The organism is Pseudomonas sp. 13159349, from assembly GCF_013305685.1.
Classification (GTDB): domain Bacteria; phylum Pseudomonadota; class Gammaproteobacteria; order Pseudomonadales; family Pseudomonadaceae; genus Aquipseudomonas; species Aquipseudomonas asiatica.
In genome coordinates, this window is record NZ_CP045553.1 from 1444984 (window position 1) to 1497948 (window position 52965).

Sequence of the window (52965 nt, forward strand, 5' to 3'; positions counted from 1 at the left end):
TACCTGATGGCCGATCTCTATGGGCTCCGGACGCGTGATGCGGCCGGGGCCATCACCTTGGACACCACCATCACGCCGATTCGCTCGCTGAAGATGATGCAGGTGGCCGGCAACAACGCCTTCGACCAGTACATCGCAATACCGGAGATCCAGGCGGCGTCCTTTGTTGTGGTTGATGCCCTGTTTGACGGAGGCGACAACACCTGGAGCCCGCCTGCCTGGGCAACTACCGGACAGCTGCAGCTGCGACAGCCCGGTACCAGGACCTGGCAGGTGATGATCCTATCGCAGGGCGGAGAGCCGTTTTCGGCAGCAGGCAGTTACGGGATCAGGGCTGCAAACAGCAACGTCCGCACACAGATCGACGCGATCAACCGGGTGCTCAGCGTGCGCTACAACGGACGGATGAATATTGGGTTTCAGGGGCCTGGGAGCGCAAATCAGATCCAGTACGGCACTGTGACGTTTCCTCAGCCGGTCACGACCTACGAGCGCCCGATGATCTTCCTGAATGCCGACAACTACATGATGGTTGGGAGCTTCTTCGTCACCGGATCTCCCGGCAACTGGACCGGGTTCCGCATCAAGGCCTACAACAACCAGCAGGCTCACGGAAGCACCGCGCTGTATCCGATGATGATCAATTGGTTCTGTGCAAGCTACATGGTGCCAAACACGCCTGTGGATGCGTACGGCGCATCAGTGCGGGATGCGGCAGGGAACAGGACTTTCGTCACGTCGGCCAACCTGGCTCTGCTTAATAGCCAGCCAGCCAATAACTCGTTCGCGACAGCAGGAACGCCGATCACCGGAACAGGCTATTACGCGTCGTCGGCGCAGATGGCTTGGACCGGGAATTATGCTGATTACGTCCTCGCCAATGCGCTGTTTTCCTGTACGCAGATCGGCGCAACCACACAGCCCATTCGGGCAAATTACGGCGGGTTCCTACCTGGAAGGAGGGACGTGCTCCAGATGTATTGCGAAAACTTCGATGGCGTTAATCCGCTCAGCGTGAATGGCCGGACGCTCTTCGCATCGCGCCCAATGAAACCCTTATAGGATCTGGTATGGCTAAGCAGAATATTAACCTCGGCACCGCCCCAACTGGACAGGGCGGTGACACGCCCCGCAGCGCCAACGTGAAGATCGATGCGAACTTCGATGAGCTGTATGACGCGCTGGGGGCCGGAGGGGCGCCAAAAGTGCTGCCTGCTGCACTTCCTGTGGCGAAGGGCGGCACGGGCGCGACCAATTCCGCTTCAGCAAGGGTAGCGCTTGAACTTGGCACAGCCGCCCAGGCGAATATGGGATTGGGGGTAGGGCAAGTTCCACCCGCTGAAGCGCTTGGCTATGCGAAGTCGTCTTCCTCAACGACGAGTTGGTACGCAGACATTGATCATGGATTCGCCCCAGTCCTGTATGAGCCAGGGGCACCCGGCGCACCCACCGGAGGCACCGGCTACTGGTATAAGCAAGCCATCCGGTTCGGCTCCTCCGGCAACCGTTTGTTAATTGCGTGGCCGTATGGGCTTCCAGGCAATACAGGCACCATCAAAATTTGGTCGGTTTACGGCAACGAGATCACTCCGGTGATCGAGCTTTATCACACCGGAAATACCACACGCGCCGCTGACGGCACACTGAAGGCGATCTGAACATGGCAAGAGCAGCAATCAATATCCTCGGCGACGGCTCGATCATTAACATCACCTCCCTCGGCAAGGCCGATATCACCGTGGAGCACCTTAGCCCTGGCCAGTACCTGGTGGTGGGCACGCTGGGCATGTGCCCGCCACCAGAGGGCTGGGGCTATGTGATTAACCAGATGGACGCCGATGCCACCGTAGCGACATCCTTCGCCGACGGCGTTTTGCTGGTGAGCGTGGCAAAGGATGGCGAGCCGGCCGACCTGCTACACAGCATCACCTTGCATGTCTCCGTCGAGGATCTGCCGCCGCCCGACCTGCCGCCGCCCCAAGAGCCCGAGCCCGCTGACGCGCTGGCGCTGGCCCATGCTGAGATTGCACAGCGCCGTGCTGTTGCCGATGCGGCAATTATCCCGCTGCAGGACGCTGTGGACTTGGGCATTGCCACGGACGCCGAAGTCGGCCTGATGACCGAGTGGAAGCTTTACCGCGTTGCCCTGAATCGTCTGCCTGACCAGCCAGGTTTCCCCAACGAAATCGATTGGCCTGCGCCGCCGGCCTGATCCGCGACAAATCCACCGACCGCCGCCTGGCGGTATTTTTTTGCTTGGAGAAAACCAATGACCCAACCCCAGCCCCGCGGCGTTCGCAACCGAAACCCCGGCAACATCGACTTCAACCCCCGCAACGCCTGGCAGGGCCAGTTGGGGCTGGAGGTTGGCGTAGCCAAGCCACGCTTCGCCCGCTTCGACGAGACCGAGAACGGCATCCGCGCCCTGGGCAAGCTGCTCATCAACTACCGCGGCAAGGATGGCATGCCCGGCGTGGGCGAGAAGGGCATCGACACGGTGCTGGAGACCATCAACCGCTGGGCGCCGAGCAACGAGAACGACACCCAAGCCTATGCAGCTGCTGTGTCCAAGCGCCTGGGCGTACGCCCAACCGACCCGATCAACATCAAGGACCCGGCCACGCTGCGCGGCCTGGTGGTCGGCATCATCGTGCACGAAAACGGCGGCAACCCGTACCCGGACCAGGTGATTGACGAGGGTGTGCGGAGGGCGCTGGCATGACGATCAAGACGATTGGCCGCTGCCTGGGCCAGGCAGAGGATGGCTCACTGTGGTTCTGGTGTGCGGGCTGCGATAAACCGCACAGCCTGCGGGTCGGTTCAGGGCCTGGCCCGCGCTGGGGCTACAACGGCAATGCCGATTCCCCGACCTTCACGCCATCGGTCCTGGCTCAATGGGATGAGGGGGAGCCACCGGCCACCACACCTGAGATCCGCGACAAGATCAGGAGCGGCGAAATCGTTCAGGTCAAAGTCGCCAAGGTATGCCACTCGTTCGTCACCGATGGCCGCATCCAGTACCTCACCGACTGTACCCATGCGCTGGTCGGCCAGACGGTCGATCTGCCGGACTGGGAGGCGTCATGGAACAGCTGGTGAGGGTTGTGCCGACCTGGTGCTGGTGGCTGATCGCGCTGGCTGTGGTTGCCGGCGGCCAGCAGTACCGGGTGGTGGTAGCGCAGGGTGATACCGCGACGGCACGCGGCGAGCTGGCCGACTACCGCCTGGAGGTGTCCGAGCGCGACCGGCGCGCAGCCGCCCAGGCCAGAACAGAAGAACAACGCCGCCAGGCCGTGGCGGACAAGGAGGGTGAGAGTGCACGACAACAACTGGAGCTGGCCCAAGGCCGCGCCGCTGCTGCTGAGTCTGCTGCTGGTGGGCTGCGCGGGGAAATCGAACGACTGCGCGCCGGCCGAGCAGCAACCTGCGACACCATCGCTTCCCAGCAGCGCCAGGCAGGAGCCTCTGCCGTCGTGGTGCTCGGGGGATTGCTTGAAGAGTCTGACCGAATGGCGGGCAGCTGCGCAGCAGCGCTTGAGCGAAGCCGAATAGCTGGGCTGGCGTGCGAGTCGATCTATAATGGCCTGACCAAGTGAAAAGGTCGTCGGCATGAAGCCAAAGCAGCCAGAAGTCCTAATGCCTGATCACCCCATGTACACCGACGCCGTGGACGCCATGAGGCGTTATCACGAGGCCCAGGGTGCTGGCAGGCCAGCTGATGAAGTCGAGCGGTTGCGCCTGATCGCTGAGTCGCAGTTCCAGGCGGTCACCGACTACCAGCTCAAAGCGTTAGGTGGCCCTGCTGGCCCGGTTCACTAATTGGGCCACATGCGTCGACCTCACGCCTGAGCAAATGAACATAGTCCGCCGAGCGGTACTGGCGCGGTTGCTTTGCCTGATGCTGAAATGCTGTATCTATATACAGTATTTGGTGCAGCATGTACTTCCTCCTCGTCCGCCGCCGTGTGAATGGCGTGGCCATCCCTTCCGATCAGCTCAGGAAGATCCAGCCCCTGCGGGCCGACATTCACATCGGTGACCACCACAGTGAGCCGCTGGGCCGGGTATCGACCCAGGCCTGGGTGTTCAACCCATCGCCCGGGCCCGACATCATCCCCCGGCTGCACGACGCCAAGCTCAATGGCATGGCCCAGCTCGGGATCAACATTAACGGTGTCGAGGAAATCGATGGCGTGCTGTACGCCCAGTCGTGGTGGTGCCGGGCGGTGGGCGATTATGGCAACTGAGCTTCCGCAGGCCTGGTTGGCCGAGCTGAACGACCAGGTTGCCCTGATGGCTGATCCTGATGGGCGCGCTGCGGTGCTCGATGAGATGGCCTATGCCGCGCGCCGGCGGCGAGAGGTCGATGACGGCGACCTGGTCGACATGCTGGAGATCGTCGAGTCGGCCAGGCTGTGGGCCCTTGATGAATCCGAGAGGGGTTGGAGGTAGGTCGGCAGAACGCCGGAGGAGGGTGGTATGGCTGTCTAAAACCGCTCAAAAGCATCTCGGTTTTACTGGGCGAAAGTCGCCGAAACTGGCCGAACGATATTAGACAGGCTCGATTCGCAGGCCGCATAAGTCGCGGCCTGAAGTCGATTTTTTCCGCTACTGCTGCATCATCGGGGTGTGTGCGGAGAAGTCGGAAATTGCTTTATTCATCAATGGCTTAGAAAGTAGGTCTCAATATTGTGGGGCAAATTGGGGCGTTCTGTGTTGCATGCACGACGCCGAGACCCACCGGATTTTCAAGCCGCATAGATTAACACGGCTACCCGGCAGGCTGTACCTGCAAGTCCGGCGAGTGCACAGGGATGCGCTGAAGGCAGGTTGACATCATGGTGCCTCCATGGAGAATTGCCTGCCTTCGCCCATCAGGGATGGCTTGCCTGACGCATTCGCGGTGGCCCGTGGCCCGGTAAAAAGTTATTGCAACAGGTTGATTAGTGCAGTGAGCGCAATTCGTTTTGATGTAGATGCGGTTTTTTGTATTTCCCTCGACACCCGCGCTGACCGGCGCACGCTGTTCAGCGAAACCATCGGGCGACAGCTCGACAACGAAGTGCACTTTCATGTCGTCGAGAAAAACAGCGACCCCAAGCGCGGTTGCTACGAGTCCCATCAGCAACTGGCCCGTCATGCGCTGGACAATGGCCTAGATCGAATCCTGATCTTCGAAGACGATGCCAAGGCGTATGAGTTCAAGCCTTCGCGGGTGCGCTGGGTAAACCGCTTCATGCAGAAACGGCCCTTCGAGGCCTTGCACCTGGGTTATTCCATGGGGCGAACCTGGCTGACCTGGTTCCCGTTCATCGCCCGCGGGCGGGTGGTGGCCCTGCATGCCTATGTGCTGTCGCGCGAGGGCTGTCGGATCCTGGCAGAGACGCCCTACGATGGCACCCCGGTGGATGTGGTGGTCAAACACCGGATCCGCCAGCACTGCGTGTTCCCCATGATGTTCCGCCAGCACGCCGCCGCCGTGGCCGGTAGCGACCTGGAACAGGTGGTGCGCAATGAGGACGAGTGGTGGGAGCGCAACTGGACCAAGCATCGTCGTTCACCGATGAAGAACATCTGGCGGACCGTGCTTCGGCTGAATTTCTGATTGGTGTGGGCTTGACGTGCATGCCTTGAGAGGTTTGGCGCCTGCGAGATAGAGCGCCGCGCGGGCGGCGCTCGATCTTACAGGCGCCAAAAATCCAGAGGCGAACATGCTCGGGCCCAGCACGCCGCCAGACGCTCATCCTCCACCCCCATCCCCAAAATGCTAGGGTAGAGGGCAGCCTTCAAGGAGCCCGACATGGACCCGATCACCACGCTTTCCACCCGCCTGGGTGAACACCTGCGCCGCTTCAACGCGCAGGTGACCACCGCCGAATCCTGCACCGGTGGCGGCATCGCCGAGGCCATCACCCGCGTGCCCGGCAGCTCGGCCTGGTTCGAGGCTGGGTACGTGACCTATTCCAACACCCAGAAAACCCGTCAGCTGGGAGTGCCCGCGGCGTTGTTCGGCCAGGTTGGCGCGGTCAGCCAGGAAGTGGTCGAAGCGATGGTCCGCGGCGCCCAGGCCGCCAGCGGCGCGCGCTTTGCCGTGGCGGTGAGCGGCGTGGCCGGGCCGGACGGTGGTTCGCCGGGCAAACCGGTGGGCACCGTGTGGCTGGCCTGGGGCGACGGCAACCATGTGTTCAGCGAGCGGCGCCAGTTTGACGGCGACCGCGAGGCGGTGCGCCGACAGACGGTGATCGCCGCATTAGACGGCTTGTTACAGCTTGGTGCCGAGTAAATCGACGACAGGGGTTTGCGCGAGCGCCTGCCTGTGGAATAATACTGGCTACTTATACAGGTATTCCGGCCGTCAGGGCCAAGTCGAACACGTGAGGATTTCAATGGACGACAACAAGAAGCGCGCCTTGGCTGCGGCCCTGGGTCAGATCGAACGCCAATTCGGCAAGGGCGCCGTCATGCGCATGGGCGACCACGAGCGCCAGGCTATCCCTGCCATCTCCACCGGCTCGCTGGGTCTGGACATCGCCCTGGGCATCGGCGGCCTGCCAAAAGGCCGTATCGTCGAGATCTACGGCCCGGAATCGTCGGGTAAGACCACGCTGACCCTGTCGGTCATCGCCGAAGCCCAGAAAAACGGCGCCACCTGCGCCTTCGTCGACGCCGAACACGCCCTCGACCCCGAGTACGCCGGCAAGCTGGGCGTCAACGTCGACGACCTGCTGGTTTCGCAGCCGGACACCGGCGAACAGGCCCTGGAAATCACCGACATGCTGGTGCGTTCCAACGCTGTTGACGTGATCATCGTCGACTCCGTTGCTGCCCTGGTACCGAAGGCCGAGATCGAAGGCGAAATGGGTGACATGCACGTGGGTCTGCAGGCGCGCCTGATGTCCCAGGCGCTGCGCAAGATCACCGGTAACATCAAGAACGCCAACTGCCTGGTCATCTTCATCAACCAGATCCGTATGAAGATCGGTGTGATGTTCGGCAGCCCGGAAACCACCACTGGTGGTAACGCCCTGAAGTTCTACGCCTCGGTGCGTCTGGATATTCGCCGTACCGGTGCGGTCAAGGAAGGCGACGAGGTGGTCGGTAGCGAAACCCGCGTCAAGATCGTCAAGAACAAGGTTTCGCCGCCCTTCCGTCAGGCCGAGTTCCAGATCCTCTACGGCAAAGGTATCTACCGTAACGGCGAGATCATTGACCTGGGTGTTTCCCAAGGCCTGGTCGAGAAGTCCGGTGCCTGGTACGCCTACCAGGGCAACAAGATCGGTCAAGGCAAGGCAAACGCTGCCAAGTACTTGGCTGAGAACCCGGCTATTGGTGCCGAGATCGAGAAGCAGATTCGCGAGAAGCTGCTGACCTCTGGTGCTGTTGCGGCTGCTGGTAAGGCTGCTGCTGCCGAAGCCGATGCCGATGACATGGCCGACGCTGACGCCGGCTATTGATTGCGCGGTAGATAGCCGAACATGTCCGCCGTACTCGACACCCCCGTCGCCATCCGGCGGACAGCCATGGACCTGCTTGCGCGACGTGAGCACGGTCGCGTCGAGCTGACGCGCAAGTTGCGTCAGCGCGGCGCTTCGGACGAGTTGATTGGGCCTGAACTCGATCGGCTCGCCGAAGAAGGGTTGCTTAGCGAAGCCCGCTACCTCGAAAGTTTCATCCGGTACCGTTCAAGCTCCGGCTATGGCCCTGCGCGTATTCGCGAAGAGCTAGGCCAGCGCGGTTTGGCGCGTGCTGATATCGAGCAGGCGCTACGCGAGAGCGAGGTGGACTGGGGCGAGCGCATGCGTGACGTATGGCAGCGCAAGTTTGCCGGGCAGCGCCCGCAAGATCCCCGCGGCCGTGCCCAGCAGACCCGGTTTCTGGCTTACCGGGGTTTCCCCATGGACATGATCGGCCGGCTGCTCAGTGGGCGTGATCTCGACGATTACTGAGGGCTGGGGCCGTTTTACAGTCCTTTGCGGGAGCGGACTTGTGTCACGATCAACTGACCTTCAACGCCTCCCTGGCCCGCTGCGTCGTATGCATGGGCTGCGGCTTGGCCCAGTTCTCCGGCAGGTTGATGAAATCCACCAGCTCGCGCAGCCTGCCCTGATCCCGGCCATTGAAGGCAAATGACAAACGGGTCAGGTGGTTGAAGTTGCCCACTTCGTGCTCGGCGCTGCTGTCAGGTTGCTGGTGGTACTTGCCACTCAAACGCAAATCGGCAAAGCCTTCCTGGATGTCATACAGCGCCGCTTCGCTGAGCGGGTGATGCATGCGGATCACGAACTGGCTCTTCAGCCAGCGGCTGGAGTGGTAGTTGCTGTAGAACTGGTTGATTTCCTCCACTGCCTCGTCAGCGCTGTGCACCAGGCGCAGCAGTTTCAGGTCGCTGGGCAAGATGTAGCGGTTTTCCTCCAGTTGGCGGCTGATGAAGTCCAGGCAGTCGCGCCAGAAGCTGCCACCTGGTGAGTCCAGCAGCACCACCGGTACCAGCGGGCTCTTGCCGGTCTGGATCAGGGTCAGCACCTCCAATGCTTCATCCAAAGTGCCGAAACCACCCGGGCACAGCACCAGGCCATCGGCCTCCTTGACGAAGAACAGCTTGCGGATGAAGAAGAAATGGAACGGCAGCAGCTTGTCGGTGCCATCTACCGTGGGGTTGGCGTGTTGTTCGAAGGGTAGGGTGATGTTGAATCCCAGGCTGTGGTCGCTGCCGGCGCCTTCGTGGGCGGCTGCCATGATGCCGCCGCCGGCACCGGTTATTACCATCAGGTCGGAGCGCGCCAGGGTTGCGCCCAGTTCGCGGGCCAGGGCGTACATCGGGTGTTCCAGCGGGGTGCGCGCCGAGCCGAACACGGTCACCTTGCGGCGGTCCTTGTAGCGTTCCAGGGTGCGGAACGAATGGTCCAGTTCGCGCAGGGCCTGCAGGGTGATCTTGGCGCTCCAGCGGTCGGTGTCGTCATGGGCCATGCGCAGGATGGTCAGCATCATGTCGCGGTACAGCGCCAGGTTGGGGCTGTTCGGTGCCACCAGTTGCAGTTGTGCGTCGATGTTGCTCAGGTCGATGTTGTTGTCGCGGAAATGGCTGAACAGCAGTTCACTCGATTGGTAAGGCATGCAACGTCTCCTTCTGCACCTATACCTCTGACCTCAATCTAGACCCTTGCGCTCAATCCTGCCGGGGGTGTTCGACACAGCCGCCCGTCGGCATGCAGCCACGGGGGATGCGGGTTTGGTTAACTGGGTAAAGCGAAACGTGTCGATGCAGGAGGTGGCGGTATGCATCGCTTGATCATCGAAGTTGACCGGCAGCTTTACCAGCAGCTGGAGAATGCGGCCCAGATGCATCACCTGAGCCTGGAGAACGAGTGCCGGCGCAGGCTGTCGGGGCTGGAATGCCAGTCGCGCTACCTGCAGGCGCTGCTGGCAGAGATGCGCGCTGATGCCGCTGAGGGGCGCTGGTGCGCCCGTGAAGACGAGAAGGCGTAGCGATCCGAGCTGGTTTACTTCTTCTTGTTGCCGGCCACGCAGCTGGCATTGTCGAACGCCTGGTCCATGATCGGCTGGTTGGTCTTGTATACCGTGAAGCGGTAGACCATCACCGCGCCTTTGGACATCAGGTTACGGAAACCGCTGTTGCGGCAGACGCTATCACCCAGCTGGCTGCGGACCTGTTCGGGGTTGGCCTGCATGCGCGCGGCATGGTCCTGGCGCACGCTCAGGTGGTTGACCAGTGCCTTGCCTTCCACCGTGTAACCCTGGTCGAGGATGTCCTCGTTGATGGCTCGCGGGGTGCCGACACTGCTCTCTTTGGCAACCTTCTGCAGCATGTTGTTCAGGTCGTATTCCTGCTTGGAAGCCGCCTGGGCTGCCAGGGGCAGGGCGAGCAACAGGCTCAGGGCGGGGACGATACGGCGCAGCATGAATCTCTCCTGGTTCGATGACTGGCGCTTTGACATGCGCGGGTCGACGGCGTTCCCTGAAAATCGCGCAGGCGCGACGCTGGGGTACGGTAAAGCAGCGATTATAAGGACCGCGTCGCCACCTGCACAGCAATTGCCCCCTGTTCTGGTAGACTGGCGCCCTTAGTTTTCTCCGAGTCATCCTTGTGTCCATTCCCAACCTGTCCAGAGGCCTGCCGGCATGAGCCATGCGGTAGCGCGCCTGCGCGCCGAACGCCTGGCTCGCAGCAACAAGCCCTTTATCGCCCGTGGTTCACGTGCCGAACGCTGCCCCGATTGCCGGGTCATCGCCACTCATTGCCTGTGCGCCTGGAAGCCGCGGGTGCAGGCCGAGTCCGGCGTGTGCCTGCTGATGCATGACACCGAGCCACTGAAGCCTACCAATACCGGCTGGCTGATCGCCGACCTGATCGAGGACACCTCGGCTTTCGGCTGGCTGCGCACTTCGGTCGACGAACGCTTGCTGGCGTTGCTGGACGACCCGCGTTGGCAGCCCTACATCGTCTTCCCCGGCGAATTCGTTGCCCAGGAGCGAGTGGTCAGGGAGGTAGTGCGCGAGCCCGGCAAGCGTCCGCTGTTCATCCTGCTGGATGCCACCTGGACCGAAGCGCGCAAGATGTTCCGCAAAAGCCCGTACCTTGATCGCTTCCCGGTGTTGAGCCTGCAGGCCGAGCAGATGTCCCGCTACCGCCTGCGCCGCTCCAAGCGCGATGATCACTTCTGTACCGCGGAAGTCGCGGCCATGTGCCTGGACCTTGCCGGCGATACCCAGGCCTCGCAGGCGCTGGACGCCTACCTGGATGTGTTCAGCCTGCATTACCTGAGCGGCAAGCGTCGCCTGCCGCTGGACGAGCAGGACGACACCCACCAGCGTTTGCATACCTTCCTATAGTCCAAGGGGCACAACCCCTGCTTTGGTTCATAATGACCCTTACCCGAGTGCCCGACACAGAACAGGATCCCCAGATCGATGGCCACTTACGAAATCCTGATTGCCGATGACCACCCGCTGTTCCGTGGCGCCTTGCGCCAGGCCGTTACCCTCGGCCTGGGCCCGGATGTACGCCTGGTAGAAGTTGCCAGCATTGCCGAACTGGAAACCCGTCTGAGCGAAAAAGACAACTGGGACCTGGTGTTGCTGGACTTGAACATGCCGGGTGCCTACGGTTTTTCCGGGCTGGTGCTGCTGCGCGGGCAATACCCGCAGATCCCCGTGGTGATGGTATCGGCGCAGGAAGAGGCTGCAGTGGTGGTCAAGTCCCGCGAATTTGGCGCCAGTGGCTTCATTCCCAAGTCCAGCACCCTGGAAGTGATCCAGGATGCGGTGCGCAAGGTGCTCGACGGCGAGGTCTGGTGGCCGCCGCAGGCGTTCGAAAAGGTCGATGTCTCGGCCGAGGCCAAGGCCGCCAGCGAAGGCCTTGCCAGCCTCACGCCGCAGCAGTTCCGCGTGCTGACCATGGTCTGCGAAGGCTTGCTGAACAAGCAGATCGCCTATGAGCTGAACGTGTCGGAAGCGACCATCAAGGCCCACGTGACCGCGATCTTCCGCAAGCTGGGTGTGCGTACCCGCACCCAGGCGGCGTTGTTGCTGCAACAACTTGAATCGGTTGCCAGCAGCTGAGTGCGCGTGGCTTCACGCTTTTTTGACCCGTGCCGGTCTAGTCTGCTGGCCTTTCCGTTGTGAAGTGACTCACATGACATCGCCATTCAAGGGCCAGACCGGCCTCAAACGTATCCTCAACGCCGCCGGCTATTCGCTGGACGGCCTGCGCGCCGCCTTCAAGGGCGAGGCCGCGTTCCGCCAGCTGGTGCTGCTCAACGTGCTGTTGGTCCCGATCGCCTTCTGGCTGCCGGTCAGCCGTGCGGAGCGGGCGATCATGATCGCCGTGTGCCTGTTGGGCTTGATCGTCGAACTGTTCAATTCGGCGGTGGAAGCAGCCATCGACCGCATTTCGCTGGAGCGCCACCCGCTGTCGAAAAACGCCAAGGACATGGGCAGCGCCGCGCAGCTGGTGGCACTGACCATGGTGGCGCTGGTGTGGGGTGTGATCCTGCTTTAAGCGATCGGTGGCAACACGATCTCGTCACTGCGTGTGAAACCCGCGGTGAAGTTGCGGCACAGTTCGAGAAATTCGCGCATGGCCGAGGTCTGGTACTTCTGTTTGTGCCAGATGAAGTAGAACTGGCGCATCAGGTCCAGCTCCGGGGTTTCCACCGCTACCAGGCTGCCGCGGCGGAAGGCGTCACGCAGGGCAAGGCGCGAGATGCAGCCGATGCCCAGGCCCGACTCCACCGCGCGCTTGATGGCTTCGGTGTGTTCCAGCTCCAGGCGGATGTTGAGGTTGGTGCGGTGGTGGCGCATGGCCTGGTCGAAGGTCAGGCGCGTGCCTGAGCCCTGTTCGCGCAGGATCCACGCCTCCTGGGACAAGGTCTGTACATCGGCGCGCCCCAGTTTGGCCAGCGGATGCTGAGGCGCGCAGAACACCACCAGCTCGTCCTCGACCCAGGGCTGCACTTCCAGGTCCGGGTGGTTGCAATCGCCTTCGATCAGACCCAGATCAATTTCGTAATGCGCCACCTGTTGCACGATATGCGCAGTGTTCTGCACATGCAGCTTCACCTGGCTTTCCGGGTGCACCTGCATGAAGCTGCCGATCAGCAGGGTGGCCAGGTAGTTGCCGATGGTCAGCGTGGCGCCGACTGCCAGCGAGCCGAAACCGGACTTGCCGTTGAGCAGGTCTTCGATTTCCTTGGCCTGGTCGAGCAGGGCCACTGCCTGCGGCAACAGTTGCTGGCCCAGGGCGTTGAGGCTCAGGCGCTTGCCGGCGCGGTCGAACAGCTGGCAGCTGGACTGTCGCTCAAGCTCGGTGATCGAGGTGCTGGCGGCCGACTGCGACAAGGCCAGCACACTGGCGGCGCGCGAAACGCTCTGGTGCTGGGCCACGGCAACGAAGACTTGCAGTTGACGAAGTGTAAATCGCATATCGATATAACCGATAACACATATCTTGATAATCCAGTTAACAGATATTGTCGCTGCCCCTAAACTATCGCGCAACTGCGCGTCTTGCGCGCGCCGCGTCTTTCTTCAGGAGCCCCATTAAATGAGCAACATGAACCACGAACGTGTCCTCAGTGTGCACCACTGGAACGACACCCTGTTCAGCTTCAAGTGCACCCGCGACCCGGGCCTGCGCTTCGAGAACGGTCAGTTCGTGATGATCGGCCTGCAACAAGAAAGCGGCCGTCCGCTCATGCGCGCCTATTCCATCGCCTCGCCGAACTGGGAAGAGCACCTGGAGTTCTTCAGCATCAAGGTGCCGGACGGTCCGCTGACCTCGCAGCTGCAGCACCTGAAGGAAGGCGACGAGATCATCATCAGCAAGAAGCCTACCGGTACCCTGGTACTCGACGACCTGAACCCGGGCAAGCATTTGTACCTGCTGAGCACCGGCACTGGCCTGGCACCGTTCATGAGTGTCATCCAGGACCCGGAAACCTACGAGCGCTTCGAGAAAGTGATCTTGGTGCACGGCGTGCGCTACGTGAACGAAGTGGCCTACCGCGAGTTCATCACAGAGCACCTGCCGCAGAACGAGTTCTTCGGTGAGTCGGTTCGCGACAAGCTGATCTACTACCCGACCGTGACCCGTGAACCGTTCGAGAATCAGGGCCGCCTGACCGACCTGATGCGCAGCGGCAAGCTGTTCAGCGACATCGGCCTGCCACCGATCAACCCGCAGGACGACCGCGCGATGATCTGCGGCAGCCCGAGCATGCTCGACGAAACCAGCGAAGTGCTGGACAGCTTCGGTCTGAAGATTTCCCCGCGCATGCGCGAGCCGGGTGACTACCTGATCGAGCGAGCCTTCGTCGAGAAGTAAGGCGCAGGCTGATGCAAAAGAAGGCGACCCCCGGGTCGCCTTTCTTGTGCCTGTGATTCATATATCGCCTGTACCGGCCCTATCGCCGGCAAGCCAGCTCCCACAGGAATCCCACAACATTTGAAACCTGTGCCGAACCTGTGGGAGCTGGCTTGCCGGCGATGAGGCCAGTGCAGGCAAACCCCAATCTATTCCACGCGCGTCTCGCCGCTATACACCAATATCTCCCGACACCGCTTGCACAGGTAGCGCCGCCCCTGGCGCACCAGCTTGTGCCGCTGCGCGGTAAACGGGAAGTCGCTCTGCGGGCAGGGGCAGCGGTAGATGTAGCGGGTCACCACGCGCCTTTGCACTTCGTAGTTGTGGCAACGGTTGGGCGGCAGTTCATACACCCCGCGCATGATCAGCTGCCACTCTTCGCCATGGGCCTGGATGCGGTCGCCGAACAGATGGTGTGCCACCAGGTGCGCCACCTCATGGGCCACGGTCTGGCGCAGGAAGTCTTCCTGGTTTTCGCGGTAAAGCTGCAGGTTGAAGCGCAGCAGGTTCTCGTGCAGGTGGGCGACGCCGGCTTTTTGCCCGCGCAGCTTGAAGCTGATTTCCGGGCGTGGGAAGGGGCGTTTGAAGAAGGTTTCAGCTTGCTGGTAACAGGTTTCGACGCGTTGTCTGAGCAGCTCGGGCATGGCGGGGTGGTTCTCCTGACCGGACATTATGCCGCAACCCCGGGCAACCTGCCGAGCCACCGGTCAGCGCACAGCCAGAGGCCGCCTTGCGGCGGCCCCAGGTTTGATGCCCCAGTGTTGGTCGAGTCTGTTCTAGTTGGTGTAGACGGGCCCCACGCCCAGTCCCCAGATGATCACCGTGGCGGCCATGATCGCCACCAGTACCACAAGGCCTACCGCCAGCACCGAGCTGGAGAACAGGAAGCCTTCGTCGGACGGTATGTTCATGAACGTCGGCAAACCGACGTACAACAGGTACACCGTGTAGCAGATGGCGGCCGTGCCGATCAGCATGCCCAGCCACAGGTGCGGGTACAGCGCCGCCAGGCCGCCGATGAACAACGGTGTGGCGGTGTAGGTGGCAAAGGCGATGCACTGTGCCATGGACGGGTTGGCATCGTAGGTACGGGCCATCCAGTGGATGAACGCCCCCATTACCGCCACCCCGGCAAGCATCGCCAGGTACGACATGATGCTCATCCAGATGGCGCTTTCCATGGTCAGCATCACCGCTGGCCGGTCGCCGATCACCCAGCCGACCTGGGTTGTACCGATGAATGCCGAAACGGCGGGGATCGCAGCCAGGATCAGGGTGTGCGTCAGGTACATGTGGCTGATGGTTTCTTCTTCGCCACGAATTTCCCGCCATTCCTGGTCGGGATGGGTAAACAGCCCCACAACGTGATGAATCATGCCGATCACTCCTCTCAATGTTGCCAAACGCCCCCCAGATGGAGCGCAAGCGGCCCTAGGCCCGAACACCGAAGCAAGCGGTAATGTGGCCTTATGTCGCAGTATAGGAAGCCGTTACCCGCATAAACCGTGCTTTTTAGAGCAAATTGCGCTGTAAGACGCGCTGTTGATTACAATGAAGTCTTTATCGGAATGCCTACAGCGCCGCCGCGTTTGTGCGTAAAATAGCCGGCTTTTGTCACACCTCGCGGATCCAAGCGCTATGGGCACCCTCTCGGTCAACCAGAACAAACTGCAAAAACGCCTGCGTCGTCTCGCCGGCGAAGCCATCACCGACTACAACATGATCGAGGATGGCGACAAGGTCATGGTCTGCCTGTCCGGCGGCAAGGACAGCTACACCATGCTCGACGTTCTGTTGCACCTGCAGAAGGTGGCACCGATCAAGTTCGAGATCGTCGCGGTGAACATGGACCAGAAGCAGCCGGGGTTCCCCGAGCATGTGCTGCCGGCCTACCTGAAGGAACTGGGCGTCGAGTACCACATTGTCGAGAAGGACACCTATTCGGTGGTCAAGGAGCTTGTCCCCGAGGGCAAGACCACCTGCTCGCTGTGTTCGCGCCTGCGCCGTGGCACCCTGTACACCTTTGCCGACGAAATCGGCGCGACCAAGATGGCGCTGGGGCACCACCGCGACGATATCGTCGAAACCTTCTTCCTCAACATGTTCTTCAACGGTGCGCTCAAGGGCATGCCGCCGAAGCTGCGCGCCGACGATGGCCGCAACGTGGTGATCCGCCCGCTGGCCTACTGCAGCGAGAAGGATATCCAGGCCTACTCGGACATGAAGGAATTCCCGATCATCCCGTGCAACCTGTGCGGTTCGCAGGAAAACCTGCAGCGCCAGGTGGTCAAGGACATGCTGGTGGAGTGGGAGCGCAAGCACCCGGGGCGTACCGAGAGCATCTTCCGCGCCCTGCAGAACGTGGCACCGTCGCAGTTGGCCGACCGCAACCTGTTCGACTTCACCAGCCTGAAGATCGACGAGAACGCCACCCCACGTTTCCTTGACGTGCTGAACATCTGAGCCCATGCGCGATTACCAGTGGTTGCACGAGTACTGCCTGAACCGCTTCGGCTCGGCCCAGGCCCTGGAGGCCTTCCTGCCGCAGCCGCGCACACCCGCACAACTGCGTGATATCAGCGACGACCGCTACCTGTCGACCTTGGCCCTGCGCGTGTTCCGCGCCGGGCTCAAGCACAGCCTGGTGGATGCCAAGTGGCCGGCGTTCGAGCAGGTGTTCTTCGGCTTCGACCCGGAGAAGGTGGTATTGATGGGCGCCGAGCACCTCGAGCGGCTGATGCACGACGAGCGCATCATCCGCCACCTGGGCAAGCTCAAGAGCGTGCCGCGCAATGCGCAGATGGTTCTTGACGTGGCCAAGGAGAAGGGCAGTTTCGGCGCCTTCATCGCCGACTGGCCGGTGACCGACATCGTCGGTTTGTGGAAATACCTGGCCAAACACGGCAACCAGCTGGGCGGGTTGTCGGCACCGCGCTTCCTGCGCATGGTCGGCAAGGACACGTTCATCCCTACCGATGACATGGCTGCGGCGTTGATTGCGCAGAAGGTGATCGACAAACCGCCGACCAGCCAGCGGGACCTGGCCTTGGTGCAGCAGGCGTTCAACCAGTGGCATGCCGAGAGTGGGCGGCCGCTGTGCCAGTTGTCGGTGATGCTGGCGCATACCGTCAACCATTGAGATTTTGGGGCTGCTTTGCAGCCCAATCGCCGGCAAGCCAGCTCCCACAGGTACAGCACAGGTCTCAAGCCTTGCGCTGTACCTGTGGGAGCTGGCTTGCCGGCGATTGGGCCGCAAAGCGGCCCCCGGATATCAACTGCCTTCGCCTGCCATGCGCCGCTCGTGCTGGAACTTCCAGCGCACATACAGCAGCCCGGCAATGAACAGCCCCAGGCTCACCAGTACTTCAACCCAGCCAAATACCGCACGCGCCGGGTCGAACGCCGCCAGCACGCCCTTGATGAAATAGATATTCACCACGAAGCAGGTCCATGCATGTGCCCGGGCGCTGCCTGTCAGCATGCCCGGCAGCAACAGCAGCAACGGCACCAGTTCGATCGCCAGGATCACCTCGACCCGCGCCCCGTGCAGGTTGGCGAACCACAGGTTGTTCGCCACCAGCAGGGCGATCAGGCCGAAGAAGAATGCCAGGCTCAGCGCCCGCGTCAGGCGCAGGCGAGGCGCCAGCCACTCAAGCGGCGGCAATACCTTGGGCTTCTTAGCCACGTGCAGCCTCCAGGGCCTTTGCAGTGGTCGCCAGGCGTTGGCCAAGGGCGCGGCACAGGGCTATCTCGTGCTGGTCGAGCTCGCGCTTGCCATCGGCACCAGCATGATGGCTGGCGCCATACGGGGTGCCGCCGCCACGGGTTTCGAGCAATGCCGATTCGCTGTACGGCAGGCCCATCACCAGCATGCCGTGGTGCATCAGCGGCAGCATCATCGACAGCAGAGTGGTTTCCTGCCCGCCGTGCAGGCTGGCGGTAGAGGTGAACACGCCTGCCGGCTTGCCGACCAGTTCACCGCCCAGCCACAGGCTGCTGGTGCCATCCAGGAAGTACTTGAGCGGCGCCGCCATGTTGCCGAAGCGGGTCGGGCTGCCCAGTACCAGGCCGGCGCAGTGGCGCAGGTCGTCCAGGGTGGCGTACAGCGCACCGTTGGCCGGGATGTCCGGGGCCACTGCTTCGCACTCGGTGGAAATCGCCGGTACCGTGCGCAGGCGGGCTTCCATGCCGGCCAGCTCGATGCCGCGGGCGATGTGCCGGGCCATCTCGCTGGTCGAACCATGGCGGCTGTAATACAGCACCAGGATGTAGGGCTCGCTCACGGCAGGATCTCCAGTACTTTCTCGGGTGGTCGGCCGACCACGGCCTTGTCGCCAGCGATGAAGATCGGCCGCTCGATCAGCTTGGGGTGCCGGGCCATGGCGTCGATCAGTTGCGCGTCGGTCAGCGACGGGTCGGCCAGGTTCAGCTCCTTGTACTCGTCCTCGCCGGTACGAAGCAGCTGGCGCGGGGCGATGCCCAGCTTGCCGAGCAGAGCCGTCAGGGTGGCCGCGTCGGGCGGGGTCTCGAGGTAGCGCACGATGGTCGGCGCCAGGCCGCGAGCTTCGAGCAGTTCCAGGGCGCCGCGGGATTTCGAGCAGCGCGGGTTATGATAGAGCGTGAGGTCGGTCATGTCGGGTCGCATCCAGCAGGGTGTGGCGGCTATTCTAACCGCAGCGACTGACCAATTTGCTTTAAAACTCGAGAAGGATTGACCCATGGCAAGGCGTCTGGCAGCAGTACTGGCCATCACCGCGAGCCTGTTGCTCGGTGGTTGCGGTGCCGATTATGGCGTGGACCAACACGGTAATACGGTTAAGGCCGAACAGATCGACGGGCACTGGCTGGTGCTCAACTACTGGGCCGAATGGTGCGGGCCGTGCCGTACCGAAATCCCTGAACTGAACGCGGCAGCCAAGCAGTGGGCGGCCGATGGTATCAAGGTAGTGGGGGTGAACTTCGATGGTTTGCAAGGGCAGGAGCTGACGCAGGCTGCCGAAACCCTGGGGATCGCTTTCACCGTATTGGCGCAGGACCCGGCCGAGCGCTATGACCTGCCACGTAGCGAGGCATTGCCGGTGACCTACATCATCGATGACAAGGGCAAGGTGCGGGAGCAACTTATGGGCGAGCAGACTCTGGAAGGGCTGCAGGCCAAGATCAAGGCGCTGAAGGGCGCCTGATGCATTTTGGGGCTGCTTTGCAGCCCATCGCGACACAAGGCCGCTCCTACAGGAGATCGCATCCCATGTAGGAGCGGCCTTGTGCCGCGATGGGCCGCAAAGCGGCCCCGGCAATATTCAGCCTTCCTCAGGCCAGAAGCGCAGCGGCTTGCCTTCGGCCGGCCAGAAACGCATCTGCTCGATAGGCGACACATCCCAGCGCTGCACTGTTTCCAGCGCCTGCAGGAAGCGTTTTTCCTGTTCCATCAACGCCGGCGCACAGAGCTTACGGGTCTTGCCGACCTTGCCGAAGCTGAGGTGCTCGCCGTCCAGTGTGTATGGCGCGAACCAGTGGTTGCAGCCGCCATTGCCATAGGCACGGCCATCGCTGGCCAAGGTCAGGGTCAGGTGGCTGTAGTCGATCAGCGGCCGTTCGCCAATCCACTCCAGCACATAGCTGCGCTCCTGCTGCAGCTTGGAAGGATCTGCGGCGCAGCCGAGCAGGCCGGTGGCAATCAGCACGCCGGTCAGCAGATTTTTCACTCGGCGCTCTCCTGGCAACGCGGGCACAAGTGTTTTTCGCCACGGCTGGCCCAGCCCAGCTCGGCAACGCGCGCGCTGGCGGCAGGCTGGCGGGCTTTCTTGCCCAGCTTGGCGTCCACCGCGAACTCGAAGTCCAGCACGGCGTCGCAGCTGTCGCACGCGACCTGCCAGGTGAGGATTTCCAGCTCGTTGAACACCGGGCCGCTGGCCACGGCAACCCACTGGCCGCGCGGGTTGATCAGGTGGCGCACGCTCTCCACTGTCAGGCGCATGGACAAGTCCTTGCTGCCCTTGAGGGTGACCAGCAGGGTGTCGCCTTTGTGCATCGAGCCGCCGTTGCCGGTGACCTGGTAGCGGCCCGGCACCAGGGCGCGGCACTCGATCAGGGTATGTTGCGGGTTGAAAAGGGTGTAGCGGAAATCGTGCTCGACCATGGGTCCTCCAGAAATGCCGCGTATCCTAGCACTAACCCATCACCAGATTCTGTGGATTGCCTGCCGCCCAGCGGTTGATGTTGTCCAGCGTGGTCGCGGCGATGGCATCCAGTGCCTCGCGGGTAAGGAACGCCTGGTGGGCAGTGATGATCACGTTGGGGAAGGTCAGCAGACGGGCCAGCACGTCGTCCTGCAGCGGCAGGTCGGAGCGGTCCTCGAAGAACAGCTGGGCTTCTTCTTCGTATACGTCCAGGCCGAGGTAGCCGAGCTGGCCGCTCTTCAGCGCATCAATAAGCGCCGGGGTGTCGACCAGCGCCCCGCGGCCGGTGTTGATCAACATGGCGCCGGGCTGCAACTGGGCCAGGCTTTGTGCATTGATCAGGTGCCGGGTGTGCTCGGTCAACGGGCAGTGCAGGCTGATGACGCGGGATTCGCGCAGCAACTCGGGCAATGGCAGGTAGCGCGCGCCCAAGGCCAGCAACTCGGGGTTGGGGTAGGGGTCATAAGCCAGTAACTGGCAGCCGAAACCAGCCATGATGCGAGCAAAGGCTGTGCCGATCTGGCCGGTACCGACCACGCCGACGGTCTTGCCGTGCAGGTCGAAGCCGGTCAGCCCGTGCAGGGTGAAGTCACCCTCGCGGGTGCGGTTGTAGGCCCGGTGCAGGCGCCGGTTCAGGGCCAGGATCAGCGCCACGGCGTGTTCGGCCACGGCGTGCGGCGAGTAGGCCGGCACTCGCACTACGGTCAGGCCCAGGCGCTGGGCGGCGGCCAGGTCGACATGGTTGTAGCCGGCCGAGCGCAGGGCGACCAGGCGCGTGCCGCCTGCGGCCAGGCGCTGCAGCACCTGGGCGTCGAGCTCGTCATTGATGAAGGCGCAGACCACCTCGTAGCCATCGGCCAGGGCAGCGGTGTCGAGGGTCAGGCGGGCGGGCTGGAAGTGCAGGTCCAGGGTGGTGCCGCTGGCGGCACGGGTGAAGCTTTCCTGGTCGTAGTGCTGGCTGCTGAACAACAGGGCGCGCATGGTGGGGCTTCCTTTGCAGTGGTCTGGGGATTGTAGCCAGCGGGTTGAAAGGGGTGTTGACCTGGACCGGCCCTATCGCCGGCAAGCCAGCTCCCACAGGTACAACACAGCCTTCAAGAGCAGTGATTTCCTGTGGGAGCTGGCTTGCCGGCGATAGGGCCGGTGAGGTCAGGCGCTCAATCTGGCCTGCGCCGCCAGGCGGTTGATCGCCGCATCCAGTTCGTCCAGTGCCAGTTGTGCCAGCGGGTTTTCCTGCTTGAGCAAGGTTTCGCTGCGCTGGCACGCGGCCCGCAACTGCGGTACGCCGCAATAACGCGAGGCGCCGTTCAGGCGGTGCACCTGTTCGATCAGGCGGTTGCGGTCGTCGGCCTCGCGGGCGGCACGTATGGCTTCGCGGTCGGCTTCCAGCGAGCTCAGCAGCATGCTCAGCATATCGGCCGCCAGGTCCGCTTTGCCGGCGGCCAGGCGCAGGCCTTCCTCAGGGTCCAGCACCTTCAGGTCATCACCGTTGGCCAGTTGCTCGGCCAGGCGTTCCTGCTCTGGCGCACCCAGGCTCAGGCCGGTCCATTTCATTACCACCTGGGCCAGCTGCCGTTCGCTGATCGGCTTGGTCAGGTAGTCGTCCATGCCTCCGTGCAGCAACGCGCGTTTCTCGTTGGCCATGGCGTGGGCGGTGAGGGCGACGATCGGCAACGGGTTGCCACTTTGGGTGTTTTCCCACAGGCGGATCTGCTCGGTACAGGCGCGGCCGTCCATGCCGGGCATCTGCACGTCCATCAGCACCAGGTCGAACGGTTCGTCCTGTACCGCCTGTACTGCCGCATAGCCGTTGTCGACGGCCAGCACCTCGGCGCCCAGGTCTTCGAGCAGGGTCTGCACCAGCAGCAGGTTGGCGGGGTTGTCGTCGACGCAGAGGATCTTCGGCTGACGCTGGCCGTTGATGCTGTTCACCTCGCCCTGCGGGCGGCGTGGTTGTACCAGTTCCAGCAACAGGCGGCGCAGTTTGCGCGTGCAGGTCGGCTTGGACAGCAACTGGCCATGGCCGTTGGGCAGGTACGGGTGGTACAGCGCCTGCTCGGTGGTCGGGCACAGCACCACGCACTGGCAATGGTAGCGCTCGAGCTGCTGATGGTAATGGCCCAACTGCTCGGGCGACAGGTTGCCAAGGTTGGCCCCGAGCACGGCGAACTCGAACGGCAGGCCGGCCTGGCTGGCGGCTTGCACGCCCTGCAGCAGTTGGTCGAAGGAGGCGAACAGGCTGACGCTGAGGCCGCAGTCTTCCAGCTGGTGCTCCAACGCCTGGCGCGCCAGTTCGTGGCCATCGACGATGGCTGCGCGGCGGCCCAGCAGCGGTTGCAGCGGCAGCTCCTCGACACCATCGTGGGCCTTGGGCAGGTTGAGGCTGATCCAGAACTGCGAGCCCTCGCCCGGGGTGCTGTCGACGCCGATTTCGCCGCCCATCTGCTCGATCAGGCGCTTGGAAATCACCAGCCCCAGGCCGGTGCCGCCAGGCTGGCGGGCCAGCGAGTTGTCGGCCTGGCTGAAGGCCTGGAACAGCGTACGCACATCCTGCGGCGACAAGCCGATGCCGGTGTCCTGCACGCTGATGCGCAGCTGCGCACTGTCCTCGTGCTCATCTTCGAGCATGGCGCGTACGACGATGGTGCCCTCGCGGGTGAACTTGATTGCGTTGCTGACCAGGTTGGTAAGGATCTGCTTGAGCCGCAACGGGTCGCCGATCAGCGACGACGGGGTATCGCGGTAGATCAGGCTGAGCAGCTCCAGCTGCTTGGCGTGGGCGGCCGGGGCGAGGATGGTCAGGGTGTCCTGGATCAGGTCGCGCAGGTTGAAGGGGATGCTGTCGAGCACCAGCTTGCCGGCCTCGATCTTGGAGAAGTCGAGGATCTCGTTGATGATCCCGAGCAGGTTGTCGGCAGACTTCTCGATGGTGCTCAGGTAGTCGAGCTGGCGCGGTGTCAGCTCGCTTTTTTGCAGCAGGTGGGTGAAACCGAGGATGCCGTTGAGCGGGGTGCGGATTTCGTGGCTCATGTTGGCCAGGAATTCCGACTTGATGCGGCTGGCCTCCAAGGCTTCCTTGCGCGCCATGTCCAGCTCGATGTTCTGGATCTCGATGGTTTCCAGGTTCTGGCGTACGTCCTCGGTGGCCTGGTCGATGCTGTGCTGCAGCTCTTCGTGGGCGTTGTGCAAGGTTTCGGCCATACGGTTGATGCCGCGCGCCAGCTCGTCAAGCTCGTGGCTGCCCATGGCCGGCAGGCGCTCCTCGAGGTGGCCGTCCTTGAGCTGGTTGACCGCATGCTTGATGCGCTTGATCGGGTCGTTGATGGTGCGGCTCATGCGCAGTGCCAGCAGGCCGCTGAGCACCAGGCAGGCGAGAATCAGCAACAGGCTGGTGAACAGATTGCGGTAGCCGCGCAGCAGGGTGCCGTCGTGGGACAGCTCGATCTCGACCCAGCCCAGCAGGCGTTCGGCTTCGGTCGGCACGGCATCGGTGGCCAGGTCGCGGTGGTGGCCGAACACTGGCATCAGATAGCGGGTGGCGTCATTGCCGCTGCGTTGCAGCAGTTGGGTGCCGGTGCCGCCGCTGGGCGGCTGGTTTAGCATGCTCGGGCCGGCATGGGCCAGGCGCGTGCGGTCCGGGGCCAGGAAGGCGACTGCGCGCACATCGGCCTGCTCCAGTGTTTGTGCGGCAATGCGCTCAAGTTGTGCCGGTGCCAGCTTGGCCATGGCGGGCGCGGCCAACGGCGCCAGTTGCTCGGCGATCATCTTGCCGCGTTGCAGCAGCTGGGTGCGCAGGTCGTTCTGTTGCAGCCAGGTGAAGTAGCTACCCAGCACCAATGCCATCAGGCCGGCCGGCAGCAGGGCCAGCAGCAGGACCCGGCTGCGAATTCCCAAGCGATCGAGCACACTTGCCTCCTGTCATGTGCCTGGACACCGTCAAGCGATGACGGCCAAGCCGGGAAGTTACTCCGCCTGCCGTGCTATTGCACCTCTTTAGTACGTGTTTTGTGCCCTTGCAGCGGCATTGGTCGCAGGGCGGTTGCCTGGCAGGCGCTGGATACTCAATAATCACGCAATTGAGAATGCATGGCAGTTGCCAATGAATCCTGTAGCTATTCACAACTCCAATATCCTCGCCATCGAGGATGATCCGGTCCTCGGTGCCTATCTGCACGAAGAGCTGCAGCGCGGCGGCTTCCAGGTGACCTGGTGCCGCAATGGCCTGGAGGGCCTGGAAACGGCGGGGCGCCATGCTTTCGACGTGGTGCTCATGGACATCCTGCTGCCCGGGCTAAACGGCCTGGATGCCCTGGCGCAGTTGCGCAAGCGCAGCGCCACGCCGGTGATCCTGATGTCGGCGCTAGGTGCCGAAGCCGACCGCATCAGCGGCTTCCAGCGTGGTGCCGACGACTACCTGCCCAAGCCGTTCAGCATGGCAGAGCTGCGGGTGCGCATCGAGGCTATCCTGCGCCGTGTGGCCCTCGAGCGGCGCCATCAAACTCCGCAGGTGCAGGACGGCAGTGGCGAGTTGCAATACGACGAGGCGCTGTGCGACGTGCGCCTGGATGGCCGCCTGGCCGGCCTGACACCCAGCGAATACCGCCTGCTCGACATTCTCAACCGCAACCTCGACGAAGTGCTGAGCAAGCCATTCCTTTACCAGCAAGTACTGCAGCGAGGCTATTCGCGGCATGACCGCAGCCTGGACATGCACGTCAGCCAGATACGCCGCAAGCTCAAGGGCATCGGCTATCACGAACGGCAGATCCGTACCGTGTGGGGCAAGGGCTACGTGCTCAGCGCCAGCGAGGCGGAGTAACCCATGCTCGACCGCCATTCGCTGTTCTGGAAGCTGGCGATCCTGCTGGTGGGCTTCTGCCTGCTGATGATCGGCCTCAGTTACACCTGGGGCCGGCACATGGAGACCCAGAACGCCTTCCTTTCGGAGCCGGCGCGGCAGGCTTTGCGTGGCTATGCCGCCGAGGCCGAGCAGGCATGGCGCAGTGGTGGGCGGGCAGGGCTGGACCGCTGGGTGGCGACGATGCACCAGCGCGAACGCGGCTGGGTCGGCGTGCTCGACCTGAACCTGCGGCCGCTCGACAGCGCCAGCCTCGACCCGCAGATCATGCAGCGGTTGACCCGCCTGCGCGGTGTCGACTGGCCGATGAGCCGGCGCAGTGTCGACCAGCCGTGGTTGCGCATACCGTTCCCGGGGGCACCGGAGCAGGGCATGTTGGTGATCGAACTGCCGCAGCGCTTCAACCCCGGCCAGTACCGGATGCTGTGGCGTATCATCACCAACGGCATCATCCCGGGTCTGTTCACCCTGCTGTTGTGCGTTGGCCTTTATCGCATGCTGATCGTGCCGTTGAACCAATTGCGCGAGCAGGCCAATGCCTGGCGCGCCGACCAGTTGTCGGCTCGCCTCGACTCACGCACCATCGCCCGGCATGACGAGCTGGGTGAACTGGCCCGTGCCTTCGACCAGATGGCCGAGCGGCTGCAGGGCACGGTAGCCATGCAGCAGCAGTTGCTGCGTGATCTGTCTCACGAAATGCGTACGCCACTCAGCCGGCTGCGGGTGGCCTGCGATGGTGAAACCGACCTGCAGCGCCTGCGTGAACGCCTGGCACGGGAGGTGGACTGCATGCAGCAGCTGGTCGAGGATACCCTGCAACTGGCCTGGCAGGACGCCGACCGTGCGCCGATGAACCTTGAGCCGATCGAGGTGCAGGCGCTGTGGGAGCTGCTGGCCGAGAATGCCAGTTACGAAAGCGGCTGGGCCCCGGCGCGGCTGCGCTGCGAAGTGCCGGCGGACTGCTGGGTGCAGGGCAACCTGAACTACCTGGCCCAGGCGCTGGAGAACATGTTGCGCAATGCCATTCGTCACTCGCCGGCCGAGGGTGTGGTGCGCCTCGGTGGGCAGCGTGAAGGCGGGTATTGGCGGTTGTGGCTGGAAGACGAAGGCGGTGGCGTGGCTGAAGAAGACCTGGAGCGGATCTTTGCACCGTTCTCACGGCTGGACGGTTCGCGGCCCGGGGATGGTGGTTTCGGCCTGGGGCTGAGCATCGCCCGCAGTGCCATCCAGCGCCAGGGTGGCACCTTGTGGGCGCAGAATGGCAAGTATGGGCTGCGGTTGTGGATGCGCTTGCCATTACATGTGCCGGCCTCACCACAGCGCTTGAGTTTAACGCGGTCCCTGTAGGAGCGGCCTTGTGTCGCGATGGGGCGCGCAGCGGCCCCAAGGTTTCAGCTTCGCCGCATATATTGCCGGGGCCGCTGCGCGCCCCATCGCGACACAAGGCCGCTCCTACAAAGGCCGTACACGCAATACACGCCGATATATAGCTTGTAGCTATATTCATCACAGATTGCGTGATATGGCCAGGAAGGGTTTGCCGGTATGATAGGCACCCCTGCCGTCCGGATTGTGAAATACGCCATGACCTTGCAGTACCCAACCATCGCCGATTGCGTCGGCAATACGCCCCTGGTTCGCCTGCAGCGTATTGCTGGCGAAACCAGCAACACCCTCCTGCTCAAGCTCGAAGGTAACAATCCCGCCGGCTCGGTGAAGGACCGCCCGGCACTGTCGATGATCACCCGCGCCGAACTGCGCGGCCAGATCAAGCCCGGCGATACCCTGATCGAAGCCACCTCCGGCAACACCGGCATCGCCCTGGCGATGGCTGCGGCGATCAAGGGCTACAAGATGATCCTGATCATGCCCGACAACTCCACCGCCGAACGCAAGGCCGCCATGACCGCCTACGGCGCCGAGCTGATCCTGGTGACCAAGGCAGAGGGCATGGAGGGCGCCCGTGACCTGGCCGAGAAGCTGCAGGCCGAAGGCCGCGGCCTGGTGCTGGACCAGTTCGCCAACGGCGACAACCCCATCGCCCACTACAACAGCACCGGCCCCGAGATCTGGCAGCAGACCCAAGGCACCATCACTCATTTCATCAGCTCCATGGGTACCACCGGTACCATCATGGGCTGCTCGCAGTACCTCAAGGAACAAAACCCGGCGGTGCAGATCATCGGCCTGCAACCAATGGAAGGCTCGGCAATTCCGGGCATCCGCCGCTGGCCCGAGGAATACCTGCCGAAAATCTTCGACGCCAGCCGTGTCGACCGCGTGGTCGACATGTCGCAGCAGGAAGCAGAGGAAACCACCCGCCGCCTTGCCCGTGAAGAGGGCATTTTCTGCGGCGTGTCTTCCGGTGGTGCAGTCGCGGCCATGCTGCGCCTGTCCCGCGAGGTGGAGAATGCCACGATGGTCGCGATCATCTGCGACCGCGGCGACCGTTACCTGTCCACCGGCCTGTTCGACCCGAGCTAAATGTCCAAGAAGAAAAGCAACAGCGGCCTGCGCTTCCAGCCGGCCGGCGGCAACCGCAGCCCCCAGGTCCCGGTGGGCAAGAAGCAGCGCCTGGAAATCGAGCGCCTGGCCGGTGACGGCCGGGGCATTGCCTTCCACGAAGGGCGCACCTGGTTCGTCAGCGGCGCCCTGGCCGGTGAGGCCGTTGAGGCGCGGGTGCTCAATGCCCGTGGCAAAGTGGTCGAGGCCCGCCTGGAGCGCCTGCTGCAGGCCAGCACCGAACGCCGTCAGGCACCGTGCCGGTATTACGAGCGTTGCGGAGGCTGCAACCTGCAGCACCTGCCGCACGAAGCGCAGTTGGCGCTCAAGCAGCGCACCCTGGCAGAGCAGCTGCAGCGGGTGGCCGGCGTGCAGCCCGAGGAATGGGCCGCACCGCTGAGCGGGCCGGAGTTCGGCTACCGGCGTCGCGCCCGCGTGGCCGTGCGCTGGGACATAAAGGCGCGGCAACTGGAGGTCGGCTTCCGCGCCGAAGCCAGCCAGGACGTCATTGCCATCGACGATTGCGCGGTGCTGGTACAGCCCTTGCAGTCGATTCTGCGCCATTTACCGACCGTGCTGCGCTCGCTGAGCAAGCCGCAGGCGCTGGGCCATGTAGAACTGTTCAGCGGTACTGCCGAGGCGCTGCTGGTGCGCCATGTCGCGCCGTTGCCCGCTGAAGACCTGGCCAGGCTGCAGGCGTTCTGCGAACAGGCCAATGCCCAGTTGTGGCTGCAGGGCGAAGGGGAGCCGGCGCCAGTGGACCCGGCCGCGCAGTTGGGCTTTGCCTTGGCGCCCTGGCAGCTGGAACTGGCCTGGCGCCCAGGTGACTTCGTGCAGGTGAATGCCCAGGTCAACACGGCGATGATAGAGCAGGCCCTGGCCTGGCTCGCACCGCAGGCCGACGAGCGTGTGCTGGACCTGTTCTGCGGCCTGGGCAACTTCGCCCTGCCACTGGCCCGGCAGGCGCGCGAGGTAGTGGCAGTGGAAGGAGTGCAGGCCATGGTCGATCGGGCCGCGGCCAATGCCCGGAACAACAATGTGCATAACGCACGGTTTTTTCAGGCCGATTTATCGCAGCCTTTGGCGGGTGCCGGATGGGCCGCCGAGGGCTTTTCTGCGGTACTCTTGGATCCACCGCGCGACGGTGCTTTCGAGGTGGTGCAAGGCATCGCCCGCCTCAAGGCCAGAAGGCTGGTCTATGTATCGTGCAACCCGGCCACGCTGGCGCGAGACGCGCAGGTGCTGGTCGGCCAGGGGTACCGGTTAAAAAGGGCCGGGATTCTCGACATGTTTCCTCAGACGGCGCATGTCGAGGCCATGGCGTTATTCGAAGCGGGCTAGCTGACTGGCCCCTTGGTGCGGCTTTCATGGAATGGTGGCCGCACGGTGATCGCCAGCGCACCCGTGTGGTGTGCTGTATGGAAAGGTAAAACAAAGATGGTACAGGTGAGAGTGCACCAGCCGGTCAACACCGACGGCAGTATCAATCTCGAAGCATGGTTGGACCATGTGGTAAGCGTCGATTCGGCACTGGATCGCGCAGCGCTGAAAGAGGCCTGCGAGTTTGCCCATGAAGTCGAGAAAAAGGGCAACCCGGCCAAGCATTCCTGGGCGGACGGTACGTCCAGCTTCCAGGCGGGCCTTGAGATCGCGGAAATCCTAGCCGACCTCAAGCTCGACCAGGATTCCCTGGTGGCGGCGGTCATCTACCGCTCGGTACGCGAGGGCAAAGTGACCCTGGCCGAGGTCAGCCAGCGCTTTGGCCCGGTAGTGTCCAAGCTGATCGACGGTGTGCTGCGCATGGCCGCCATCAGCGCCAGCCTCAGCCCGCGCCAATCGCTGGTGCTGGGCTCGCAGGCGCAGGTCGAGAACCTGCGCAAGATGCTCGTGGCCATGGTCGACGACGTGCGCGTGGCGCTCATCAAGCTGGCCGAGCGCACCTGCGCGATCCGTGCGGTCAAGGCCGCCGACGACGAGAAACGCCTGCGTGTCGCGCGCGAGGTGTTCGATATCTATGCGCCGCTGGCGCACCGCCTGGGTATCGGCCACATCAAGTGGGAGTTGGAAGACCTTTCCTTCCGCTACCTCGAACCCGACCAGTACAAACAGATCGCCAAGCTGCTGCACGAGCGCCGGTTGGACCGCGAGCGGTTCATCAGCGAGGTTATGAACCAGCTGCAGAACGAGCTGCTGGCCACTGGCGTCAAGGCCGACATCAGCGGCCGGGCGAAACATATCTATTCGATCTGGCGCAAGATGCAGCGCAAAGGCCTGGAATTCAGCCAGATCTACGACGTGCGCGCGGTACGCGTGCTGGTGCCGGAAATTCGCGACTGCTACACCGCGTTGGGCATCGTGCATACCCTGTGGCGGCATATCCCCAAGGAGTTCGACGATTACATCGCCAACCCCAAGGAGAACGGCTATCGCTCGCTGCACACCGCGGTGATCGGCCCCGAGGGCAAGGTGCTGGAAGTGCAGATCCGTACCCACGGCATGCACGAGGAAGCCGAGCTTGGGGTATGTGCCCACTGGCGCTACAAGGGCACCGACGTCAAGTCCAGTTCCAACCATTACGAAGAGAAGATCTCCTGGCTGCGCCAGGTGCTGGAGTGGCACGAAGAGCTGGGCGACATCGGTGGCCTGGCCGAGCAGCTGCGGGTCGACATCGAGCCGGACCGGGTCTATGTGTTTACCCCGGACGGCCACGCCATCGACTTGCCAAAGGGTGCCACGCCGCTGGACTTCGCCTACCGCGTGCACACCGAAATCGGCCACAACTGCCGCGGCGCCAAGATCAACGGGCGCATCGTGCCGCTCAACTACAGCCTGCAGACCGGCGAGCAGGTCGAGATCATTACCAGCAAGCACGGCAATCCTAGCCGTGACTGGTTGAACTCCAACCTGGGCTACGTCACTACCTCGCGGGCGCGGGCCAAGATCGTGCACTGGTTCAAGCTGCAGGCACGCGACCAGAACGTCGCTGCCGGCAAGACCTTGCTCGAACGCGAGCTCAGCCGCCTGGGCCTGCCGCAGGTGGATTTCGAGCGCCTGGCCGAGAAGACCAACGTCAAGACCGCCGAGGACATGTTCGCCTCGCTCGGTGCCGGCGACCTGCGCCTGGCGCACCTGGTCAACGCCGCCCAGCAGCTGCTTGAGCCCGAGCGCATCGAGCAGATCGAACTGGTACCGCGCAAGCCTACCGGGCCGCGTACCGGCAAGCGTGGCGACATCCAGATCCAGGGTGTCGGCAACCTGCTGACGCAGATGGCCGGCTGCTGCCAGCCGCTGCCGGGCGACGCCATCGTCGGCTACATCACTCAGGGCCGCGGTGTGAGCATCCACCGCCAGGACTGCGCTTCGGTGCTGCAGTTGGCGGGCAAGGAACCGGAGCGCATGATCCAGGTAAGCTGGGGGCCGATCCCGGTGCAGACCTACCCGGTCGACATCGTCATCCGTGCCTACGACCGCCCGGGCTTGCTGCGCGATGTGTCGCAAGTGCTTCTGAACGAAAAGATCAACGTGCTGGCGGTGAACACCCGCTCGAACAAGGAAGACAACACCGCGCTGATGTCGCTGACCATCGAGATTCCAGGCCTGGATGCGCTGGGGCGCCTGCTGGGGCGGATCTCGCAGTTGCCCAACATCATCGAGACGCGGCGTAATCGTACACCTTGATAATCTGGATTGGGGCCGCTGTGCGGCCCATCGCCGGCAAGCCAGCTCCCACCGGTACTCCGCAGGCCTCAAGTCCTGTGCAATACCGGTGGGAGCTTGCTTGCCGTCGATCGGGGGCAAAGCCCCCGCCGAGGAATAGCTGACCATGACCTACACCCTCGAAGACCTGCTGCACCTCATGGCCCGCCTGCGCGACCCGCAGTACGGCTGCCCATGGGACCTGAAGCAGAACTACGCGAGCATCGTCCCGCACACCATCGAAGAGGCCTACGAGGTTGCCGACACCATCGAGCGCGGCGACTTCGAGCACCTGCAAGGTGAGCTGGGCGACTTGCTGTTCCAGGTGGTCTACTACAGCCAGCTGGCCCGCGAGGAGGGGCGTTTCGAGTTCGACGGCGTGGTCGACAGCATCACCCGCAAGCTCATTCGCCGTCACCCGCATGTATTCCCCACCGGCGAGCTGTATGCGCCGGTGGACACCCCCAGCCTGGACGAGGCCCAGGTCAAGTCACGCTGGGAAGAAATCAAGGCTGAAGAGCGCGCGGAAAAGAGCCAGCCCGAACAGCTGTCGTTGCTCGACGACGTACCAGCGGCATTGCCGGCGTTGTCGCGGGCAGCCAAACTGCAAAAGCGCGCGGCCACGGTCGGTTTCGACTGGCCTGCGGCATTGCCGGTGCTGGACAAGGTGCGCGAAGAGCTGGACGAAGTACTGCAGGCCATGGCCGACGGCGATGCCGATGCGCTCGAGGATGAAATCGGCGACCTGTTGTTTGCCGCCGTCAACCTGGCCCGCCACCTCAAGCATGATCCGGAACACGCCCTGCGCCGTGCCAATCGCAAGTTCGAGCGGCGTTTCCGCTTCATCGAACAGGCATTGCGCGACAGTGGCCGCCCCATCGAAGATTGTAACCTTGATGAACTGGATGCCCTTTGGGGTGAAGCCAAACGTCAGGAAAAGAACCTGCCCAGCTGCGGCTGAGCTGTTGCATAAGTGAGTGAACATTCATGAGCCTTTCCCTTCGCGACCAACTGCTCAAAGCCGGTCTGGTCAACCAGAAACAGGTTTCCCAGGCCAACAAAGCCGAGAAGAAACAGAAACGCCTGGAGCACAAAGGCCAGGTCGAGGTGGACGACAGCCAGCAGCGCATGGCCAAGGAAGCCATGGCCGAGAAAGCCAAGCGTGACCAGGAACTGAACCGCCAGCAGCAGGAAAAAGCCGAGCAGAAGGCCCGCGCCGCGCAGATCAAGCAGTTGATCGAAGCGACTCGCCTGCCGAAGCTGAGCACCGAGGACTACTACAATTTCGTCGACGACAAGAAGGTCAAGCGCATTGCCGTCAATGCCCTGATGCGGACCAAGCTGAGCAATGGTGCGCTGGCCGTGGTGTCGTTTGCCGGCGGCTACGAGGTGATCCCTCGTGAGGCGGCATTGAAGATCCAGGAACGCGATCCTGGCCGTGTCCTGCTGCTGAACACCCATGTCGAGGAAGCGGACGAGGACGACCCGTACGCGGCCTACAAGATCCCTGATGATCTGATGTGGTAACCACGAAAAACCCCGCCTTGGCGGGGTTTTTCATTTGAAGATGGGTCATTGCGTGGCGCGCTGGTTCTCCAAAGTTTCCAGCTCTGCGCGGTACTGGTGTGCTTCGTGTTCGTTGTGGAACATCCCCACCAGTTGGCCCTGTTGGTGCACATCCCAGATCCGCACACCAGCGGCCAGGCCTTCGTGGGATATTTTCGATTCGTCGCGTTCGGTTACTTGGACTGTCATCGTTAAACTCCACTGCTTCAGTTGGCTGCGACACTGTGTCGCACAGCCTCTTTATAGAGTTTGTTAGCAGGCTAAGTAAATAAAACCGGCATGAAACAAGTTTCATGATCAGCGTTTGGGTCGGCAGGTGCGCTTTTGTAGGAGCGACACAAGGCCGCTCCTACAGGCGTCGCTGCAAGGCAGGCAGAAAAAAGCCCCGCACAAGGCGGGGCTTCGGGTGCTGCTGGCAGCGCTGGCTCAGTTGCCCTTCACCGGCTTGCCATCGACCGTGCCGTCCTGCAGCACGATCACGTATTCCTTGCCATCGGTCTCGACCTGGCGCAGTTGCACCAGCAGGTAGTCCCAGTTCTTTGCGAACCACAGCTCGGTGATGCGCTTGCTCTGGCTTGGGTCGCGCACGCGCTCGACCTTCACCGCATCGACCTGGCCAGTCTTGGTAGTGACCTTTTCGGTGCCCAGCACGCGGAAGTCGTAGGTGTCGATCTCGTCACCGTCAACCACCTGATAGGTCATGCTCTTCTTGCCGGCGGCCACGTCATGTTGCAGGGCCAGCTGATAGGACGACTTGTCCAGCACGCCACGGTTCAGCGGCAGGTTGATGGCATCGCCACGGTCGCTGCCGGTGACCTTTTTGCTGTTCCAGTCGAAAGTCAGGTCAACCTTCTTGGCCTTGCCCAGGCCACCACGCTCGAAGTGGTACTTCTGTGGCAGCAGGGTGTCGTTGTCCATGCGGAGGGTGCTTTGCTCGGTCAGGCTGGCGATCATCATGGAAGCCTTGAAATTAAGGTCCCAGGTACCGTTGGCATTCTTGACCAGGCTGCGCTCGGCGGTGCCGCTCATGGGCAGTTGCTTCCAGTCTGCGGTATAGCTGGCCGAGAAAGGCTTCAGATCAGCTGCCTGGAGGGGCAGGGCGAGCACGGCGAGAGCCAAGAGCAGGGCGCGACGCATAAATTCTCCTAGGATCGAATCAAGTGACCGCTGGCCGCCAGGGGCTGGCCATCCAGTAATGCACCCTGTTCGCCAAGGCGCAAGCGCCCTTCGGCGAACCAGCGCACCGCCAGCGGGTAAATCAGGTGTTCCTGGCGGTGTACCCGCTGGGCCAGGCTTTCGACGGTGTCGTCAGGCGCCACCGGTACCACAGCCTGTACGACCAGTGGGCCGCCATCGAGTTCCTCAGTCACGAAGTGTACGCTGCAGCCGTGCTCGGCGTCGCCTGCCTCCAGCGCCCGACGGTGGGTATGAAGGCCCTTGTATTTGGGCAGCAGCGACGGGTGGATGTTGAGCAGGCGGCCCTGGTAGTGGCGCACGAAGTCGCCACTGAGGATGCGCATGAAACCGGCCAGCACCACCAGGTCCGGGGCGAAACCGTCGATGCGCGCCATGAGCGCGGCATCGAAGGCTTCACGGCCGTCGAACTGGGTGTGCTCGAGCACGACGCTGTCGATGCCGGCCGCCGCGGCGCGTTGCAGGCCGTAGGCATCGGCGCGGTTGGAAACCACCGCACGGATGCGCACCGGGCTGTCCTGGCCTTGGCAGCTGTCGATCAGGGCTTGCAGGTTGCTGCCGGAGCCCGACAGCAGTACCACTACATTGCAGGTCTTGCTTGGCATCAGTGTGCCTTGAGGTTTTGCAGCTCGACCTGGGCAGCGCCTTCGGCGGCTTCGGCGATGTGGCCGATCACCCATGGCTGCTCGCCAGCGGCGCGCAGTTCGTTCAGGGCTGCTTCTACCTGGTCCTGGGCCACGCAGATGACCATGCCGACGCCGCAGTTCAGCACGCGGTGCATTTCATGCTCGTCGACGTTGCCTTTTTCCTGCAGGAAGTCGAACACCGCCGGGCGCTGCCAGCTGGCCACGTCGATGACCGCCTGGGCGTTGGCCGGCAGTACGCGCGGGATGTTGTCCAGCAGGCCGCCACCGGTGATGTGGGCCATGGCCTTGACCGCGCCGGTGTTCTTGATCAGTTGCAGCAGCGGCTTGACGTAGATGCGGGTCGGCGCCATCAGCAGGTCGGTCAGCGGCTTGCCGTCCAGCTGGGTGTTCTCGATGTCGGTGGCGGACACTTCGAGGATCTTGCGGATCAGCGAGTAGCCGTTGGAGTGCGGGCCCGAGGACGGCAGGGCGATCAGTGCGTCGCCGGTGGCAACCTTGGAGCCGTCGATGATCTCGGCCTTTTCCACCACGCCGACGCAGAAGCCGGCCAGGTCGTAGTCTTCGCCTTCGTACATGCCAGGCATTTCGGCGGTTTCACCACCGACCAGCGAGCAGCCGGCCAGTTCGCAACCGGCACCGATGCCGGTGACCACGGTGGCGGCCACGTCGACGTTCAGTTTGCCGGTGGCATAGTAGTCGAGGAAGAACAGCGGCTCGGCGCCGCACACGACCAGGTCGTTGACGCACATGGCGACCAGGTCCTGGCCGATGCTGTCGTGCTTGTTCAGGTTCAGTGCCAGGCGCAGCTTGGTGCCGACGCCGTCGGTGCCGGAGACCAGCACCGGCTGCTTGTAGCCGGCCGGGATCTCGCAGAGGGCGCCGAAGCCGCCCAGGCCACCCATGACTTCAGGGCGTGCGGTGCGTTTTGCCACGCCCTTGATGCGTTCGACCAGTGCTTCGCCGGCGTCGATGTCTACACCGGCGTCCTTGTAGCTCAGGGAGGGTTGCTTGCTCATTGATCCAGGCCTTTAGGAGGGAGGGATTCTTAAAAACGACCATGACGGCCAAGGCCGGCTGGTAAGCGGCGGCTGCCTGAAACGTCAGTGGTCTGTGAAGGCGCGCGATTTTATCAGGGTTGCCGGGCAGCGGCCATCCTCAGGCCGACGGGCAGGGCATGAAAATAGGTAAAAAGTTGGGGGTGTACGCCACGAGAGGTGTGGAGCCTGTGAGATCGAGCGCCGCCCGCGCGGCGCTTCGCGGGACAAGCCCGCTCCCACATTTGTTTCGGGCCAATTATTTCTGAGGCAGAGGCGCGCGGCCCCTTGGCGTCCACCTCGATATTGCGTCGGGCAAACAAGGCGGTCGTGTGCAATGGCACAGGCGTTACTGGCCCGAAACAGATGTGGGAGCGGGCTTGTCCCGCGAAGCGCCGCGCGGGCGGCGCTCGATCTCGCAGGCGCCACAAGGGCCGCGCCATGCACGCGCAGGCTCTGAACCTGTTGCGGCGAACACCTGTCAGACCCATTACATTTCCCAGGCAATCTCCGCAACCAATCTTTCATCCTCGCGACTGGTTACCTTTCGCCCCCGTGTATAAGGTATAGGCATTGCGGTAAATGGACAGGAATCCTCCATGCGTCTCTTCAATATTCTGGCAGTCGGTTGCCTGGCCCTGATCTCGGCCAGTGCCCAGGCTGAAAATGTCTCCGGCCTTTACCAGGTGCGCGAGCCGGTCACAGGGCAGGGCGCCGAAGCCCGTGCCGCGGCTACCATCCAGGCTCTCGATACCCTGGTAACGCGCCTGACCGGCGACCCCAAGGCGGCACAAAGCCCGGCATTGGCCGCTTTGCGCAAGGACCCGCAGCAAATCATCAACCAGGTCGCCAGCGAAGCCGGGCCACCCGAGTCGGTGTTGGTCGAGTTCGACCCTGGCAGTACCGAACGGGCCTTGCGCAAGGCCGGCCTGGCCTTGTGGGGCAGCAACCGCCCCTCGATCCTCGGATGGTGGCTGAACGACAGTGTCGAAGGCAGCAACCTGGTAGGTGACGGCCAGGCCAGCGCCCAACCCCTGCGTCGTGCCGCCCAGCACCGTGGCCTGCCGTTGCGGCTGCCGCTGGCCGACTTGCAGGAGCAATTGGTGGCCAATGCCGAGCAGATCGAAGGCAGTGACCCTGCGGCGCTGCGCGACGCCTCAGGGCGCTACGGCGCCGATGCCTTGCTGGCGGTGCATGCCCGGGAAGCCGACGGCAAATGGCAGGGCAAATGGCAGCTTTGGCTGGGTGACCAGCGTGAGCAAGGCACCGCCGAGGGTGCCGACCCGGCAGCGCTGGCCGACGCCGTGATGCTGGCGCTCAGCAGCCGCCTGGCGCCGCGCTACGTCACCCGCCCGGGGGCCAGCAGCCAGTTGCAGTTGCAAGTGCAGGGGATGAACCTGCAGCGCTACGCCGAGCTGGCCCGCGTGCTCGAACCCTTTGGCCCGCGCCTGCAGATGGCCGAAGGCAGCACCCTGACCTACGGTGTGACCGCCAACCGCGAACAGCTGCGCGCCCAGCTTGGCCTGGCCAAGCTGCAGGAAGTACCGGTAGAGCAGGCGCCCGCTGTGCAGCCCCCTCCAGCTCCGGCAGACGCTGCCGGCGCTGGGCAACCAGTGCCGGCCCAGCCAGCACCCAAGCCGTTCGACGGTTTGCGTTTTCGCTGGTAAGGGGAGCACACCGTGACCGACGTACGTCGTTGGATCTGGCTGGGCGTTGCCCTGCTGGTCGCCGTGCTGCTTTACAGCCTGCACAACATTCTTACCCCGTTCCTGGTCGGCGTGCTGCTGGCCTATCTGGCCGACCCGCTGGTCGACCGCCTGGAGCGCCTGGGGCTGTCGCGCACCTGGGGCGTAGTGGTGGTGTTCGGCCTGTTCACCTTGCTGTTGCTGGCCTTGCTGCTGGTTCTGGTGCCGCTGCTGGCCAAGCAGCTGGTGCGCCTGTACGAACTGGCGCCGCAGATGCTCGACTGGCTCGAGCACGTGGCGCTGCCCTGGGTGCAGAGCCGCCTGGGCCTGGCTGACGGCTTCTGGAAGTTCGACAAGATCAAGGCCGCCATCGGCTCGCACATGGGCCAGACCACCGATATCGTCGGTGTGCTGCTGTCCCATGCCACTGCCTCGAGCCTGGCGCTGATGGCCTGGCTGGCCAACATGGTGCTGATCCCGGTGGTGGGTTTCTATCTGCTGCGCGACTGGGACTTGATGATGGCCAAGCTGCGTGGCCTGCTGCCGCGCCAGCGTGAGCCGCAAGTGATGGGCCTTGCAGGCGAATGCCATGAGGTGCTGGGGGCGTTCGTGCGCGGGCAATTGATGGTGATGGTGGCCTTGGGCATCATCTATTCGGCCGGGCTGATGCTGGTGGGGCTGGAACTGGGGTTATTGATCGGCATGCTCGCCGGGTTGGCTGCCATCGTGCCGTACATGGGTTTCATCATCGGGATCGGCGCGGCCTTGGTGGCTGGCCTGTTCCAGTTTGGCGGCGACCTGTACCCGATGCTGGGTATCGTCGCAGTGTTCATGGTCGGCCAGGCGCTGGAAGGCATGGTGCTGACCCCGCTGCTGGTCGGTGACCGCATTGGCCTGCACCCGGTTGCGGTGATTTTCGCGATCCTGGCCGGCGGTGAGCTGTTCGGCTTTACCGGGGTGTTGCTGGCGCTGCCGGTGGCGGCGGTGATCATGGTGCTGCTGCGGCATGTGCATGACTTGTACAAGGAATCGGACATGTATGCCGGGGATATCGACCCGGAGTTGTGACCCCGGGGCCGCCTTAATGCCGGCCAGTTAAGAAAATTGGGGCTGCAAAGCAGCCCCAAAACAGCCAAAAAAAGCGCAACTCGTTGATTTTACTTGTGCTATCTGCTGCCGTGATTGTGCGCCCCGCGCTGCGGGTATAGACTTTGCACATTGTTCACCAAAGGCCCCCTGCGGTCCTGTCGACCGCCCGCGAGCATGAAACCACCGATCCAGTTGCCCCTGGGTGTGCGCCTGCGCGATGACGCCACCTTCATCAACTACTATCCGGGCGCCAATGCTGCGGCATTGGGCTACGTCGAGCGGCTATGCGAAGCCGACGCCGGCTGGACCGAGAGCCTTATCTACCTGTGGGGCAAGCAGGGTGTTGGCCGGACCCACCTGCTACAGGCCGCCACCCACCGCTTTCAGCAACGCGGCGAACCAGCCGTCTACCTGCCGCTGGCGCAATTGCTCGATCGTGGCGTAGAGCTGCTCGACTACCTGGCCCAGTACGAACTGGTATGCATCGACGACCTGCACGTGATCGCCGGCAAGGCTGACTGGGAAGAGGCCATGTTCCACCTGTTCAACCGCCTGCGTGACAGCGGCCGGCGCCTGCTGCTGGCCGCCTCGGCATCGCCGCGCGAACTGCCGATCAAGCTGCCGGACCTGAAGTCGCGGCTGACCCTGGCCCTGGTGTTCCAGATGCGTGGCCTGTCCGATGAAGACAAGCTGCGTGCCCTGCAACTGCGTGCTTCGCGCCGCGGCCTGCACCTTACCGACGAAGTCGGCCACTTCATCCTCACCCGCGGCGCACGCAGCATGAGCGCGTTGTTCGACCTGCTGGAACGCCTCGATCAGGCCTCGTTGCAGGCACAGCGCAAGCTCACCATCCCTTTCCTCAAAGAAACCCTGGGCTGGTAACCCCGAAAACGCTGGGCCAGAGCGGCAAAACGAAAAAGTCACATCTTTTTCGATAAAATTTGCAAATGGCCATGATAGAGGGCATAGTTTCACCCTTCTAAAGGATTACAGACACGGTCGTGCCCATGCTGAAGCGCTTCGCACCCCTCGTGCCACTCGCACTCGTGACCCTGCTTTTTGGCTGCGCGGCCCAAGGCCCAGCTTCTCATTCAGAGCTGCAGTCCCAGGATCACTCCCCGATCGCCGCACAATCGGCCTTCAAGGCCAAAGCCTCCTCCTCGTCGGTATTCGGCGAGCCGGAAGAGCTGGCTACCGAAGATGACCTGGAGACCTTCTCCAGCAGCAAGCCTTACCAGTTGCCAGCTCTGGCTGACAGCATTCTCGAGCGCGGCATGTCGCTGATCGGCACTCGCTATCGCTTCGGCGGTACCTCGGAGAAGTCCGGCTTCGACTGCAGTGGTTTCATCGGCTATCTGTTCCGCGAAGAGGCGGGTGTGACCCTGCCGCGTTCCACGCGTGAAATGATCAACGTCGATGCCCCGAAAGTGGCCCGCAACAAACTCAAGCCAGGTGACCTGCTGTTCTTCAGCACCAATGGTCGCGGCCGCGTCAGCCATGCTGGCATCTACCTGGGTGACAACCAGTTCATTCACTCCAGCAGCCGCCGCAGCGGTGGTGTGCGCATCGACAGCCTCGGTGACCGCTACTGGAGCAAGACCTTCATCGAAGCCAAGCGTGCCTTGGCCATGGCGCCGACCACCAATATCGCGCGCAACTGATAGCAAAATGATGTACCCTGCCGCGGCGGCGATGCTTTGAAAAAAGCTCGCCGCCGTGCGCATTTATAGAAAGCGTCTAATCTAATTTCTCAACTCTTTTCGGCTGCGGCCCAGCGGACTCAGACAGGATGTTCTGGCCATGGTAAAGATGGCGCGCTTCGCATTTCTCTCCTTGGCAGCCTTGCTGGCTGCCTGCTCCAGCCGTGCGCCTGCGCCGGCCCCTGTGGTACAGCCGCAGGTAACCTATAGCCAGCCCAGTCCGTCGCCGATTGCCGATGACGTGCTGATGCGTGCCATCGGCCTGGTGGGCACGCCTTATCGCTGGGGTGGCAATACGCCGGACTCCGGTTTCGATTGCAGTGGCCTGATCAAGTACGTCTATCGTGATGCTGCCGGCATAAGCCTGCCGCGTTCGACGCGTGAGATGATCGTAATGCGCGCGCCAACCGTGGATGCCAAGTCGCTGCAGTCCGGCGACTTGGTGTTCTTCGCCACCAGTGGCGGCTCGCAGGTCAGCCATGCCGGCATTTATGTGGGGGAAGGGCGCTTCGTGCATGCACCCTCCAGCGGCGGCACGGTGCGCTTGGACTACCTGTCCAACAGCTACTGGGCCAAGGCTTACCTGCAGGCCAAGCGCGTCATTCCGCAAGGGCATCTGGCGCAGAACCCCTGAGGACAGGCGGGGCTTTGCTTACCCGCCAGACCACGTTGCCGACATCATCGGCTACCAGCACGCCGCCACGCCCGTCGGTGATTACGCCGACCGGGCGCCCTTGGGCCTTGCCATGCTCATCCAGAAAACCGGTAAGCAGGTCTACGGGCTTGCCCGAGGGCTTTCCTGATGGGTCGAACGGCACGAAAATCACCTTGTAGCCACTGTGTGGCTTGCGGTTCCACGACCCGTGCTGGCCCACGAATGCCCCTTGTTCGAAGGGCGGTGGTAGCCCGTTCGGTTCGGCGAATGCCAGCCCCAGCGATGCCGTGTGTGGGCCTACGGCGTAGTCGGGCACCAGCGCCTGGGCTACTTTTTCAGGCGCTGGCGGTTGCACGCGCTCGTCCACGTGGCGGCCGTAGTAGCTATAGGGCCAGCCATAGAAACCGCCGTCCTTCACGGAAGTGATGTAGTCCGGTACCAGATCGCTACCGATCTCGTCACGCTCGTTGACTGCCGTCCACAACGTACCGCTGTGTGGCTCCCAGGCCAGGCCGTTAGGGTTGCGCAGGCCGGTGGCGAACAGGCGGTGCTGGCCGCTGGTGGGGTCCACTTCCCAGATCGCGGCGCGCCCCTGTTCCTTGTCCATGCCGTTTTCGCCTACGTTGCTGTTGGAGCCGACCGTCACGAAAAGCTTCTTGCCATCAGGGCTGGCGATTACGTTCTTGGTCCAGTGGTGGTTGAGCGGCCCGCCTGGCAACTCGACCACTGGCTGGCCTTCATTGCGAATTTGCATGGCACCGGGCTCGTAGTGAAAGCGCAGCAGCCTGTCGGTGTTGGCGACGTAGAGGTCCTTGCCGACCAGGGCCATGCCGAACGGTGAGTTGAGCTCTTCGATGAAGGTCGTGCGGATTTCAGCCACGCCGTCGTGGTCGGCATCACGTAGCAGGGTAATGCGGTTTGCGCTGGGTACGCCTGCGCCTGCCCGCTTCATCACCTTCTTCATGACCCAGCCGCGCAGGCCCTTGCCATCTTCGGGCTTGGGCGGGGCATTGGTTTCGGCCACCAGGACGTCGCCGTTGGGCAGCAGGTATAGCCAGCGAGGGTGGTCGAGCCCGCTGGCGAACGCTTTCACCTGAGTGCCTGGTGCTGCCTCGGGCTTGGCGTCCTTGGGCCAACCCACTGCCGGGGCGATATTCACGGTGGGGAGGGTGGTCTTGACCGGAGCAGGCAGCTGGGGGGTTGGGCCACTGCCGTCGAGTACATTCAGCAGGGCGGTTTCGCCGCAGGCAGTCAGGCTGGCGGCCAATAACCAAGGCGTCAGGTGTTTCATGGGGCGGCGTCCTCCTAACAGGGCCTATGAATTGAGAGGTCGGTGACATTCGCCAGGTTCCCGGAACCATCCAACTGCCGTTGCCGTTGCCGTTGCCGTTGCCGTTGCTTTTGCTTTTGCTTTTGCTTTTAAGCGCGCAATAGTTCAGGCGCCGCCGATTGCGACTTCAGGAGGCCGAGCGGAGGGACTGCGGAGGGAGGTGACGGGCATGGATGCCCGTCAAGCGCTGAGGCCCCATGGATGGGGCCTGCAGCGCGTACTCCCGGGAGCAGGCCCGTAGCGAGGGGACCCCGGAGCGGAGCGTAGGGGCCGGATGATGGGAGCCAGCGTTTTTTGGTTACTTTTTGTCGCGTTTGACAAAAAGTGACCCGCCGTAAGGGCGGAAAGGTGATTAAGCGCCACCTTCGAAAATGAATGTTGACCTTGTTGTTGATGCCCACGCTTGAAAGCGAAGAGCGAAGAGCGAAGAGCGAAGAGCGAAGAGCGAAGAGCGAAGAGCGAAGAGCGGAAAAGTACCGGTCTTGATCTCGCGGATAGTCCATTTACGATGGCGACGCTGACTCACCTTTTCGCCCTTACGGCGAGTCACTTTTTGTCAAACGCGACAAAAAGTAACCAAAAAACGCTGCGCTCCCATCATCCGGCCCCTCCGCTACGCTACGGGGTTCCCTCGCGCCGGTCTTGCTCCCGGGAGTACGCGCTGCAGGCCCCATCCATGGGGCCTCAGCGCTTGACGGGCATCCATGCCCGTCACCTCCCTCCGCAAGCCCTCTGCTCGGCCTCCTGAAGTCGCGAAGATCAAGATCAAGATCAAGATCAAGATCAAGATCAAGATCAAGATCAAGATCAAGATCAAGATCAAGATCAAGATCAAGAGCAAGAGCAAGAGCAAGAGCAAGAGCAAGAGCAAAAATCGTCAGAAACCGCAGTCGTGTAATACCAGTAATCGGAACTGGCTCCTCATGAAGGCTGGGCGTGGGGCACCTGCGGTGGCTCGCTTCACTACGACAGGAGACTTAAATAGGGCTCTGTGGGAGCGGGCGCGCCCGCGAACACCGGCGCAGCCGGTGCCAGCCACCGCGTTGGATTCTTCGCGGGCACGCCCGCTCCCACAGAAGCCACGTCGCGCTTGCGAAACGAGTTCCGGCCCCGGCCCGAGCCGAAGTTGCTTCAAGCCTGCTTGAGCAGCAACGCCACCCCCGGGAAATACTGCCCCAGCTCGTTGTGCAACTTGCGGTAGGCATACGGGAAGTACCAGGCGATGGCACAGGCGGTATGTTTCTGCAGATCGTCGACCAGGTCCTGCAGTTCCTCGGGGCTGGCATGCTGGCCAGCCTTCCACGGGCTGATGAACAGCGCACCAGCTTTCAACTGGCTGGGGTAGGCCACCTGGCGCGCCAGGGCAGTGGTCTGCTGCAGGGCGTCGGCCATGTCCAGCCGAGCGATTCTTGGCCAGCGCTGACTGACACTGAGGTACAGCGCTTCATCGGCACTGCTGATCGACAGGTCGCAGCGCCCTTCGTGTTCACCTTCGTCGCGTTGCTTCTTGCCGGCAAACTGCTGCAGCGCCGCCAGTTCGGCTTGCCAGGCCGCTGCGGCAAGCAGCCCCGTATTGGCGGCGGCGCCATGCCAGTAAGGTGCTTCGGCATCGCCAGCAAACTGGTTGAAGCGGTCAATACAGTCGCCCCAGCGCTCCAGCACCGGAGCAAGAAACTCCAGGCGCGGGTTGTTGATGATCTGGCCTCGCATGCTGCGCTCTCCTGTTGTAGTTGTGATCGCGTTCAGCTGAAAGTGATGGCTATGTGATATCACTGTATTCAGTGTGGCACAACAAGGTGAATTGGCCATTACCCGGGCGGTGCCTGTTCGGCTGCAAAGCGGCCCGCTTCGATTGACGCTCCCGGTCCAACCCTCTAACCTTCGCGCGTGTTTCAGGTGCCCTGCCAGCCCCGACTGGGCAGGGTGAAACTGGGAAGCCGGTGGGTGCCAGCATGGCGCGATTCCGGCGCTGCCCCCGCAACGGTAGGTGAGTCGCGGCCGCGCAGGGCCACTGGGTGCCAGCACCCGGGAAGGCGCGCAGGCCTGGGCCAAGGCCCGCTCACAAGCCCGGAGACCGGCCTGATACTGCCAACGGCATCACGGAGGGTGATGCGCGGTGCACCGTTGCCTACGGCCACGGCCCCTGCGCGTTCTCCGTCTGCCCGCCTTTTATCTGTCGCCGCGCGTTGCCGCGGGCGCCAGCCAGCGGAGAACCCTGATGAGCGAATCCACCGAACGCGACGAACGCCACCTGGCGCGCATGCAGCGCAAGAAGGCGATCATCGACGAACGTATCGCCAATTCCCCCAACGAATGCGGCCTGCTGCTGGTACTGACCGGCAATGGCAAGGGCAAGAGCAGCTCGGCCTTCGGTATGCTCGCGCGCGCACTGGGCCATGGCATGCAATGCGGTGTGGTGCAGTTCATCAAAGGCCGCAACAGCACCGGCGAAGAGCTGTTCTTCCGCCGTTTCCCCGAGCAGGTGCGCTACCACGTGATGGGCGAGGGCTTTACCTGGGAAACCCAGGATCGCCAGCGCGACATTGCCGCCGCCGAAGCAGCTTGGGCCGTTTCGCGCCAGTTGCTGCAAGATCCGAGCGTGCAGTTCGTGGTGCTCGATGAACTGAACATCGCCCTCAAGCACGGCTACCTCGACCTTGACCAGGTGCTGTCCGACATCCAGGCCCGCCCACCAATGCAGCATGTGATCGTCACTGGCCGTGCCGCGAAACCCGAGATGATCGAGCTGGCCGACACCGTGACCGAAATGGGCATGCTCAAGCACGCGTTCCAGGCCGGTATCCGTGCACAGAAGGGCGTGGAACTGTGAGCCAGTCGCGCCATTGCCCTGCGGTACTGATCGCGGCACCGGCCTCTGGTCAGGGCAAGACCACCGTCACCGCCGCCCTGGCCCGCCTGCACCGCAACCTTGGGCGCAAGGTGCGGGTGTTCAAGTGCGGCCCCGACTTTCTCGACCCGATGATCCTTGAGCGGGCCAGCGGCGCGCCGGTGTACCAGCTCGACCTGTGGATGATCGGCGCCGAGGAAAGCCGCCGCCTTCTGTGGGAGGCAGCCGGGGAGGCCGACCTGATCCTGATCGAAGGGGTGATGGGGCTGTTCGACGGCACGCCGTCCAGCGCCGACCTGGCGCGTCACTTCGGCGTGCCGGTACTGGCAGTGATCGACGGCACGGCCATGGCCCAGACCTTTGGCGCCTTGGCCCTGGGCCTGGCACGCTACCAGGCGGACCTGCCGTTTGCCGGTGTGTTGGCCAACCGGGTGGGCAGCCTGCGCCACGCGCAACTGCTGGAAGGTAGCCTGACCGAAGGCCTGCGCTGGTATGGCGGCTTGTCCCGCGAGCGCGGTATAGAGCTGCCCAGCCGCCACCTGGGGCTGGTCCAGGCCAGCGAGCTGAACGACCTGGACGCTCGTCTGGATGCCGCTGCCGAAGCGCTTGGCGCCAGTTGCGATGCCGCCTTGCCGCCGCCAGTGACCTTTGCCGAACCCGAGCCGCAAGCCAGTGTCGCCTCGTTGACCGGTGTGCGCATTGGCGTGGCGCGGGACGAGGCCTTTGCCTTCACCTATGGCGCCAACCTCGACCTGCTGCGCAACCTGGGCGCGCAGCTGGAGTTTTTCTCGCCGCTGCATGACCGCGAACTACCAGCAGTGGACAGCCTGTATCTGCCGGGCGGTTATCCCGAACTGCACCACCACGCCCTGGCTGCCAACGCGCCAATGAGCGAGGCGATCCGTGCCCATCACGCCCAGGGCAAACCGTTGCTGGCAGAGTGCGGCGGCATGCTGTACCTGCTCGATGCCCTGACCGACGTGGCCGGCGAGCGTGCCGAGCTGCTCGGCCTGCTGCCGGGCGAAGCGACCATGCAGAAGCGCCTGGCTGCCTTGGCCCTGCAGGCGGTGGAACTGCCGGAAGGCACCCTGCGCGGTCACACCTATCACCATTCGTTGACCAGTACCGTACTGGAGCCGATCGCACGTGGCCTGAGCCCCAACGGCGGGCGCGGCAACGAAGCGGTGTACCGTCTGGGTCGGCTGACGGCTTCCTACGTGCACTTCTACTTTCCCTCCAACCCTGATGCGGCGGCGGCGCTGTTGCGACCATGAGCGAATACGCCTACAGCGACGCCGAGCGCGCCGCGATCTATCGGGCCATCGGTGAACGCCGTGACATGCGCCATTTCGCCGGAGGCGAGGTAGCCCCGGAACTGCTGGGGCGCCTGTTGGCCGCCGCGCATCAGGCGCCGAGCGTCGGGCTGATGCAGCCCTGGCGTTTCATCCGCATCACCCGGCGCGATTTGCGTGCGCGCATCCAGGCGTTGGTGGAAGCAGAGCGGGTGCGTACCGCCGAAGCCTTGGGCGAACGCTCCGATGCCTTCATGAAACTGAAGGTGGAAGGCATCAATGACTGCGCCGAGCTGCTGGTGGCCGCCCTGATGGACAACCGCGAGCCGCACATCTTCGGCCGCCGCACCCTGCCGGAAATGGACCTGGCCTCGCTGGCCTGCGCCATCCAGAACCTTTGGCTGGCAGCCCGTGGCGAAGGCCTTGGCATGGGTTGGGTGTCGCTGTTCGACCCGCAGGCGCTGGCGGCGCTGCTGGGTATGCCGAGTGGGGCCAAGCCGGTCGCGGTGCTGTGCCTGGGGCCGGTGACCGAGTTCTATCCGGCACCAATGCTGGTGCTGGAAAACTGGGCCGAGGAACGGCCCTTGAGTGAAATGCTCTTTGAGAACCAATGGGGAGAGCGCCAATGAGCGTGGCCTTGCTGACCGTGGCCGGGGTGGCCCTGGATGCCTTGCTAGGCGAGCCGCAGCGGCGCCACCCGCTGGTGGCCTTTGGCAACATGGCCAGTAACCTGGAGCGCCGCCTCAATGCCGGTGGGCGCGGCTGGCGCAGTCACGGGGTGAGCGCATGGTTCCTGGCTGTGGTGCCGCTTACCCTGGTGGCACTGATTCTGTCCTGGCTGCCGTACATCGGCTGGCTGGTCGACGTGCTGGCGCTCTACTGCGCCGTCGGGCTGCGCAGCCTGGGTGAACACGTGTTACCAGTGGCCAGTGCCTTGCGCCAGGGTGACCTGCAAGAAGCGCGGCGCCGTGTGGGCTACCTGGTCAGCCGCGAAACCCGCGAACTTGACGAGCCTGCGGTGGCCCGGGCGGCCACCGAATCGGTGCTGGAAAATGGCAGCGATGCGGTATTCGCCGCGCTGTTCTGGTTCGTGGTCGCCGGCGCGCCTGGCGTGGTGCTGTACCGCCTGAGCAACACCTTGGATGCCATGTGGGGCTACCGCAACGAGCGCTTCGAACGCTTCGGCTGGTGTGCGGCGCGTGTCGATGATGTGCTCAACTATATTCCCGCCAGGCTGGTGGCGTTGACCTACGCGCTGCTGGGCAAGACCCGCCTGGCCCTGGCCTGCTGGCGCAAGCAGGGCCCGCTGTGGGACAGCCCCAATGCCGGGCCGGTGATGGCCGCCGGTGCTGGTGCGTTAGGGGTGGAACTCGGTGGCCCGGCGGTGTACCACGGCGAGCTGCATGAGCGGCCACGCCTGGGTGACGGGCCAATGGCCGACGCCGACGCCATCGAGCGCGGCTGGGGCCTGGTGCAGCGCGGCGTATGGCTATGGCTGCTGGTGATCTGCCTGGGGGCCTATATCAATGCTTGAACACGGAGGCCGCCTGCTGCGGGCGGTACGGCAATACGGCATCGCCCGCGAGCAGTGGCTCGACCTGTCCAGCGGCATTGCGCCATGGCCTTTCCCGATTCCACAGATCCCCATGGAGGCCTGGGCCCGCCTGCCGGAGACCGAGGACGGCCTGGAGGACGCCGCGCGTGCGTATTACGGCGCCCGCCAATTGCTGGCGGTGGCCGGTTCCCAGGCCGCGATCCAGGCCTTGCCGCTGTTGCGCGCAGCCGGCCGGGTGGGGGTGTTGACGCCTTGCTATGCCGAGCACCCATACGCCTGGCAACGGGCGGGGCACCAGTTGCTGGAGCTGGACGAAGCGCAGGTAGAGGCGACGCTCGACAGCCTCGACGTACTGGTGCTGGTCAACCCCAACAACCCCACCGGCCGCCGGGTGCCGCGTGAACGCCTGCTGGATTGGCATGCGCGCCTGGCCGCCCGCGGTGGTTGGCTGCTGGTCGATGAAGCGTTCATGGACAACACCCCTGCGCAAAGCGTGGTCGATTGTGCCGAGCGCCCGGGGCTGATTGTGCTGCGCTCGTTCGGCAAGTTCTTCGGCCTGGCCGGCGTGCGCCTGGGGTTCGTTGCCGCCGAACGCAGCCTGCTGCTGCGCCTGGCCGAGTTGCTTGGGCCGTGGACCGTCAATGGCCCGACCCGGGTGCTGGCCCAGGCCAGCCTGGCCGACCACGCCGCCCAGCGTGTGCAGGTCGAACGCTGCGCTGCCGCCAGCCAGCGGCTGGCTATGCTGTTGCGCAGCGCCGGCCTGGCGCCCAGCGGCGGATGCGACCTGTTCCAGTACGTGCGCAGCGAGCACGCTGCGCAACTGCATGACTTTCTTGCCCGCCGCGGCATCCTGGTGCGGCTGTTCGAGCAGCCGTCGGCGGTACGCCTTGGGCTGCCTGCCCATGCGGCGGACGAACAGCGCCTGGCCCAGGCCCTGGCGGCCTATCAGAAGGAAACGGCATGACCACCCTCATGGTGCAAGGCACCACCTCCGACGCCGGCAAGAGTACGCTGGTGACCGCACTGTGCCGCTGGCTGTTGCGCCAGGGCGTCGGCGTGGTGCCGTTCAAGCCGCAGAACATGGCGCTGAACAGCGCGGTGACCGCCGATGGCGGTGAAATCGGCCGGGCCCAGGCGGTGCAGGCCCAGGCCTGCCGGCTGCAACCACACACCGACATGAACCCGGTGCTGCTCAAGCCCAACAGCGACACCGGCGCCCAGGTGATCATCCATGGCCGTGCCGTCACCAGCATGAACGCGGTGGCCTACCACGACTACAAGGCCATCGCCATGCAGGCGGTGCTGGCTTCGCACCTGCGTCTGAGTGCTGCTTGGCCGGTGGTCATGGTCGAAGGCGCGGGCTCGCCGGCGGAGATCAACCTGCGTGCCGGTGACATCGCCAACATGGGCTTTGCCGAAGCGGTGGACTGCCCGGTGATTCTGGTTGCCGACATCAATCGTGGTGGTGTGTTCGCCCATCTGGTCGGCACGCTGGAACTGCTGTCGCCCAGTGAGCAGGCGCGGGTAAAGGGCTTTGTCATCAACCGCTTCCGCGGCGACATCGCCTTGCTGCAGCCGGGGCTGGATTGGCTGGAGCAGCGCACCGGCAAGCCGGTGCTGGGCGTGCTGCCGTATGTCACCGATCTGCATCTGGAAGCCGAAGACGGCATCGACGCACGCCAGGGGGCAAAGGCCGAGCGCGTGCTCAAGGTGATCGTCCCGGCACTGCCGCGTATCAGTAACCACACCGACTTTGACCCGCTGCGCCTGCACCCCCAGGTGGACCTGCAGTTCATCGGCGCGGGCCAGCCGATCCCGGCCGCCGACCTGATCATCCTGCCGGGTTCCAAGAGTGTGCGCGGCGACCTGGCGCAACTGCGTGAGCGCGGTTGGGACAAGGCCATCGACCGGCACCTGCGCTATGGCGGCAAGCTGATCGGGATCTGCGGCGGCCTGCAGATGCTGGGCCGCGAAGTGCATGACCCGCTTGGTCTCGAAGGGGTCGCCGGCTCCAGCCCGGGGCTTGGCCTGCTCGATTACGCCACGGTGCTCGAAGCCGAGAAGCAACTGCGCAACGTTGCCGGCACGCTGAACCTCGAAGCAGTCCCGGTTGCCGGTTATGAAATTCATGCCGGCGTCACCACAGGGCCTGCCCTGGAGCAGCCAGCCGTGCAACTTGCCGATGGCCGTTGCGATGGTGCTGTCAGCGCCGATGGCCAGATAGTTGCCACCTATCTGCACGGCCTGTTCGAAGGCAGCCAGTCGTGCGCGGCGCTGCTGCGCTGGGCTGGCCTGGAGGATGTGCAGACCGTCGATTACCAGGCCCTGCGCGAACGCGATATCGAGCGCCTGGCCGATCTGGTGGAAAAGCACCTGGACACCGCGCGCCTGCGCCAGCTCTGTGGGGTGGCCTGACATGCTCAACCTGATCCTCGGCGGCGCCCGCTCGGGCAAGAGCCGCCTGGCCGAACAGCTGGCCAGCGCCAGTGGCCTGCCGGTGACCTACATCGCCACCAGCCAGCCGCTGGATGGTGAAATGAACGAACGCGTGCTGCTGCATCGCCAGCGTCGCCCTGATGACTGGGGGTTGATCGAGGAACCCCTGGCCCTGGCCGCGGTACTGCGCGCCGAAGCGGCCGAAGGGCGCTGCCTGCTGGTGGATTGCCTGACCCTCTGGCTGACCAACCTGCTGATGCTCGAAGACGACCAGCGCCTGGCCGAGGAGCGTGATGCGCTGCTGGCCTGCCTGGAACAGTCGCCGGGCACGGTCATCCTGGTCAGTAACGAAACCGGCCTGGGCGTCGTGCCCATGGGCGAGCTGACTCGTCGCTATGTCGACCTGGCCGGCTGGCTGCACCAGGCCGTGGCCGAACGCTGTCAGCGCGTGGTGCTGACTGTGGCCGGCCTACCCCTAATGCTCAAAGGACCTGCACTATGACCCAAGCCTGGTGGCGTGACGCCTGCCAACCTCTCGACAACGCCGCCATGGACCAGGCCCGCGCTCGTCAGCAACAGCTGACCAAACCTGCCGGTTCGCTAGGCCAACTGGAAGGATTGGCCATTCAGCTGGCCGGTCTGCAGGGGTGTGAACGGCCGACCTTGGATAACGCCGCAATCAGCATTTTTGCCGGTGACCACGGCGTGGTCGAGGAAGGCATCTCGGCCTACCCGCAAGCGGTGACCGGGCAGATGCTGCGCAACTTCGTCGGTGGTGGCGCGGCAATCAGCGTGCTGGCGCGCCAGCTGCAGGCGAGTCTGGAAGTGGTCGACCTGGGCACCATCGACCCCCACCTGGAACTGCCTGGCGTGCGCCACCTGCGCCTTGGCGCCGGTACCGCCAACTTCGCCCGCCAGCCGGCGATGACCGAGGGCCAGCTGCAGGCCGCCCTGCAGGCCGGTCGCGATAGTGCCCTGCGCGCCGCCGAACAGGGCGCGCAGCTGTTCATCGGGGGCGAGATGGGTATTGGCAACACCACGGCTGCCGCTGCCCTGGCCAGCGTGTTGCTCGGTTGCCCGCCTGCTGAATTAAGTGGCCCGGGTACCGGCCTGGACCACGCCGGGGTGCGGCACAAGGCCGAGGTCATCGAGCGTGCGTTGAGCCTGCATGGCCTTAGCGCCAACGATCCATTGCAGGCACTGGGCTGTGTCGGTGGTTTCGAGATCGCGGCCTTGGCCGGTGCCTACATTGGCTGCGCGCAGGCGGGTATCGCGGTACTGGTGGACGGCTTCATCTGCAGTGTCGCCGCGCTGCTGGCGGTGCGTCTCAACCCGCAGTGTCGGGCCTGGCTGGTGTTTGCCCACCAAGGCGCAGAGCCTGGGCACAAAGCCTTGCTCGACGCCTTGCAGGCCGAGCCGTTGCTGGCCCTGGGCCTGCGCCTGGGCGAGGGCAGTGGGGCTGCCCTGGCCGTGCCGCTGTTGCGCCTGGCCTGTGCGTTGCACGGGCAGATGGCGACCTTTGCCGAGGCTGCGGTGGCGGACCGCCCGGCATGATCCTCGACCTGCTGCGCCATGGCGAAACCGAACAGGGCGGCCTGCGTGGCAGCCTTGATGATGCCTTGATCGACAAGGGCTGGGCGCAGATGCGTGAAGCCGTGGCCGAAGCCGGCCCGTGGGAGGTGCTGGTCAGTTCGCCGCTGCAGCGCTGTGCGCGTTTTGCCGAGGAACTGGGCGAGCGGCTGAACCTGCCTGTGCAGCGCGAAGCGGCATTGCAGGAGCTGCATTTTGGCGACTGGGAGGGCCGTAGTGCCGCGCAGATCATGGAAGACCAGGCGGACGCGCTGGGGCGCTTCTGGGCGGACCCTTACGCGTTTACGCCACCTAATGGCGAGCCAGTCGAGGCGTTCGCCGAGCGAGTGCTGGCCGCTGTCGAGCGCCTGGGGCGCCAGCATGCTGGCAAGCGCGTGCTGCTGGTCACCCATGGCGGTGTGATGCGGCTGCTGCTGGCACGTGCCCGTGGTTTGCCAAGGGCGCAGTTGCTGCAGGTCGAAGTCGGCCACGCTGCGCTGATGCGACTGGTGCCGGGTGACGACGGCCAGTGGGTCGAGGGGCGCTGACATGTTGCCGTTGTGGATTGCCTTGCAGTTTCTCAGCAGCCTGCCGGTGAGTCTGCCGGGCATGCCGGCGCCGCGCGAGGTGGGGCGCTCGCTGCTCTGCTACCCGCTGGTCGGGTTGCTGTTCGGCCTGTTGCTGTGGCTGGCCAGCTACCTGCTGCAGGGCACGCCTGCGTCGCTGCACGCGGCCCTGCTGCTCACGTTGTGGGTGTTGCTCAGTGGCGCCTTGCACCTGGATGGCCTGGCGGACAGCGCCGACGCTTGGCTTGGCGGTTTCGGTGACCGCGAACGCACCTTGCTGATCATGAAGGACCCACGTAGCGGGCCGATTGCCGTGGTCACCCTGGTGCTGGTGCTGTTGCTGAAGTTCTGCGCTTTGTGGGTGCTGGTCGAGCAGGGCATTGGCGCACAGTTGCTACTGGCACCGTTGATCGGGCGGGCGGCGATGCTCGGGCTGTTCCTGAGTACGCCATATGTACGGCAGGGCGGTTTGGGGCAGGCGCTGGCCGAGCACCTGCCCCGGCATGCGGCCGGCTGGGTGCTGCTGGGCTGTGTGCTTTTCTGTCTGGTCCTGGGCGGGTGGATCGTGGTGCTGGCGTTGGCGGTGTTTGCCTGGTTGCGGCACCTGATGTGCCGGCGCCTGGGCGGGACTACCGGCGATACCGCTGGTGCAATGCTGGAGTTGCTCGAACTGGCCGTGGTG

Annotated in this window: 63 protein-coding genes and 1 riboswitch (2 of these 64 cut by a window edge); of the genes, 45 read left to right on the plus strand and 18 right to left on the minus strand. The window is 63.7% G+C overall.

What is annotated here, in order from left to right; genetic code table 11:
• The 14 genes from GEV38_RS06785 to recX form a co-directional block, all read left to right on the plus strand.
• Window positions 1-7: the final stretch of a DUF1983 domain-containing protein gene (locus GEV38_RS06785; RefSeq protein ID WP_173895687.1), read on the plus strand. 3173 nt of this gene lie to the left of the window's left edge; the window shows 7 of its 3180 coding nt (coding positions 3174-3180); its start codon lies beyond the left edge, outside the window; its stop codon occupies window positions 5-7.
• Window positions 7-1062 (plus strand): hypothetical protein, encoded by a 1056-nt coding sequence (locus GEV38_RS06790; RefSeq protein WP_173895689.1) that lies wholly within the window; start codon window positions 7-9, stop codon window positions 1060-1062. Before GEV38_RS06785 ends, GEV38_RS06790 begins: the two co-directional genes overlap by 1 nt.
• Before the next feature lie 8 nt (window positions 1063-1070).
• Entirely contained in the window at window positions 1071-1658 is a 588-nt protein-coding gene (locus GEV38_RS06795; RefSeq protein ID WP_173895691.1) for a hypothetical protein, read from the plus strand.
• 2 nt (window positions 1659-1660) lie between these two features.
• On the plus strand, window positions 1661-2212 hold the full coding sequence (locus GEV38_RS06800; protein WP_173895693.1) for a tail fiber assembly protein: 552 nt from the start codon (window positions 1661-1663) through the stop codon (window positions 2210-2212).
• A gap of 57 nt (window positions 2213-2269) precedes the next feature.
• Window positions 2270-2722 (plus strand): structural protein P5, encoded by a 453-nt coding sequence (locus tag GEV38_RS06805; RefSeq protein WP_173895695.1) that lies wholly within the window; start codon window positions 2270-2272, stop codon window positions 2720-2722.
• A complete protein-coding gene (locus GEV38_RS06810) occupies window positions 2719-3099 on the plus strand; it encodes a DUF6527 family protein (protein ID WP_173895697.1) in 381 nt (126 codons plus the stop codon). Before GEV38_RS06805 ends, GEV38_RS06810 begins: the two co-directional genes overlap by 4 nt.
• Entirely contained in the window at window positions 3084-3596 is a 513-nt protein-coding gene (locus GEV38_RS06815) for a DUF2514 family protein (RefSeq protein ID WP_173895699.1), read from the plus strand. The genes GEV38_RS06810 and GEV38_RS06815 overlap by 16 nt, the downstream gene beginning before the upstream one ends.
• 13 nt (window positions 3597-3609) lie before the next feature.
• Window positions 3610-3819 (plus strand): hypothetical protein, encoded by a 210-nt coding sequence (locus tag GEV38_RS06820; protein WP_173895701.1) that lies wholly within the window; start codon window positions 3610-3612, stop codon window positions 3817-3819.
• Window positions 3820-3938: 119 nt separating this feature from the next.
• On the plus strand, window positions 3939-4247 hold the full coding sequence (locus tag GEV38_RS06825) for a hypothetical protein (protein ID WP_039615154.1): 309 nt from the start codon (window positions 3939-3941) through the stop codon (window positions 4245-4247).
• Window positions 4237-4452: a hypothetical protein gene (locus tag GEV38_RS06830; protein ID WP_173895702.1), complete on the plus strand. Its 216-nt coding sequence runs from the start codon at window positions 4237-4239 to the stop codon at window positions 4450-4452. The genes GEV38_RS06825 and GEV38_RS06830 overlap by 11 nt, the downstream gene beginning before the upstream one ends.
• A gap of 499 nt (window positions 4453-4951) precedes the next feature.
• Window positions 4952-5605 (plus strand): hypothetical protein, encoded by a 654-nt coding sequence (locus tag GEV38_RS06835; protein ID WP_015269212.1) that lies wholly within the window; start codon window positions 4952-4954, stop codon window positions 5603-5605.
• Window positions 5606-5800: 195 nt separating this feature from the next.
• Window positions 5801-6283: a CinA family protein gene (locus tag GEV38_RS06840; RefSeq protein ID WP_015269213.1), complete on the plus strand. Its 483-nt coding sequence runs from the start codon at window positions 5801-5803 to the stop codon at window positions 6281-6283.
• A 103-nt stretch (window positions 6284-6386) separates the two neighbouring features.
• Complete coding sequence (recA, locus tag GEV38_RS06845; RefSeq protein ID WP_015269214.1) at window positions 6387-7454, plus strand: recombinase RecA; 1068 nt, start codon at window positions 6387-6389, stop codon at window positions 7452-7454.
• 21 nt (window positions 7455-7475) lie between these two features.
• Window positions 7476-7946: a recombination regulator RecX gene (gene recX, locus GEV38_RS06850; protein WP_054573188.1), complete on the plus strand. Its 471-nt coding sequence runs from the start codon at window positions 7476-7478 to the stop codon at window positions 7944-7946.
• A gap of 49 nt (window positions 7947-7995) precedes the next feature.
• Here the strand turns inward: recX and GEV38_RS06855 are convergent, their stop codons facing one another.
• Entirely contained in the window at window positions 7996-9114 is a 1119-nt protein-coding gene (locus GEV38_RS06855; protein ID WP_015269216.1) for an LOG family protein, read from the minus strand.
• A gap of 162 nt (window positions 9115-9276) precedes the next feature.
• On the opposite strand from GEV38_RS06855, the gene GEV38_RS06860 reads away from it, so the two are divergent.
• Entirely contained in the window at window positions 9277-9486 is a 210-nt protein-coding gene (locus GEV38_RS06860) for a hypothetical protein (protein WP_004375471.1), read from the plus strand.
• Between the two features lie 14 nt (window positions 9487-9500).
• Here the strand turns inward: GEV38_RS06860 and GEV38_RS06865 are convergent, their stop codons facing one another.
• Window positions 9501-9920 carry a quorum-sensing-regulated virulence factor family protein gene (locus GEV38_RS06865; RefSeq protein ID WP_013971343.1) on the minus strand — a complete coding sequence of 140 codons (420 nt, stop codon included), beginning with the start codon at window positions 9918-9920 and terminating at the stop codon, window positions 9501-9503.
• A 220-nt stretch (window positions 9921-10140) separates the two neighbouring features.
• On the opposite strand from GEV38_RS06865, the gene GEV38_RS06870 reads away from it, so the two are divergent.
• The 3 genes from GEV38_RS06870 (at window position 10141) to GEV38_RS06880 (ending at window position 12019) form a co-directional block, all read left to right on the plus strand.
• Window positions 10141-10851, plus strand: a complete 711-nt coding sequence (locus tag GEV38_RS06870; RefSeq protein WP_173895704.1) for a tRNA-uridine aminocarboxypropyltransferase — start codon at window positions 10141-10143, stop codon at window positions 10849-10851.
• Between the two features lie 78 nt (window positions 10852-10929).
• On the plus strand, window positions 10930-11580 hold the full coding sequence (gene erdR, locus GEV38_RS06875) for a response regulator transcription factor ErdR (RefSeq protein WP_015269217.1): 651 nt from the start codon (window positions 10930-10932) through the stop codon (window positions 11578-11580).
• 73 nt (window positions 11581-11653) lie between these two features.
• Entirely contained in the window at window positions 11654-12019 is a 366-nt protein-coding gene (locus GEV38_RS06880) for a diacylglycerol kinase (protein ID WP_015269218.1), read from the plus strand.
• Here GEV38_RS06880 and finR read toward each other — a convergent pair.
• A complete protein-coding gene (gene finR / locus GEV38_RS06885; RefSeq protein WP_004375481.1) occupies window positions 12016-12942 on the minus strand; it encodes a LysR family transcriptional regulator FinR in 927 nt (308 codons plus the stop codon). The genes GEV38_RS06880 and finR overlap by 4 nt on opposite strands.
• A 121-nt stretch (window positions 12943-13063) precedes the next feature.
• On the opposite strand from finR, the gene fpr reads away from it, so the two are divergent.
• A complete protein-coding gene (gene fpr / locus GEV38_RS06890) occupies window positions 13064-13843 on the plus strand; it encodes a ferredoxin-NADP reductase (RefSeq protein ID WP_004375483.1) in 780 nt (259 codons plus the stop codon).
• Between the two features lie 188 nt (window positions 13844-14031).
• On the opposite strand, the gene GEV38_RS06895 is transcribed toward fpr, so the two are convergent.
• Together GEV38_RS06895 and GEV38_RS06900 are read right to left on the minus strand one after the other, a co-directional pair.
• Window positions 14032-14526: a SprT family zinc-dependent metalloprotease gene (locus GEV38_RS06895; protein WP_013971347.1), complete on the minus strand. Its 495-nt coding sequence runs from the start codon at window positions 14524-14526 to the stop codon at window positions 14032-14034.
• A gap of 132 nt (window positions 14527-14658) precedes the next feature.
• Window positions 14659-15258: a Yip1 family protein gene (locus tag GEV38_RS06900; RefSeq protein WP_003252385.1), complete on the minus strand. Its 600-nt coding sequence runs from the start codon at window positions 15256-15258 to the stop codon at window positions 14659-14661.
• 262 nt (window positions 15259-15520) lie between these two features.
• On the opposite strand from GEV38_RS06900, the gene ttcA reads away from it, so the two are divergent.
• Together ttcA and GEV38_RS06910 are read left to right on the plus strand one after the other, a co-directional pair.
• Window positions 15521-16345, plus strand: coding sequence for a tRNA 2-thiocytidine(32) synthetase TtcA (gene ttcA, locus GEV38_RS06905; protein WP_012270926.1), 825 nt, complete (start codon window positions 15521-15523; stop codon window positions 16343-16345).
• Window positions 16346-16349: 4 nt separating this feature from the next.
• The gene (locus GEV38_RS06910; RefSeq protein ID WP_054573186.1) at window positions 16350-17021 is read left to right on the plus strand and encodes a DNA-3-methyladenine glycosylase I; all 672 of its coding nucleotides are present in this window, start codon (window positions 16350-16352) and stop codon (window positions 17019-17021) included.
• Window positions 17022-17153: 132 nt separating this feature from the next.
• Here the strand turns inward: GEV38_RS06910 and GEV38_RS06915 are convergent, their stop codons facing one another.
• Genes GEV38_RS06915 through arsC form a run of 3 tightly spaced genes read right to left on the minus strand, consistent with a single transcriptional unit; the run spans window position 17154 to window position 18515 of the window.
• On the minus strand, window positions 17154-17567 hold the full coding sequence (locus tag GEV38_RS06915; protein ID WP_015269221.1) for a DUF2069 domain-containing protein: 414 nt from the start codon (window positions 17565-17567) through the stop codon (window positions 17154-17156).
• Window positions 17560-18165, minus strand: a complete 606-nt coding sequence (wrbA, locus tag GEV38_RS06920) for an NAD(P)H:quinone oxidoreductase (protein WP_015269222.1) — start codon at window positions 18163-18165, stop codon at window positions 17560-17562. Before wrbA ends, GEV38_RS06915 begins: the two co-directional genes overlap by 8 nt.
• Entirely contained in the window at window positions 18162-18515 is a 354-nt protein-coding gene (arsC, locus tag GEV38_RS06925; protein WP_137137980.1) for an arsenate reductase (glutaredoxin), read from the minus strand. Before arsC ends, wrbA begins: the two co-directional genes overlap by 4 nt.
• 85 nt (window positions 18516-18600) lie before the next feature.
• Between arsC and GEV38_RS06930 the strand changes: the two genes are divergently transcribed.
• Window positions 18601-19065, plus strand: coding sequence for a TlpA disulfide reductase family protein (locus GEV38_RS06930; RefSeq protein WP_054573184.1), 465 nt, complete (start codon window positions 18601-18603; stop codon window positions 19063-19065).
• A 117-nt stretch (window positions 19066-19182) separates the two neighbouring features.
• Here GEV38_RS06930 and GEV38_RS06935 read toward each other — a convergent pair whose 3' ends face one another.
• The 4 genes from GEV38_RS06935 to GEV38_RS06950 form a co-directional block, all read right to left on the minus strand.
• On the minus strand, window positions 19183-19587 hold the full coding sequence (locus GEV38_RS06935) for an META domain-containing protein (protein ID WP_054573183.1): 405 nt from the start codon (window positions 19585-19587) through the stop codon (window positions 19183-19185).
• Window positions 19584-20021 carry a hypothetical protein gene (locus tag GEV38_RS06940; RefSeq protein ID WP_004375491.1) on the minus strand — a complete coding sequence of 146 codons (438 nt, stop codon included), beginning with the start codon at window positions 20019-20021 and terminating at the stop codon, window positions 19584-19586. The genes GEV38_RS06935 and GEV38_RS06940 overlap by 4 nt, the downstream gene beginning before the upstream one ends.
• Window positions 20022-20052: 31 nt before the next feature.
• Window positions 20053-21042: a 2-hydroxyacid dehydrogenase gene (locus tag GEV38_RS06945; RefSeq protein WP_054573182.1), complete on the minus strand. Its 990-nt coding sequence runs from the start codon at window positions 21040-21042 to the stop codon at window positions 20053-20055.
• Between the two features lie 168 nt (window positions 21043-21210).
• The gene (locus GEV38_RS06950; protein WP_015269226.1) at window positions 21211-23967 is read right to left on the minus strand and encodes a response regulator; all 2757 of its coding nucleotides are present in this window, start codon (window positions 23965-23967) and stop codon (window positions 21211-21213) included.
• Window positions 23968-24160: 193 nt separating this feature from the next.
• Between GEV38_RS06950 and GEV38_RS06955 the strand changes: the two genes are divergently transcribed.
• The 7 genes from GEV38_RS06955 to GEV38_RS06985 all read left to right on the plus strand — a co-directional run bounded on the left by GEV38_RS06955 (window position 24161) and on the right by GEV38_RS06985 (window position 32644).
• Window positions 24161-24880, plus strand: coding sequence for a response regulator transcription factor (locus GEV38_RS06955; RefSeq protein ID WP_015269227.1), 720 nt, complete (start codon window positions 24161-24163; stop codon window positions 24878-24880).
• Between the two features lie 3 nt (window positions 24881-24883).
• Window positions 24884-26266, plus strand: a complete 1383-nt coding sequence (locus GEV38_RS06960; RefSeq protein WP_015269228.1) for a sensor histidine kinase — start codon at window positions 24884-24886, stop codon at window positions 26264-26266.
• Window positions 26267-26503: 237 nt separating this feature from the next.
• Window positions 26504-27403, plus strand: coding sequence for a cysteine synthase CysM (gene cysM, locus GEV38_RS06965; protein ID WP_054573195.1), 900 nt, complete (start codon window positions 26504-26506; stop codon window positions 27401-27403).
• Complete coding sequence (gene rlmD, locus GEV38_RS06970; protein WP_015269230.1) at window positions 27404-28762, plus strand: 23S rRNA (uracil(1939)-C(5))-methyltransferase RlmD; 1359 nt, start codon at window positions 27404-27406, stop codon at window positions 28760-28762.
• Window positions 28763-28858: 96 nt separating this feature from the next.
• Window positions 28859-31099: a GTP diphosphokinase gene (relA, locus tag GEV38_RS06975; RefSeq protein WP_015269231.1), complete on the plus strand. Its 2241-nt coding sequence runs from the start codon at window positions 28859-28861 to the stop codon at window positions 31097-31099.
• 145 nt (window positions 31100-31244) lie between these two features.
• The gene (gene mazG / locus GEV38_RS06980) at window positions 31245-32078 is read left to right on the plus strand and encodes a nucleoside triphosphate pyrophosphohydrolase (protein WP_015269232.1); all 834 of its coding nucleotides are present in this window, start codon (window positions 31245-31247) and stop codon (window positions 32076-32078) included.
• Between the two features lie 26 nt (window positions 32079-32104).
• Window positions 32105-32644, plus strand: coding sequence for a DUF2058 domain-containing protein (locus GEV38_RS06985; protein ID WP_013971362.1), 540 nt, complete (start codon window positions 32105-32107; stop codon window positions 32642-32644).
• 45 nt (window positions 32645-32689) lie between these two features.
• Here the strand turns inward: GEV38_RS06985 and GEV38_RS06990 are convergent, their stop codons facing one another.
• The 4 genes from GEV38_RS06990 to purM form a co-directional block, all read right to left on the minus strand.
• On the minus strand, window positions 32690-32872 hold the full coding sequence (locus tag GEV38_RS06990; RefSeq protein WP_015269233.1) for a hypothetical protein: 183 nt from the start codon (window positions 32870-32872) through the stop codon (window positions 32690-32692).
• A 237-nt stretch (window positions 32873-33109) separates the two neighbouring features.
• Window positions 33110-33820, minus strand: a complete 711-nt coding sequence (locus GEV38_RS06995; RefSeq protein WP_015269234.1) for a DUF3108 domain-containing protein — start codon at window positions 33818-33820, stop codon at window positions 33110-33112.
• Window positions 33821-33828: 8 nt separating this feature from the next.
• Window positions 33829-34482: a phosphoribosylglycinamide formyltransferase gene (purN, locus tag GEV38_RS07000; protein WP_015269235.1), complete on the minus strand. Its 654-nt coding sequence runs from the start codon at window positions 34480-34482 to the stop codon at window positions 33829-33831.
• Entirely contained in the window at window positions 34482-35540 is a 1059-nt protein-coding gene (gene purM / locus GEV38_RS07005; protein ID WP_013971366.1) for a phosphoribosylformylglycinamidine cyclo-ligase, read from the minus strand. Before purM ends, purN begins: the two co-directional genes overlap by 1 nt.
• A 617-nt stretch (window positions 35541-36157) precedes the next feature.
• Between purM and GEV38_RS07010 the strand changes: the two genes are divergently transcribed.
• From GEV38_RS07010 to GEV38_RS07030, 5 genes are all read left to right on the plus strand, one after another.
• Window positions 36158-37225: a DUF2066 domain-containing protein gene (locus tag GEV38_RS07010; RefSeq protein ID WP_054573072.1), complete on the plus strand. Its 1068-nt coding sequence runs from the start codon at window positions 36158-36160 to the stop codon at window positions 37223-37225.
• Window positions 37226-37237: 12 nt separating this feature from the next.
• Window positions 37238-38311: an AI-2E family transporter gene (locus GEV38_RS07015; RefSeq protein WP_054573073.1), complete on the plus strand. Its 1074-nt coding sequence runs from the start codon at window positions 37238-37240 to the stop codon at window positions 38309-38311.
• A gap of 195 nt (window positions 38312-38506) precedes the next feature.
• Complete coding sequence (gene hda / locus GEV38_RS07020; protein WP_015269238.1) at window positions 38507-39214, plus strand: DnaA regulatory inactivator Hda; 708 nt, start codon at window positions 38507-38509, stop codon at window positions 39212-39214.
• Window positions 39215-39339: 125 nt separating this feature from the next.
• On the plus strand, window positions 39340-39993 hold the full coding sequence (locus GEV38_RS07025) for a C40 family peptidase (protein WP_015269239.1): 654 nt from the start codon (window positions 39340-39342) through the stop codon (window positions 39991-39993).
• A gap of 139 nt (window positions 39994-40132) precedes the next feature.
• On the plus strand, window positions 40133-40666 hold the full coding sequence (locus GEV38_RS07030) for a C40 family peptidase (protein ID WP_013971371.1): 534 nt from the start codon (window positions 40133-40135) through the stop codon (window positions 40664-40666).
• Here the strand turns inward: GEV38_RS07030 and GEV38_RS07035 are convergent.
• On the minus strand, window positions 40632-41978 hold the full coding sequence (locus GEV38_RS07035; protein WP_054573074.1) for a sorbosone dehydrogenase family protein: 1347 nt from the start codon (window positions 41976-41978) through the stop codon (window positions 40632-40634). The genes GEV38_RS07030 and GEV38_RS07035 overlap by 35 nt on opposite strands.
• A 743-nt stretch (window positions 41979-42721) precedes the next feature.
• Here GEV38_RS07035 and GEV38_RS07040 point away from each other — a divergent pair.
• The gene (locus tag GEV38_RS07040) at window positions 42722-43162 is read left to right on the plus strand and encodes a hypothetical protein (protein WP_173895511.1); all 441 of its coding nucleotides are present in this window, start codon (window positions 42722-42724) and stop codon (window positions 43160-43162) included.
• Here GEV38_RS07040 and GEV38_RS07045 read toward each other — a convergent pair.
• Entirely contained in the window at window positions 43149-43727 is a 579-nt protein-coding gene (locus GEV38_RS07045; RefSeq protein WP_015269242.1) for a hypothetical protein, read from the minus strand. The genes GEV38_RS07040 and GEV38_RS07045 overlap by 14 nt on opposite strands.
• A gap of 167 nt (window positions 43728-43894) precedes the next feature.
• Window positions 43895-44115: riboswitch (cobalamin riboswitch) on the plus strand.
• Between the two features lie 120 nt (window positions 44116-44235).
• Here GEV38_RS07045 and cobO point away from each other — a divergent pair.
• The 10 genes in view from cobO to GEV38_RS07095 are tightly spaced (at most 1 nt apart) and all read left to right on the plus strand, a layout consistent with a single transcriptional unit that may run on beyond the window.
• Entirely contained in the window at window positions 44236-44847 is a 612-nt protein-coding gene (cobO, locus tag GEV38_RS07050; protein ID WP_013971375.1) for a cob(I)yrinic acid a,c-diamide adenosyltransferase, read from the plus strand.
• Window positions 44844-46139, plus strand: coding sequence for a cobyrinate a,c-diamide synthase (locus tag GEV38_RS07055; protein ID WP_015269243.1), 1296 nt, complete (start codon window positions 44844-44846; stop codon window positions 46137-46139). Before cobO ends, GEV38_RS07055 begins: the two co-directional genes overlap by 4 nt.
• Window positions 46136-46786: a 5,6-dimethylbenzimidazole synthase gene (bluB, locus tag GEV38_RS07060; protein ID WP_015269244.1), complete on the plus strand. Its 651-nt coding sequence runs from the start codon at window positions 46136-46138 to the stop codon at window positions 46784-46786. Before GEV38_RS07055 ends, bluB begins: the two co-directional genes overlap by 4 nt.
• Window positions 46783-47691, plus strand: a complete 909-nt coding sequence (cbiB, locus tag GEV38_RS07065) for an adenosylcobinamide-phosphate synthase CbiB (RefSeq protein ID WP_015269245.1) — start codon at window positions 46783-46785, stop codon at window positions 47689-47691. Before bluB ends, cbiB begins: the two co-directional genes overlap by 4 nt.
• A complete protein-coding gene (gene cobD / locus GEV38_RS07070) occupies window positions 47684-48676 on the plus strand; it encodes a threonine-phosphate decarboxylase CobD (RefSeq protein ID WP_015269246.1) in 993 nt (330 codons plus the stop codon). The genes cbiB and cobD overlap by 8 nt, the downstream gene beginning before the upstream one ends.
• A complete protein-coding gene (locus GEV38_RS07075; RefSeq protein ID WP_054572794.1) occupies window positions 48673-50127 on the plus strand; it encodes a cobyric acid synthase in 1455 nt (484 codons plus the stop codon). The genes cobD and GEV38_RS07075 overlap by 4 nt, the downstream gene beginning before the upstream one ends.
• A gap of 1 nt (window position 50128) precedes the next feature.
• Window positions 50129-50650, plus strand: a complete 522-nt coding sequence (cobU, locus tag GEV38_RS07080) for a bifunctional adenosylcobinamide kinase/adenosylcobinamide-phosphate guanylyltransferase (RefSeq protein WP_054572793.1) — start codon at window positions 50129-50131, stop codon at window positions 50648-50650.
• Window positions 50647-51702, plus strand: a complete 1056-nt coding sequence (gene cobT / locus GEV38_RS07085) for a nicotinate-nucleotide--dimethylbenzimidazole phosphoribosyltransferase (protein WP_015269249.1) — start codon at window positions 50647-50649, stop codon at window positions 51700-51702. The genes cobU and cobT overlap by 4 nt, the downstream gene beginning before the upstream one ends.
• The gene (locus tag GEV38_RS07090) at window positions 51699-52265 is read left to right on the plus strand and encodes a histidine phosphatase family protein (protein ID WP_054572792.1); all 567 of its coding nucleotides are present in this window, start codon (window positions 51699-51701) and stop codon (window positions 52263-52265) included. Before cobT ends, GEV38_RS07090 begins: the two co-directional genes overlap by 4 nt.
• Before the next feature lies 1 nt (window position 52266).
• Window positions 52267-52965, plus strand: the 5' portion of a protein-coding gene (locus GEV38_RS07095) for an adenosylcobinamide-GDP ribazoletransferase (protein ID WP_015269251.1). Its footprint extends 24 nt past the window's final position; 699 of the gene's 723 nt are visible here — the first part of the coding sequence; it begins with the start codon at window positions 52267-52269; its stop codon lies beyond the right edge, outside the window.

Bases quoted from the DNA above. Each gene is read 5' to 3' on its own strand.
- cobU (WP_054572793.1), top strand. From the start codon at position 50,129: ATGCTCAACCTGATCCTCGGCGGCGCCCGCTCGGGCAAGAGCCGCCTG.
- ttcA (WP_012270926.1), top strand. From the start codon at position 15,521: ATGGGCACCCTCTCGGTCAACCAGAACAAACTGCAAAAACGCCTGCGT.
- GEV38_RS07040 (WP_173895511.1), top strand. From the start codon at position 42,722: ATGCCCGTCACCTCCCTCCGCAAGCCCTCTGCTCGGCCTCCTGAAGTC.
- GEV38_RS06855 (WP_015269216.1), bottom strand. From the start codon at position 9,114: ATGCCTTACCAATCGAGTGAACTGCTGTTCAGCCATTTCCGCGACAAC.
- GEV38_RS06995 (WP_015269234.1), bottom strand. From the start codon at position 33,820: ATGCGTCGCGCCCTGCTCTTGGCTCTCGCCGTGCTCGCCCTGCCCCTC.
- GEV38_RS06805 (WP_173895695.1), top strand. From the start codon at position 2,270: ATGACCCAACCCCAGCCCCGCGGCGTTCGCAACCGAAACCCCGGCAAC.
- GEV38_RS07010 (WP_054573072.1), top strand. From the start codon at position 36,158: ATGCGTCTCTTCAATATTCTGGCAGTCGGTTGCCTGGCCCTGATCTCG.
- GEV38_RS06870 (WP_173895704.1), top strand. From the start codon at position 10,141: ATGAGCCATGCGGTAGCGCGCCTGCGCGCCGAACGCCTGGCTCGCAGC.
- rlmD (WP_015269230.1), top strand. From the start codon at position 27,404: ATGTCCAAGAAGAAAAGCAACAGCGGCCTGCGCTTCCAGCCGGCCGGC.
- erdR (WP_015269217.1), top strand. From the start codon at position 10,930: ATGGCCACTTACGAAATCCTGATTGCCGATGACCACCCGCTGTTCCGT.
- GEV38_RS06840 (WP_015269213.1), top strand. From the start codon at position 5,801: ATGGACCCGATCACCACGCTTTCCACCCGCCTGGGTGAACACCTGCGC.
- bluB (WP_015269244.1), top strand. From the start codon at position 46,136: ATGAGCGAATACGCCTACAGCGACGCCGAGCGCGCCGCGATCTATCGG.
- GEV38_RS06810 (WP_173895697.1), top strand. From the start codon at position 2,719: ATGACGATCAAGACGATTGGCCGCTGCCTGGGCCAGGCAGAGGATGGC.
- GEV38_RS07035 (WP_054573074.1), bottom strand. From the start codon at position 41,978: ATGAAACACCTGACGCCTTGGTTATTGGCCGCCAGCCTGACTGCCTGC.
- GEV38_RS07045 (WP_015269242.1), bottom strand. From the start codon at position 43,727: ATGCGAGGCCAGATCATCAACAACCCGCGCCTGGAGTTTCTTGCTCCG.
- cobD (WP_015269246.1), top strand. From the start codon at position 47,684: ATGCTTGAACACGGAGGCCGCCTGCTGCGGGCGGTACGGCAATACGGC.
- GEV38_RS07090 (WP_054572792.1), top strand. From the start codon at position 51,699: ATGATCCTCGACCTGCTGCGCCATGGCGAAACCGAACAGGGCGGCCTG.
- GEV38_RS06900 (WP_003252385.1), bottom strand. From the start codon at position 15,258: ATGATTCATCACGTTGTGGGGCTGTTTACCCATCCCGACCAGGAATGG.
- relA (WP_015269231.1), top strand. From the start codon at position 28,859: ATGGTACAGGTGAGAGTGCACCAGCCGGTCAACACCGACGGCAGTATC.
- GEV38_RS06990 (WP_015269233.1), bottom strand. From the start codon at position 32,872: ATGACAGTCCAAGTAACCGAACGCGACGAATCGAAAATATCCCACGAA.
- GEV38_RS06910 (WP_054573186.1), top strand. From the start codon at position 16,350: ATGCGCGATTACCAGTGGTTGCACGAGTACTGCCTGAACCGCTTCGGC.
- hda (WP_015269238.1), top strand. From the start codon at position 38,507: ATGAAACCACCGATCCAGTTGCCCCTGGGTGTGCGCCTGCGCGATGAC.
- GEV38_RS07075 (WP_054572794.1), top strand. From the start codon at position 48,673: ATGACCACCCTCATGGTGCAAGGCACCACCTCCGACGCCGGCAAGAGT.
- cysM (WP_054573195.1), top strand. From the start codon at position 26,504: ATGACCTTGCAGTACCCAACCATCGCCGATTGCGTCGGCAATACGCCC.
- purN (WP_015269235.1), bottom strand. From the start codon at position 34,482: ATGCCAAGCAAGACCTGCAATGTAGTGGTACTGCTGTCGGGCTCCGGC.
- GEV38_RS07025 (WP_015269239.1), top strand. From the start codon at position 39,340: ATGCTGAAGCGCTTCGCACCCCTCGTGCCACTCGCACTCGTGACCCTG.
- GEV38_RS06820 (WP_173895701.1), top strand. From the start codon at position 3,610: ATGAAGCCAAAGCAGCCAGAAGTCCTAATGCCTGATCACCCCATGTAC.
- mazG (WP_015269232.1), top strand. From the start codon at position 31,245: ATGACCTACACCCTCGAAGACCTGCTGCACCTCATGGCCCGCCTGCGC.
- GEV38_RS06865 (WP_013971343.1), bottom strand. From the start codon at position 9,920: ATGCTGCGCCGTATCGTCCCCGCCCTGAGCCTGTTGCTCGCCCTGCCC.
- arsC (WP_137137980.1), bottom strand. From the start codon at position 18,515: ATGACCGACCTCACGCTCTATCATAACCCGCGCTGCTCGAAATCCCGC.
- GEV38_RS06795 (WP_173895691.1), top strand. From the start codon at position 1,071: ATGGCTAAGCAGAATATTAACCTCGGCACCGCCCCAACTGGACAGGGC.
- GEV38_RS06830 (WP_173895702.1), top strand. From the start codon at position 4,237: ATGGCAACTGAGCTTCCGCAGGCCTGGTTGGCCGAGCTGAACGACCAG.
- fpr (WP_004375483.1), top strand. From the start codon at position 13,064: ATGAGCAACATGAACCACGAACGTGTCCTCAGTGTGCACCACTGGAAC.
- GEV38_RS06955 (WP_015269227.1), top strand. From the start codon at position 24,161: ATGAATCCTGTAGCTATTCACAACTCCAATATCCTCGCCATCGAGGAT.
- GEV38_RS06895 (WP_013971347.1), bottom strand. From the start codon at position 14,526: ATGCCCGAGCTGCTCAGACAACGCGTCGAAACCTGTTACCAGCAAGCT.
- finR (WP_004375481.1), bottom strand. From the start codon at position 12,942: ATGCGATTTACACTTCGTCAACTGCAAGTCTTCGTTGCCGTGGCCCAG.
- GEV38_RS06930 (WP_054573184.1), top strand. From the start codon at position 18,601: ATGGCAAGGCGTCTGGCAGCAGTACTGGCCATCACCGCGAGCCTGTTG.
- cobT (WP_015269249.1), top strand. From the start codon at position 50,647: ATGACCCAAGCCTGGTGGCGTGACGCCTGCCAACCTCTCGACAACGCC.
- recA (WP_015269214.1), top strand. From the start codon at position 6,387: ATGGACGACAACAAGAAGCGCGCCTTGGCTGCGGCCCTGGGTCAGATC.
- purM (WP_013971366.1), bottom strand. From the start codon at position 35,540: ATGAGCAAGCAACCCTCCCTGAGCTACAAGGACGCCGGTGTAGACATC.
- GEV38_RS06825 (WP_039615154.1), top strand. From the start codon at position 3,939: ATGTACTTCCTCCTCGTCCGCCGCCGTGTGAATGGCGTGGCCATCCCT.
- GEV38_RS07030 (WP_013971371.1), top strand. From the start codon at position 40,133: ATGGTAAAGATGGCGCGCTTCGCATTTCTCTCCTTGGCAGCCTTGCTG.
- GEV38_RS06880 (WP_015269218.1), top strand. From the start codon at position 11,654: ATGACATCGCCATTCAAGGGCCAGACCGGCCTCAAACGTATCCTCAAC.
- GEV38_RS06860 (WP_004375471.1), top strand. From the start codon at position 9,277: ATGCATCGCTTGATCATCGAAGTTGACCGGCAGCTTTACCAGCAGCTG.
- GEV38_RS06790 (WP_173895689.1), top strand. From the start codon at position 7: ATGGCCGATCTCTATGGGCTCCGGACGCGTGATGCGGCCGGGGCCATC.
- GEV38_RS06800 (WP_173895693.1), top strand. From the start codon at position 1,661: ATGGCAAGAGCAGCAATCAATATCCTCGGCGACGGCTCGATCATTAAC.
- GEV38_RS06945 (WP_054573182.1), bottom strand. From the start codon at position 21,042: ATGCGCGCCCTGTTGTTCAGCAGCCAGCACTACGACCAGGAAAGCTTC.
- GEV38_RS06960 (WP_015269228.1), top strand. From the start codon at position 24,884: ATGCTCGACCGCCATTCGCTGTTCTGGAAGCTGGCGATCCTGCTGGTG.
- cobO (WP_013971375.1), top strand. From the start codon at position 44,236: ATGAGCGAATCCACCGAACGCGACGAACGCCACCTGGCGCGCATGCAG.
- GEV38_RS06985 (WP_013971362.1), top strand. From the start codon at position 32,105: ATGAGCCTTTCCCTTCGCGACCAACTGCTCAAAGCCGGTCTGGTCAAC.
- GEV38_RS06815 (WP_173895699.1), top strand. From the start codon at position 3,084: ATGGAACAGCTGGTGAGGGTTGTGCCGACCTGGTGCTGGTGGCTGATC.
- recX (WP_054573188.1), top strand. From the start codon at position 7,476: ATGTCCGCCGTACTCGACACCCCCGTCGCCATCCGGCGGACAGCCATG.
- GEV38_RS06940 (WP_004375491.1), bottom strand. From the start codon at position 20,021: ATGGTCGAGCACGATTTCCGCTACACCCTTTTCAACCCGCAACATACC.
- cbiB (WP_015269245.1), top strand. From the start codon at position 46,783: ATGAGCGTGGCCTTGCTGACCGTGGCCGGGGTGGCCCTGGATGCCTTG.